Origin of the sequence: Micromonospora deserti (genome assembly GCF_003236335.1) — a bacterium.
GTDB classification, from domain to species: Bacteria; Actinomycetota; Actinomycetes; order Mycobacteriales; family Micromonosporaceae; genus Micromonospora; species Micromonospora deserti.
Genome location: NZ_POUB01000004.1, coordinates 1 through 57,671, shown reverse-complemented (window position 1 = coordinate 57,671; position 57,671 = coordinate 1). Strand labels below are relative to the sequence as shown.

The 57,671-nt window shown below is 69.8% G+C and carries 46 protein-coding genes and 9 pseudogenes (1 of these 55 running past the window's edge); 30 read left to right on the top strand and 25 right to left on the bottom strand.

Annotation, left to right across the window (positions count from 1 at the left end):
• Positions 1-344 carry the 3' portion of an ABC transporter ATP-binding protein gene (locus C1I99_RS01160; protein WP_111132274.1) on the top strand. Its footprint begins 1,441 nt before the window's first position, so the window shows 344 of its 1,785 coding nt (coding positions 1,442-1,785); its start codon lies off the left edge, out of view; its stop codon occupies positions 342-344.
• A gap of 1,219 nt (positions 345-1,563) precedes the next feature.
• Here the strand turns inward: C1I99_RS01160 and C1I99_RS01155 are convergent.
• Complete coding sequence (locus C1I99_RS01155; protein WP_267897455.1) at positions 1,564-2,658, bottom strand: LysR family transcriptional regulator; 1,095 nt, start codon at positions 2,656-2,658, stop codon at positions 1,564-1,566.
• Between C1I99_RS01155 and C1I99_RS01150 the strand changes: the two genes are divergently transcribed.
• From C1I99_RS01150 to C1I99_RS01140, 3 genes and pseudogenes are all read left to right on the top strand, one after another.
• Positions 2,579-3,952: an MFS transporter gene (locus C1I99_RS01150; RefSeq protein WP_111132272.1), complete on the top strand. Its 1,374-nt coding sequence runs from the start codon at positions 2,579-2,581 to the stop codon at positions 3,950-3,952. The two genes, C1I99_RS01155 and C1I99_RS01150, sit on opposite strands and share 80 nt — an antisense overlap.
• A gap of 104 nt (positions 3,953-4,056) precedes the next feature.
• Positions 4,057-5,541: pseudogene (istA, locus tag C1I99_RS01145) on the top strand (IS21 family transposase).
• Positions 5,542-5,757: 216 nt separating this feature from the next.
• Entirely contained in the window at positions 5,758-6,411 is a 654-nt protein-coding gene (locus C1I99_RS01140) for an ATP-binding protein (protein WP_325049184.1), read from the top strand.
• Between the two features lie 421 nt (positions 6,412-6,832).
• Here the strand turns inward: C1I99_RS01140 and C1I99_RS01135 are convergent.
• Positions 6,833-6,925, bottom strand: a pseudogene (locus C1I99_RS01135) (DUF1905 domain-containing protein); the annotation flags it as partial.
• 213 nt (positions 6,926-7,138) lie between these two features.
• Positions 7,139-7,348 carry a tyrosine-type recombinase/integrase gene (locus C1I99_RS34910; RefSeq protein WP_438941375.1) on the bottom strand — a complete coding sequence of 70 codons (210 nt, stop codon included), beginning with the start codon at positions 7,346-7,348 and terminating at the stop codon, positions 7,139-7,141.
• Positions 7,349-7,474: 126 nt separating this feature from the next.
• Here C1I99_RS34910 and C1I99_RS01125 point away from each other — a divergent pair, with 126 nt between their 5' ends.
• On the top strand, positions 7,475-7,672 hold the full coding sequence (locus tag C1I99_RS01125) for a hypothetical protein (protein WP_111132271.1): 198 nt from the start codon (positions 7,475-7,477) through the stop codon (positions 7,670-7,672).
• 85 nt (positions 7,673-7,757) lie between these two features.
• Here the strand turns inward: C1I99_RS01125 and C1I99_RS01120 are convergent.
• Positions 7,758-9,147: pseudogene (locus tag C1I99_RS01120) on the bottom strand (IS701 family transposase).
• 244 nt (positions 9,148-9,391) lie between these two features.
• On the opposite strand from C1I99_RS01120, the gene C1I99_RS01115 reads away from it, so the two are divergent.
• From C1I99_RS01115 to C1I99_RS01075, 8 genes and pseudogenes are all read left to right on the top strand, one after another.
• Positions 9,392-10,006: an IS701 family transposase gene (locus tag C1I99_RS01115; RefSeq protein ID WP_233512245.1), complete on the top strand. Its 615-nt coding sequence runs from the start codon at positions 9,392-9,394 to the stop codon at positions 10,004-10,006.
• 972 nt (positions 10,007-10,978) lie between these two features.
• Positions 10,979-11,683 carry a rhodanese-like domain-containing protein gene (locus C1I99_RS01110; protein WP_111132269.1) on the top strand — a complete coding sequence of 235 codons (705 nt, stop codon included), beginning with the start codon at positions 10,979-10,981 and terminating at the stop codon, positions 11,681-11,683.
• A 122-nt stretch (positions 11,684-11,805) separates the two neighbouring features.
• Positions 11,806-12,153, top strand: coding sequence for a four-helix bundle copper-binding protein (locus C1I99_RS01105; RefSeq protein ID WP_199561861.1), 348 nt, complete (start codon positions 11,806-11,808; stop codon positions 12,151-12,153).
• 111 nt (positions 12,154-12,264) lie between these two features.
• The gene (locus C1I99_RS34465; protein ID WP_267897454.1) at positions 12,265-12,399 is read left to right on the top strand and encodes a hypothetical protein; all 135 of its coding nucleotides are present in this window, start codon (positions 12,265-12,267) and stop codon (positions 12,397-12,399) included.
• Positions 12,400-12,505: 106 nt separating this feature from the next.
• Complete coding sequence (locus tag C1I99_RS01095; protein ID WP_111132268.1) at positions 12,506-12,787, top strand: AbrB/MazE/SpoVT family DNA-binding domain-containing protein; 282 nt, start codon at positions 12,506-12,508, stop codon at positions 12,785-12,787.
• A gap of 333 nt (positions 12,788-13,120) precedes the next feature.
• Positions 13,121-13,702, top strand: a complete 582-nt coding sequence (locus C1I99_RS33600) for a site-specific integrase (RefSeq protein WP_233512244.1) — start codon at positions 13,121-13,123, stop codon at positions 13,700-13,702.
• 392 nt (positions 13,703-14,094) lie between these two features.
• Positions 14,095-15,015: a phosphotransferase gene (locus C1I99_RS01080; protein ID WP_111132267.1), complete on the top strand. Its 921-nt coding sequence runs from the start codon at positions 14,095-14,097 to the stop codon at positions 15,013-15,015.
• Between the two features lie 38 nt (positions 15,016-15,053).
• Positions 15,054-16,488: pseudogene (locus C1I99_RS01075) on the top strand (IS1634 family transposase); the annotation flags it as partial.
• Positions 16,489-16,571: 83 nt separating this feature from the next.
• Here C1I99_RS01075 and C1I99_RS01070 read toward each other — a convergent pair.
• From C1I99_RS01070 to C1I99_RS01050, 5 genes are all read right to left on the bottom strand, one after another.
• Positions 16,572-16,829, bottom strand: a complete 258-nt coding sequence (locus tag C1I99_RS01070; RefSeq protein ID WP_233512254.1) for a winged helix-turn-helix domain-containing protein — start codon at positions 16,827-16,829, stop codon at positions 16,572-16,574.
• 53 nt (positions 16,830-16,882) lie between these two features.
• Complete coding sequence (locus tag C1I99_RS01065; protein ID WP_111132265.1) at positions 16,883-17,329, bottom strand: hypothetical protein; 447 nt, start codon at positions 17,327-17,329, stop codon at positions 16,883-16,885.
• Positions 17,330-17,743: 414 nt separating this feature from the next.
• Complete coding sequence (locus C1I99_RS01060; RefSeq protein ID WP_111132264.1) at positions 17,744-17,944, bottom strand: transposase; 201 nt, start codon at positions 17,942-17,944, stop codon at positions 17,744-17,746.
• Positions 17,941-18,531, bottom strand: coding sequence for a tyrosine-type recombinase/integrase (locus C1I99_RS01055; RefSeq protein WP_233512243.1), 591 nt, complete (start codon positions 18,529-18,531; stop codon positions 17,941-17,943). The genes C1I99_RS01060 and C1I99_RS01055 overlap by 4 nt, the downstream gene beginning before the upstream one ends.
• A gap of 123 nt (positions 18,532-18,654) precedes the next feature.
• Entirely contained in the window at positions 18,655-18,993 is a 339-nt protein-coding gene (locus C1I99_RS01050; protein ID WP_199561859.1) for an aminotransferase class III-fold pyridoxal phosphate-dependent enzyme, read from the bottom strand.
• Between the two features lie 307 nt (positions 18,994-19,300).
• Between C1I99_RS01050 and C1I99_RS01045 the strand changes: the two genes are divergently transcribed.
• A complete protein-coding gene (locus C1I99_RS01045; protein ID WP_199561858.1) occupies positions 19,301-20,785 on the top strand; it encodes a PucR family transcriptional regulator in 1,485 nt (494 codons plus the stop codon).
• A gap of 116 nt (positions 20,786-20,901) precedes the next feature.
• Here C1I99_RS01045 and C1I99_RS01040 read toward each other — a convergent pair whose 3' ends face one another.
• The 7 genes and pseudogenes from C1I99_RS01040 to C1I99_RS01015 form a co-directional block, all read right to left on the bottom strand.
• Entirely contained in the window at positions 20,902-22,653 is a 1,752-nt protein-coding gene (locus tag C1I99_RS01040) for an ABC transporter permease subunit (RefSeq protein WP_111132263.1), read from the bottom strand.
• Positions 22,654-22,659: 6 nt separating this feature from the next.
• Positions 22,660-24,177 (bottom strand): ABC transporter substrate-binding protein, encoded by a 1,518-nt coding sequence (locus tag C1I99_RS01035; RefSeq protein ID WP_111132262.1) that lies wholly within the window; start codon positions 24,175-24,177, stop codon positions 22,660-22,662.
• Positions 24,178-24,550: 373 nt separating this feature from the next.
• The gene (locus C1I99_RS01030) at positions 24,551-25,330 is read right to left on the bottom strand and encodes a response regulator transcription factor (protein ID WP_111132261.1); all 780 of its coding nucleotides are present in this window, start codon (positions 25,328-25,330) and stop codon (positions 24,551-24,553) included.
• Positions 25,330-26,574, bottom strand: a complete 1,245-nt coding sequence (locus C1I99_RS01025) for a sensor histidine kinase (protein WP_111132260.1) — start codon at positions 26,572-26,574, stop codon at positions 25,330-25,332. The genes C1I99_RS01030 and C1I99_RS01025 overlap by 1 nt, the downstream gene beginning before the upstream one ends.
• Positions 26,567-26,944 carry a multicopper oxidase domain-containing protein gene (locus tag C1I99_RS34905; protein WP_369122430.1) on the bottom strand — a complete coding sequence of 126 codons (378 nt, stop codon included), beginning with the start codon at positions 26,942-26,944 and terminating at the stop codon, positions 26,567-26,569. Before C1I99_RS34905 ends, C1I99_RS01025 begins: the two co-directional genes overlap by 8 nt.
• 620 nt (positions 26,945-27,564) lie before the next feature.
• Positions 27,565-28,029 (bottom strand): annotated as a pseudogene (locus C1I99_RS34900) (multicopper oxidase domain-containing protein); the annotation flags it as partial.
• Positions 28,030-28,099: 70 nt separating this feature from the next.
• Positions 28,100-28,333, bottom strand: coding sequence for a hypothetical protein (locus C1I99_RS01015; protein WP_146603857.1), 234 nt, complete (start codon positions 28,331-28,333; stop codon positions 28,100-28,102).
• A 500-nt stretch (positions 28,334-28,833) separates the two neighbouring features.
• On the opposite strand from C1I99_RS01015, the pseudogene C1I99_RS01010 reads away from it, so the two are divergent.
• The 5 genes and pseudogenes from C1I99_RS01010 to C1I99_RS00990 form a co-directional block, all read left to right on the top strand.
• Positions 28,834-29,467: pseudogene (locus C1I99_RS01010) on the top strand (helix-turn-helix domain-containing protein); the annotation flags it as partial.
• Positions 29,468-30,068: 601 nt separating this feature from the next.
• Entirely contained in the window at positions 30,069-32,225 is a 2,157-nt protein-coding gene (locus tag C1I99_RS01005) for a trypsin-like serine protease (RefSeq protein WP_233512242.1), read from the top strand.
• A 21-nt stretch (positions 32,226-32,246) separates the two neighbouring features.
• On the top strand, positions 32,247-32,771 hold the full coding sequence (locus tag C1I99_RS01000; protein WP_233512241.1) for a hypothetical protein: 525 nt from the start codon (positions 32,247-32,249) through the stop codon (positions 32,769-32,771).
• 56 nt (positions 32,772-32,827) lie between these two features.
• Complete coding sequence (locus C1I99_RS34460; protein ID WP_111132257.1) at positions 32,828-37,195, top strand: polymorphic toxin-type HINT domain-containing protein; 4,368 nt, start codon at positions 32,828-32,830, stop codon at positions 37,193-37,195.
• A 1-nt stretch (position 37,196) separates the two neighbouring features.
• Positions 37,197-37,556: a hypothetical protein gene (locus tag C1I99_RS00990; protein ID WP_111132256.1), complete on the top strand. Its 360-nt coding sequence runs from the start codon at positions 37,197-37,199 to the stop codon at positions 37,554-37,556.
• Here C1I99_RS00990 and C1I99_RS00985 read toward each other — a convergent pair.
• The 3 genes from C1I99_RS00985 to C1I99_RS00975 all read right to left on the bottom strand — a co-directional run bounded on the left by C1I99_RS00985 (position 37,527) and on the right by C1I99_RS00975 (position 41,960).
• Positions 37,527-40,676 (bottom strand): AfsR/SARP family transcriptional regulator, encoded by a 3,150-nt coding sequence (locus C1I99_RS00985; protein WP_199561856.1) that lies wholly within the window; start codon positions 40,674-40,676, stop codon positions 37,527-37,529. The genes C1I99_RS00990 and C1I99_RS00985 overlap by 30 nt on opposite strands.
• Before the next feature lie 315 nt (positions 40,677-40,991).
• On the bottom strand, positions 40,992-41,729 hold the full coding sequence (locus C1I99_RS00980) for an integrase (protein WP_146603856.1): 738 nt from the start codon (positions 41,727-41,729) through the stop codon (positions 40,992-40,994).
• A gap of 36 nt (positions 41,730-41,765) precedes the next feature.
• Positions 41,766-41,960, bottom strand: coding sequence for an IS110 family transposase (locus C1I99_RS00975; RefSeq protein WP_111132254.1), 195 nt, complete (start codon positions 41,958-41,960; stop codon positions 41,766-41,768).
• 492 nt (positions 41,961-42,452) lie between these two features.
• Between C1I99_RS00975 and C1I99_RS33575 the strand changes: the two are divergent.
• Positions 42,453-42,575 (top strand): annotated as a pseudogene (locus C1I99_RS33575) (PadR family transcriptional regulator); the annotation flags it as partial.
• Between the two features lie 50 nt (positions 42,576-42,625).
• Here C1I99_RS33575 and C1I99_RS00965 read toward each other — a convergent pair.
• A complete protein-coding gene (locus C1I99_RS00965; RefSeq protein ID WP_233512240.1) occupies positions 42,626-42,997 on the bottom strand; it encodes a class I SAM-dependent DNA methyltransferase in 372 nt (123 codons plus the stop codon).
• Between the two features lie 756 nt (positions 42,998-43,753).
• Here C1I99_RS00965 and C1I99_RS00960 point away from each other — a divergent pair.
• A complete protein-coding gene (locus C1I99_RS00960; RefSeq protein WP_111132253.1) occupies positions 43,754-44,314 on the top strand; it encodes a hypothetical protein in 561 nt (186 codons plus the stop codon).
• Between the two features lie 68 nt (positions 44,315-44,382).
• Positions 44,383-45,354 (top strand): GlxA family transcriptional regulator, encoded by a 972-nt coding sequence (locus C1I99_RS00955; RefSeq protein WP_233512239.1) that lies wholly within the window; start codon positions 44,383-44,385, stop codon positions 45,352-45,354.
• Positions 45,355-45,499: 145 nt separating this feature from the next.
• Here the strand turns inward: C1I99_RS00955 and C1I99_RS00950 are convergent, their stop codons facing one another.
• The 4 genes and pseudogenes from C1I99_RS00950 to C1I99_RS00935 all read right to left on the bottom strand — a co-directional run bounded on the left by C1I99_RS00950 (position 45,500) and on the right by C1I99_RS00935 (position 48,084).
• Positions 45,500-45,967, bottom strand: a complete 468-nt coding sequence (locus tag C1I99_RS00950) for a hypothetical protein (RefSeq protein WP_111132251.1) — start codon at positions 45,965-45,967, stop codon at positions 45,500-45,502.
• A 210-nt stretch (positions 45,968-46,177) separates the two neighbouring features.
• Positions 46,178-46,999 (bottom strand): SAM-dependent methyltransferase, encoded by an 822-nt coding sequence (locus C1I99_RS00945; RefSeq protein ID WP_111132296.1) that lies wholly within the window; start codon positions 46,997-46,999, stop codon positions 46,178-46,180.
• Between the two features lie 107 nt (positions 47,000-47,106).
• Positions 47,107-47,430 (bottom strand): annotated as a pseudogene (locus C1I99_RS00940) (transposase family protein); the annotation flags it as partial.
• Between the two features lie 6 nt (positions 47,431-47,436).
• Positions 47,437-48,084, bottom strand: coding sequence for a hypothetical protein (locus tag C1I99_RS00935; protein ID WP_111132250.1), 648 nt, complete (start codon positions 48,082-48,084; stop codon positions 47,437-47,439).
• 71 nt (positions 48,085-48,155) lie between these two features.
• Here C1I99_RS00935 and C1I99_RS00930 point away from each other — a divergent pair.
• Positions 48,156-48,284: pseudogene (locus C1I99_RS00930) on the top strand (response regulator transcription factor); the annotation flags it as partial.
• A gap of 40 nt (positions 48,285-48,324) precedes the next feature.
• Here C1I99_RS00930 and C1I99_RS00925 read toward each other — a convergent pair.
• Entirely contained in the window at positions 48,325-50,175 is a 1,851-nt protein-coding gene (locus C1I99_RS00925; protein ID WP_199561855.1) for a glycoside hydrolase family 35 protein, read from the bottom strand.
• Between the two features lie 91 nt (positions 50,176-50,266).
• Here C1I99_RS00925 and C1I99_RS00920 point away from each other — a divergent pair, with 91 nt between their 5' ends.
• The 7 genes from C1I99_RS00920 to C1I99_RS00890 all read left to right on the top strand — a co-directional run bounded on the left by C1I99_RS00920 (position 50,267) and on the right by C1I99_RS00890 (position 57,550).
• On the top strand, positions 50,267-51,289 hold the full coding sequence (locus tag C1I99_RS00920) for a LacI family DNA-binding transcriptional regulator (RefSeq protein WP_111132249.1): 1,023 nt from the start codon (positions 50,267-50,269) through the stop codon (positions 51,287-51,289).
• A gap of 206 nt (positions 51,290-51,495) precedes the next feature.
• Complete coding sequence (locus C1I99_RS00915; RefSeq protein WP_111132248.1) at positions 51,496-52,818, top strand: carbohydrate ABC transporter substrate-binding protein; 1,323 nt, start codon at positions 51,496-51,498, stop codon at positions 52,816-52,818.
• Between the two features lie 108 nt (positions 52,819-52,926).
• Complete coding sequence (locus tag C1I99_RS00910) at positions 52,927-53,910, top strand: carbohydrate ABC transporter permease (RefSeq protein WP_111132247.1); 984 nt, start codon at positions 52,927-52,929, stop codon at positions 53,908-53,910.
• Between the two features lie 11 nt (positions 53,911-53,921).
• On the top strand, positions 53,922-54,806 hold the full coding sequence (locus C1I99_RS00905) for a carbohydrate ABC transporter permease (protein ID WP_111132246.1): 885 nt from the start codon (positions 53,922-53,924) through the stop codon (positions 54,804-54,806).
• 28 nt (positions 54,807-54,834) lie between these two features.
• Complete coding sequence (locus tag C1I99_RS00900; RefSeq protein ID WP_111132245.1) at positions 54,835-55,014, top strand: DUF6903 family protein; 180 nt, start codon at positions 54,835-54,837, stop codon at positions 55,012-55,014.
• Complete coding sequence (locus C1I99_RS00895) at positions 55,011-56,492, top strand: alpha-L-fucosidase (protein WP_199561854.1); 1,482 nt, start codon at positions 55,011-55,013, stop codon at positions 56,490-56,492. Before C1I99_RS00900 ends, C1I99_RS00895 begins: the two co-directional genes overlap by 4 nt.
• Positions 56,489-57,550, top strand: coding sequence for a hypothetical protein (locus C1I99_RS00890; RefSeq protein ID WP_111132244.1), 1,062 nt, complete (start codon positions 56,489-56,491; stop codon positions 57,548-57,550). The genes C1I99_RS00895 and C1I99_RS00890 overlap by 4 nt, the downstream gene beginning before the upstream one ends.
• Positions 57,551-57,671: the final 121 nt, after the last annotated feature.

Below are 57,671 nucleotides of genomic sequence, written 5' to 3'. Positions count from 1 at the left end.
ACGGCCTTGACACGCAACTCGGCGACGGCGCCCGCGAACTCGCTGCCGCCGACGCCCAACAGCTCGCGCTGGCAAGGCTCGTGCTCGCCGACCCGCACACACTGATCCTCGATGAGGCGACCGCCGCGCTCGATCCGACAACCGCCCGGCGCACCGAGCGGGCGCTCGCCGCCGTCGTGACCGGCCGTACCGTCATCGCCATCGCGCACCGTCTCAACACCGCGCACGACGCCGATCGGGTGGCAGTACTCGAAGACGGCCGGATCACCGAACTCGGCAGCCACGACGACCTCGTTCGCGCCGATGGCGCCTACGCCGCCCTCTGGCACTCCTGGCACGGATGAACAAGCACTGATTGATGGCAGGCCGGGTTCCTTTTCCCATTCCTATCCGTCGCCTGACGCCAACCGACACGCCTCCGAAAAACCCGGGGAACATCAAGCTCCCCTGCTCTGCGTAGCGTGGAGCAGGCTCCCTCTCGGGCATAAGCAGCCCATACCACCTAGCGACCAAAGATCGCTAGAGCCCGTGTTGCGGCGGCAGTGGCGGTGAACGCCCAGGGGCGACAGTGCGCAGCGTTCTCTTGCTGAGCCGGGTATGCGGCGTGCCGCCGAGTCACCAAGGCGGGGCCACGAGGCGCGACACGCCGTCTCTGCTCCGCGTGGCGTGCCTGCTCCGGAACCGCATCATCCGCTACTTTGCCACTGGCAAAGAGCCATGAGCGGGTCGACTATGTTTGCCCGCCCTCGCCCTGGACCTGTCCACCCGAACGGTCATTCCGCGGGCAAACCTGCCGGTGTCGGTGTGCGGGCGCACGCACGAACCCATGCGGCTCGACGTACAAACCCGCACCAGGCCAGCCGGCCTCCGACGGTCAGTGCCGATGAGGCTGCGGGACCTGGTGGCGGGCCCGTTCGGGGCAATCTTGCGTGCCGGGCGTCCTGACTCCCGGCGAAGCGCTCGACATCCGCTGCTGAGAATTGCGAAGGCGTCCTCGGCCTACGCGGTCAGCCGATCGACGAGAAACGACGACGTGCCGGCGCTGGTGGCGAAAGCCAGCCAGGCCATCGGCGGGCACGTCAGTCAGGCTGCGGGCCGCAACTGTAGAAGGTTACGGCGGGTCCTCGGGCGGCTGCACCAGTTCACCCAGGACACCGCGGAGCTGCGGAACCGAGCCGGCGACGGGCACGGCATGAGGGTCTGGCGGGGGCAGGGCTGGTCATCGAGCGAGGACGACCACGATCGTGGCGAGGCATCCGATCAAACGCAACCGCGACGGCCGGACCGACCGAGGCGCTCGGAGATGACGGCCGAGAGTCGCAGCGATCAGGCCGGCTCATGCTGCGAGGTACTTTCGGCGGCCTTCTCCATCGATTGGCGGGGCCGACGGCCTGCAGCCAGGCTCCGGAGTCTCCCGCTGGTCATGCTCAAACTCGTACGCGCATTCACCGCACATGCCGTCGACGTCTGTTAGCGGACATGAAGATCGCCCCAGGGGCGGCCAGCAAGGCCCACACAATGGCGGACAGGGGTTCTCCCCGGTGGGTCGGCGAGGTCTGGTGTTCAGGGGCGGGCTGCGGCGTACAGGATGTCGCGCATGCCAGGCAACGACTCCTGGTCTTCTCGCCAGATCAGCCGCAGGCTGAGATCCGGGAGTGGGAGGTCGAGTTGGATCAGGGCGCCGGAGTGGAGGCTGTCGGCGACCGCGAACTGGGGTAGCAGCGTGATTCCGAGTCCGTGCTCGGCCCACGCGCGCATCACCGGGACGCCTCCGACTTTGATCCGTTTGGGACCGGAGCCGAGGATCTTGTCCCCGGCCATCCAGAACGAGCATTCCGGGACGTTGACCAGGAGCCGCTCGTGTTTGAGGTCATCGGGAGTCAGTGCGGTTCGGGCGGCGAGCGGGTGGGCAGGTGCGGATACCAGTGCGAGGGGGATCGGGTCGAGGTCAATGAAGGTGAGCGGTTCGGCGGGGGCGGGGAAGCCGAGTCCGCCGACGTTGTCGCCGGAGTCCAGCAGCAGGGCGGCTTCGAGTCGTCCCTCGATCACGTCGGTGAGGAGGCCGTCGCGGTTGCGTTCGGTGTGGATTTCGAGGTCGATGTCGGGCCGGCGTTCGGCGAATCGGGCGAACACCTGGGGCACGTAGGAGCCGGCGAGGGTTTCCAGCGCGCCGAGCCGGAGCAGTTGCCGTTCGCCTCTGACGTCGCGGGTGGCCTGCTTGGCCTGGTCGAGCAGGGACCGTGCCCATCCCTGCAGCCGTTGTCCGGCGGGGGTGAGCTCCATGCCCTTGGGGCCGCGCACGAACAGGGCCACGCCGAGTGCTTCCTCGAGGGTCCGGATTTGCTGGGAGACGGACGAGGGGGCGAGGTCGAGCGCGACGGCGGCATCGGTCACGGTTCGGTGGCGGACGACGGCCTCGAAGGTCCTGAGTTGGCGTAGCTCCACACGCGGAGAAACAGCCCGCAGCGTTCGGAAATTCCGAACGCGTCGTGCGGCTGCGGCGGTGGAGCTGTTGACCTGACGAAACGCACAGTGTTGGCGTCCTTCCCACTGTCGTCTTCGGGGAGCTGTCCCAGTTATGACCCTTTTGAGTTCATCTGCACCCGCAGGGGCGAATCTTCGATCGCCGCGGGGGCGTTCCAGCGCCCTGACGGGCATTTCGCTGGGCTACTTCATGGTGCTGCTGGATATGACGGTGCTGTCGGTAGCCGAGCCTGATCTGGCATCGTCTCTGCACACCTCGATGGCCGGGTTGCAGTGGGCGACCGCCGGCTACACCGTGGCGTTCGCCGCGCTGCTGCTGTCGGCGGGGGCGGCGGCGGACCGATTCGGTGCCGAGCGGCTCTTCCGGGCCGGGATCACGGTCTTCACGCTCGCATCCTTGCTCAGTGCGTTCGCCCCGGGGCTGTGGGCCCTGGTCCTCCTGCGTGCAATCTCGGGGGTCGCCGCGGCGGCGTGCGTGCCCGCCTCGATGGCGATGATCGCCCAGCTCTACCCAGAACCGGCGGCACGGGCGCGCGCGGTCTCGGCATGGGCCGCGATCAGCGGCGCGGCCGTTGCGGCCGGTCCGATCGCGGGCGGCGCCTTGGTCGGCGCGGCCGGATGGCGGTCTATTTTCCTGGTCAACGTGCCCATCGGCCTGGCGGTGCTGGCGCTGACGCTGGGCCGGGCGGTGGCCTGCCCGCGCAGTGACCGCCGGATCGACTGGCCCGCCCAGTTAGCAGCCGCCGCAGTGCTGGCCCTCTTCACGGACGCGCTGATCGCCGCCGGTTCGCAGGCATGGGCCCACGCCGCGTGGTCATCGGTGGGGTTCGGGGTGTCGGCGCTCGCGTTCTGCGGCCTGGAGCGCCACAGCCAGGCGCCGGTCCTGAACCGGGCTCTGCTGCGGTCAGGCCGGGTGCGGGCTGGTCTGCTGGCCGCTGCGGCGGTGAACTTCGCGTTGACTGGGGGGCTGTTCGTGCTGCCGCTGCTGTTGCAGCAGGAGCGGCACCTGGACCCGCTGCAGACCGGGCTGGCGTTCTTGCCGCTGACGGTTCCCTTCGCGGCCAATCCGCCGTTCACGGGCAAGATCGTGGCACGGGTGGGTCCTCGCCGTCCGATCCTGGCCGGTTTGGCTCTGCTGGCCGCTGGAGGTGCAGTGCTAGCAGGCGTGGTCTTCGCCGACGGCGGCTACATGTGGCTCGCGGTGGGCCTCTTGATGACCGGCTTCGGCGTCTCCTACGCCTTGCCGGCTCTGGTCGCGGCCCTTGTCGGCGTCGCCCCGGCGGGCACGGCCGGTGCGGTGGGCGGCCTGCTCAACGCCGTGCGCCAGGTCGGCGCCACCCTCGGCGTCGTCGTCATGGGTGCTGCCGTCGCCGCAGGCACTGGATGGGCCCTGCTGATGTCGGCCGCGGTCTCCGCCATCGCCTGGTTCGTGTTCGCTCTCGCGCGCCATGAGGAGATGGCCGGATGACACCGAACCGAGGCCAATGCGGCCATGCCGCGCTCAGCTGACTTGGGCACCCACCGGGCTGCTGCTGCGCGCGCGATACCGCGGGGCTGGATCAGCACCCGTCCGTGAAAACGAATCAGGAGATCATGGAGATCCTTGCCGCCTACGACCTGACCGGGAGCTACCGTCGGGCCGCCGAACTCGTGGGATGCGACCACCACACAGTCCAGCGTTACGTCCAGCTGCGCGAGAACGGGACCGCCGCTGTGGGGCGGCTGCCGCGGGCGAAGATGATCGACGCCTTGGAAGCCCAAGGTCGAGGAACTCGTCGAGCAGTCGCGCGGGCGGATCGGCGCGGACCAGGTCCACAAGAAGCTTGTCGCAATGGGCTTCCCCGGCACCGAACGCACTACCCGCCGCGCGGTGGCCGCCGCCAAGGAGTCCTGGCGATCCGGCCACCGCCGTGTCCACCGCCCCTGGGTCGCCGAGCCCGCGCTATGGGCGCAGTGGGACTGGGGCGAAGGTCCACGCCTCGCCGGTCGCCGCACGACACTGTGGTGCGCGTGGCTGGCTTGGTCCCGGTTTCGAGTCGTCATCCCGGTGCTGGACAAGACCATCCCGACAATCGCGGCCTGTCTGGACGCGACGTTCCGGGCCTTCGGCGGGGTGCCGACCTACTGCCTGACCGACAATGAAAAGACCGTGACCACCGCTCACATCGCCACACTCGCGGTCCGAAACCGCGACATCGTGTCCATCGCCTGCCACTACGGCACCACGGTCCGCACCTGCGTTCCGGCCGACCCGGCGTCCAAGGGCGGGTCAGAGAACACGGTGAAGATCGCCAAACGGGACCTCGTGCCCACCGAGGTCAACCTCCGTGCCTCCTACGGCTCGTTCGCCGAGATCGAGCAGGCATGCCGCGCGTTCATGGACGAGGTCAACGGCCGGGTCCACCGCGAGACCCGCAAACCTCCGGTCGAGCTGCTCGCCCAGGAGCGGTTCGGCTCCACCCGGTCCCCGAGCACCCCTTCACCGCGGCGTTCGGACAGACCCGGCAGGTCCACGAGAAGGACTCCACGATCCGCGTCGACCAGGTCCGTTACTCGGTCCCGCACCGCTTCGCCGGCCAGCAGGTGTTCGTTCGCTGGCACGGCGAAGAACTCGTCGTCACCGTCATCGAGGACGACATCCCTGCAGAGATCGCCCGCCACCCGCGCTCCACCCCGGGCAACCCGGTCATCATCGACGAGCACTACCCGCCCTCTGCCCGCGGCACCCGCACCGCGAGGCCGACCAACGCGGCCGAGGAGGAGTTCCTGGCGATCGGCCCGGGCGCCGCAGCCTGGCTGGAGGAGGCCGCGGCCCAAGGAGTACGCGGCATCGCCGCGAAGATGGCCGACGCTGTGGTCCTGGCCAAACTCCGGGGCGCCGACACCGTCGACAGGGCCCTTGGCACCGCAGCCGTCGCCAGTCGGTTCGCCGACGCCGACCTGCGCTCGATCCTGGACCACCAGGCCTTCCACACCGGACCCGCCGCCCCACCACGCGCAACCGAGAACCACAGCCTCCAACCCGGCACCGGCGCCTGGAACGGCTTTGGCCAGTAACCCGGCACCACGAACACACACTGAAGCACTACAGAAACGAGCAGACAGCATGACGGTCGAGATCTCCGCCCCACCCCGACTGAAGGCCCCCGCCTCCGCGACGGCCGCGCTCTCCGGGGTCGCCTTCGACGAAGCGATCGCGTTGACGAAGACCCTGAAGCTGCCCCACATCCGCCGGGCGATGGCCGAGGTCATCCCCACCGCGAAGGCCCAACGCTGGGATCCCGCCGAGGTTGTCCGTGTGCTGTTGGCCGAGGAAGCAGCCGGACGCGCCGCCTCCAACCTGCGCACCCGCAGGCAGCGGGCCGCTTTCCCCCCGGCAAGACCTTCCACATCTGGAACGAGCAGGCCTCCTCCATCCCCGTTCCCACCCAGAGCTCCCTGCGGACGCTGGAGTGGATCGGCCGCCGGGAGAATCTCTGCGTCTGCGGGCCGTCGGGCACAGGCAAGAGCCACTTCACTGAAGCCCTAGGCCAGGCAGCCATCGACGCCGGGATGACGGTCGCCTGGTTCACCATCGAAGACCTCGGCGGGCTAGTCCGCCGCCACCGCGTCGACGACTCGATCAGCAAGGCCTTCACCCGCATCACCCGCACCGACCTGGTCATCGTCGACGACATCGGCCTCCTTCCGGTCTCTCCGGACGCGGCAGAGGGCTTCTACCGCTTGGTGGACGCCGCCTACGAACGCCGCAGTTTGGCCGTCAGCTCGAATCTCCACCCTTCCGGATTCGACGAGATCATGCCGAAGACCCTCGCCACCGCCACCGTCGACCGACTCCTCCACCACGCCCACGTTGTCGTCACCACAGGCGACAGTCATCGGCTGTCAGAAGCCACCAACGGCAACGGCGTCGTCGCTCTTACCTGAGCCCTGCCCTCTCATGGACACCAAGAAGTCCCGGGGGAGTTTCAGTGTCCGCCAGTGTGTCATGTCTCCTGACCATGAGCGGGGAGATCATGCTGTCCGCTAACAACGTCATTGCCGAAGCCGTGCTCCATCCACGAGTGGCCGCACGCGGGACAATCCCTCAGCGCACGGAGTTTCCGAATCGTCTCAGCCCGTTGTCGCCAACGCTGCAACAGGTTCGCCACGCCTCGATGATGCCGCACAACCGCTTGCCGCTCGATGCGCAAAGGACTATCCGTCGGTGGTGCTCGGGTACGTCCGGTTCTGATGGGGCGGCGGCGCAGTAATGCGCCGTCGCTACCCGGCTTGGTCGGGCATCGGTCCGGTTGGCACACGCCCGACCAGGCCGCTGATCATGAGCTGACGCGGGCTCTCGCCGTTGTCACGCGTGGATGAGCTCGACGCTCACGGTCGCGATGTCACCCGCGTCGAGGGCTTCTGCCTTGCGGACGGCGCGCTTGATCGGCAAGACATAACAGCCACGCCCGAGTCACCTGCCGGCGGGCGCCGCCGGCGCGGCGACGGCCGCTGGCGGCGGCGTCGGTCGGGCGTGCCGCAGGCTCCGGGTGAGCAGCAGCGGTTGATTCGTGGTTGAGCCACAGGGTGATCACGGTGATGTCGATACCGCCGTGCAGGAGTGCCATCGCGGTGGAGTGGCGCAGGGTGTGCGGGGTGACCTTCTTGCCACTCAGCGACGGGCAGGCCGTGGCGCGTTCTGGGCGTGTCTGCCGACGAGGTGTTCGACAGCGTCTGCGCTGAGCGGGGTGCCACGGCGGGTCGGGAACAGCGGGTCGGATGGTTGCCCGCCGCATTCTTGTAGCCAGGTGCGCAGCGCCGTTGTAGCGGGCCGGTTCAGTGGAGTACAGCGGTCCTTGCGGCCCTTGCCGTGGCAGCGAATGTGTGCACCGGTCCCGAGGTGGGTCCTGGATCTTCAGACTGGCAAGTTCGGCGTTGCGCAATCCTGTGTGGACGGCGATGAGTAGCAGGGTGTGGTCGCGGCGACCGGTCCACGTGGTGGTATCGGGTGCGGCCGGACCTGGTCAACCGGAACTTTACCGCCGACGCCCAGAACCGGCTGTGGGTGGCCGACGCCACCCGGATCGTCACCGGGCAGGGTGTGCTGTGGCTGGCCGCGGTCCGCGACGCGTTCTCCAACCGGATCGTGGGCTGGAAGACCTCCGATCGGTGCAACACCGACCTCATCCTAGTAGTGCTTTGTTAGGTTGGGACGAGTTGGCGGCAGAGGGGGCAGAACCCGAGCCAGGTCGCGAGTAGGTACTGCAGTTGCCGCAGGACGGCGTACAGGCTCAGGTCTGCCCCGTTGCTTTTGGGCGTGTGAGCCGTAGTTGGGTGAGGAACAGTTGGGCGGCTGCGGCGAGGGTGACGTGGCGGTGCCAGCCGATCCAGGAGCGGCCTTCGAAGTGGTCGAGCCCAAGGGCGGTTTTGAGTTCGCGGTAGTCGTGCTCGACGCGCCAGCGGCTCTTGGCCAGGCGGACCAGTTCGGTCAGTGGTGTGTCGGCGGGCAGGTCGGACAGCCAGTAGTCGCTGGGCTCGTCCTGGCCGGGAGGCCACTGCACGAGCAGCCAGCATTCGGGCAGGACACCGTCGTCACCGCGGTGCGGTCCGCGTTGGATGGCCCGGCCGGCGGGACGCACCCGCAGCGCGAAGAAGTGCCCGGACAGCTGGCCGACAGGCCGGTCCGGGGCGCGCTCAGGTGCGGGTAGCCGGGCACGCCAGCGCACCAGGCGCGTCGCGTTCGGCGCCATGGGCGAGGGTCAGGTCCTTCAGGCTGCGAGCCGGGTCGGGGTACTTCGGTGTGGGGTACTTACCGACTCCGGCGTAGGGGACCTCGACGGGCTGGGCGTCGCCGGGTTGAGCGGTGGTGCTCGAGGTGGTCGCGACGATGTAGCTGATGCCGCGTTCGGTCAGGCCCTGACGGAACTCCGCGACCTGGCCGTAGCCGGCGTCGGCGGTCAGCAGCGGCGGGCGTAGCCCCCATGCGGCCAACTCGTCGAGCATTTCCAGGGCCATCAGCCACTTGGGTCGGTACCGCTCGGCGTCAGGGACCTTCGACGCCGTGCGTCGCCGGCGGATCTGGTCGATCTGCTCGGCAGGCGGCACCTGCACGCGCGGGTGTGGTTTCTTCGCCCCGGCCTGGTCGCGGGTGACCGGCTGCTGGCGCAGCCTGCGGGCGTGGGCGTTCGCAGGCTTGCCGTCCGGGCCGGGCACGCAGCTGTCGTCCCAGGACTCCGGCACGAACAGCCGCCAGTTCAGCACCGCCGAGGCGGCGTCGGTCGCCGCGTGGACACTGACGGCGATCTGGCAGTTGGCGACCTTGCCGAGCGTGCCGGAGTACTGCCGCGCCACACACGCAGAAGCCTTGCCGTCCTTGGGAAACCCGGTGTCATCCACCACCCACACCTGAGGCACCACCACGTCGATCGCGGCCGTCGCCAACCGTCGCCGCACACCGGCGACATCCCACGTGGACGAGGTCAGGAACTGCTGCAACTGCTGGTGATCGACCCCGAGCCGTTCGGCCATCGGCTGCATCGACTTGCGCCGGCCGTCCAGCATCAGCCCGCGCAGATACCGCAGACCAGTCGCGCGCTGATCCGACCGCCGCAACCCCGCGAACACCCCTGCCGCGAAGTCCTCCAACCGCGCCCGTACCCGAGCGAGTTCCCGCTCATCCACACACCGAACCCAAACACCAGCACGACGCTCCTACAAGCGACACGCCACAACGACCTAACAAAGCACTACTAGTACTCCAGCCGCACTTGCCTGATCTGAAGTTTCGGCAGCTCATCGGCGTGATCGACGTCCGGGTTGCACCGGCCACGCAGCTGCGGATGTCGATGCTATTCGACGGATGGGTTGCGTGGTCGCACTGTCTGTCTGTTGTGGCCAGCGCCGGGGCGGGCAAGCTGTCGCGCTTGTGTTGGTCGATGAGATTGTCGGGTGGCGGGCGGGTCTGGATGATCTACTGGCGCGGTTCGCGCACCGGTTCGGGCGTGCGGAACCGCGCCGGCAGGCGCTGAGCTATCTCGTCGGATTGTTGTCGCCGTTGGCGAGCAAGAACGGCTGGACCCTGGCCGAGGCGGCCGGTGACGCGACGCCGGACCGGATGCAGCGGCTGCTCAACCGGTCGGCGTGGGCGCCGGACGCTGTTCGTGACGACCTGTTCGCCTACGTGAGGGAGCACCTCGGCTACGACGACGGGGTGCTGATCGTCGACGAGACCGGCTTCCTGAAGAAGGGGATCAAGTCTGCCGGAGTGCAGCGTCAGTACTGCGGAACGGCCGGACGGACGGAGAATTGCCAGCTCGGGGTGTTCCTGGCCTATGCCAGCCCGCAAGGGCGCACCCCTGATCGACCGGGAGTTGCATCTGCCCCGCAGGTGGTGCGACGACCCCGCCCCCGCGAGGAGGCCGGCATCGCGGCGAGCGTCGGGTTCGCCACGAAGCCCGCGCTTGGCCTGCGGATGCTCGAACGCGCCATCACGGCGGGCCTGCCGGCGCGGTGGGTCACCGCGGACGAGGCATACGGGTAGGATTCTAAGTTCCGGGCCTGGCTCCAGCGGCGCAGGATGGGCTACGTCCTGGCCGTACCCCGCAACCAGCGGATCCCGACCGCGACAGGCAGCTCCCGACCGGTTTCGGCTGGTCGCTCAACTTCCCGCTCACCCCGCTCGTGATTGTGACCGAGGCGGCGATTGTCCTCGCGGCCTTCCTTACAGCAACAGCGCTGGCCCGCCGCTGGTCTGTGACGGCGAAAGGGTAGGCCAGCCGGCACAACGGTCATGGTCTGAGGGGATCCGTGCGCCGGGCCTCCATCAACGAATGGCTGTGGTCGACTTCGACACAGGCCCTAGACGCGGGTCTGGGCCTGCCACTGAGGAAGTAGGCGGCCCAGTCAGCGGGTGCGGCGACCACGGCGACGGCGGCCCAGCAGCCGGTTTGAAACCGCAGCGGCGGGCAGCCGACCCGTGCGGGCGTCAGTGCAGAAGATCACGGCACTGGACGAGGTCGGTCTGTGCTAATCCGCTGCGCCGGCGAGGTCGGGCCGGCGTGGTGCTGCCCGTGGGACTGGGCGGTCGTCATGCCGTGGGGCTCTCTGTGCAGAACTGGTCAGGCAGGAACGCGATGTCGGCCGCCCTGGCCGTCCACGCCACCCCGGGTCCCGACGATCACCGGTGCGCAGGCCGTGTGGATCATCGCCACCCCAGCTCAGGGGCGGGGGCGGAGCCGGCCGGTCGCGTGCGTCACCCGGCGGTTGGGCGGTCGTTGAGGCTAGTGGATCGAAGGCCAGCTCTCCAGGCCGGTCACGCACGCCGCGCCGCCCCGATCCGGAGGCGGGGGGTGATCACCCGCTGCGGCCGCCACGCCGGCGGTTCCGGGCGAGGCAGCTTGTCGTGCCGTGGCTCGTCATTGCACAGCTACCCGACCTGCGCCTGTCTCGGCCCATGCCGGCGGTTTCGGTGATCGGACGGGGGGAAATCGGGTAGACGTGACGGAGATAGAACATGGCCGATAGGATTGATCGGGACGGTGTTCAGCGGTTGGTCCGGCAGGAACATGCCCAGGTGGTGGAGGTGCTGCCGCGCCCGGAGTATGACTGGGCTCACCTGCCCGACGCGGTGAACCTGCCGTTGAAGCAGCTCAGCGCCGAGAGCGCGGCGGTGCTCGACCAGAGCCGTCCGGTCATCGTCTACTGCCACGACACGGAGTGCGACATGAGCCCTCGCGCGGCGGTGCGGCTACGCCGTCTCGGCTTCCCACGGGTGTACCACTACGTCGCTGGGAAGATGGACTGGCTGTCCTACGGGCTGCCGCACGAAGGCGAAGCGCTGATGGTCGGCGAGGTGATGTGGCGTGACGCGCCAACCTGCCGCTTGGACGAGCGACTCGCCGACATCCGCCGCAGGCTCGACGAACCGGACTCGTGCGTCGTCCTCGAGGACGGCGTCGTGCAGGGCGTGCTCCGCCACCAGGCGCTGCGGCATGCCCCGGACCAGGCCACCGCAGAGGAGGCGATGACCTTTGGCTCCACGACCGTCCGCCCGAGTGAGGAGGTCGAAGCGCTGACGGCACGCATGCGGCACCGTCACGTCGACACGATCCCGGTCACCAGCTCGGACGGTCGACTGCTCGGCGTTCTGGTACGCGACGAGGCCGAAACCGCGCTGACCAGGCACCGTCAGGCGAAGGCGGAACCGGTCAGGACGTAAACCGGTGCGACTGCTGCCAGGCGCCGCTGCGAGACGGGCCAGCTCGACTCGACGATGTTGATCACGTCTCCGCATGCCGGGCCCCGAAAGGGGTATATCGAGCCGACCGCCGGGAAGAGGGGATGATCTTCATGACTTCCACGTTGGCTCCGGAACAGACCCGGGAGTGTATCGACGCCTGCACCGAATGCGCGATCGCTTGCCACACCTGCGCCGACCACTGTACCCAGCAGGCTGACCCTCAGATGCTCGCCTGCATTCGACTGTGCCTGTCCTGCGCGGACGCCTGCATGGCCTGCCTGCCATCACTGGCCCGCGCCGCGAACTACCAGCAACTCTGCCAGGCCTGCGCGGATCTGTGTGACGCGTGCGCGACAGAATGCGAACGCTACGACGACGAGATCATGCGCCAGTGCGCCCAGGCGTGCCGCCGCGCTGCGCAGGCCTGCCGGCAGATGGCTGCCGCCTGACCCACCACCCGCCCCAACGTCGACCTTGCCGGCCCATGCTGAAGTCAGCGTCGGTAAGCGGAGCATGGGCCGTAATGGTCGACGCCGTGATGCGGCCCGGACCGTCTCCGCGTGGGGCGATGCGTTCAACACGACGCGTCGAGTCTGCTCATCCTCGACCTCACCGGCTCCGGACTCGGCGTCGCCGGCATGGTCGCCGCCGAGATCGCGCCGGTGCTGCTGCTCGCTCCTCCGGGGCGGCGATGAGGCGGCCTCCGCTACCGCTCCCGAGTCTTGCCGTCCCCCCAGCCGCCTAGCTGTCTACGGCCTGGTCACGCTGAACGCGCATGGTCAAATCGCTGATCGGGCGGCCATGAAGGTGCTTCAGTGGGTTCCCGGGCTGCGTTTGAGCATCCGGGAGCGCCGCGGGTTGATCGTGGTGTCGGCCGATCAACAGGGCGTCTTCAAGGTGGCAAAGGAAGGTCACGTCCGGCTGCCGGCGGTGGTTCGTCACTGGTGCGGCCTCGCCGCCGGCGATCGCGTGTTCATCGTGGCCGAACCAGCCAGCGGGCGTCTGGTGGTTTACCCGCCGGCAAAGCTCGACGAGATGATTGCGCAGGCCCACGAAGCTGTATTCGGGGGCGAGCATGAGTGATGCCGCAGCGAATAGTGCTGAGCTGGACGCGGCGCGGCTGCTTCTTGCTCGAATGGGAATCTCGCCTGCTGATCTCTTGGAGGCTGCCGTGGCTCGGCCTCCGTCGCCGACTTTCGCAGAGTACGTCCCTGTGGTGGCGGCTGCGGTCACGGCAGGTACGCGGCGTGCCTACGGCTCCTACTGGAAGCGTGTGGTGGAGCATTGGGGGCAGCGAAGGCTCGACGAGCCCACACCATCGGAGATCGAGCAGCTGGCGGAGTTCGTCAAGACGCACGTTGTGGCTCGGCGAATGCCCGTGGAGGCCGAAGCGCGGCGGAGCACCTTATTGCCGCCTTGCGTTGTCTCTACAAGAGAGCAGTCGCTGATGGGTTCATCGCCGCTTCGGACAACCCCGCATTGAAGGTGGCGAAGCCGCGACGTTTGCCAAGCACGCGCCGAGCGGTGGCGGACACGCGGCTGGCCGAGATCAACGAGGCCGCAGCCAGCACAGGCGACGATCCAGCGCTCGACACCTTGCTGTTGCGGCTGCACACCGAAACGGCGTGTCGGCGCGGTGGGGCGCTGGCGCTTCGTCCGGTCGATCTGGACCCGGACCAATGTCTGATCTTGCTTAGGGAGAAGGGGGACACGATGCGGTGGCAACCAGCTTCCCCGACGCTGATGCGCTATCTGCAGCGGCATGCTGAGGAGCGGGGTGCGACGGAGACGGGCCAGCTGCTGCGCTACCGGAGTGGGCAGCCCATTACGTACCGGCGTTACGACTATCTGTGGGTGCGGATCGGCGAGCACTTACCCTGGGCTTACGTGCAACAGATCAGCACACTGGTTGCGTCACACAACGTTGACATGGGTGGAACGGAACTTTGGTTATGCCATCGCACGGGCCTACGCCGGTCATTCGGAAGGTGGCGGTGATGCTGGCACTACGGCTACCTACGTGCGAGCGACGTTGCAGGAGATTGCCGCCGCTCTGTCGGCGCTTACCAATGAGCCGCACCCTCTGAGCTAGTTGTGTGGTAGGGCGTGGCCTTGCGGTGCTGGGTCCCACCACGGCCAAGGTCACCGCCTCATACCTCAACGAATTTGTCGGCACCGGCTCAACCTCTTCAGGCGGAGTCGACAGAACTTCGGGTTTACTGAAACTCATCGCTGGCGAGGGCCTAGCACGAGATCATGTGGAACCCGACTTGGCTCACCATTCTGGGTTCTGGGCCGGCTTGGGGTTGTGACCTGCATGTTTCCGGTTCGCGAAAGCAGGAACTGCGCACTAATCCAGGTCGTTCGGTGCCTATGGCACAGTCCTGAGTGTGCCGTTGGACGAGCTGCCGGACTGGTTGCCGGCTTGGTGTCTTGACCATCTGGGCGGCGAACCCGCCGGCGTGCTGTTCCAGTCGCAACAGGTCTCGATGGTGTTCGGTCTGCGGTTGGCCGGTGGCAGGGACGTCGTGGTCAAGGCGCGCGCCGACGACGGCCGGGCCGCGTCGTGTGTCGCGGCGCAGGCCCGGCTGGCCGAGCGCGGGTTTCCGTGTGCCCGGCCGCTCACGCCGGTGGTCGGTGTCGGTGCGCTGGCCGTGCATGCCGAGGAGTACCGGCCCGGCGGTGAGGTGTTGCGGGGGGACTCGCCGGACATAGCCTTGCGCTGCGCGGAGGTGTTCGCCCGGCTGATGGCCGAACTTGCCGGCGTGGCTGTCGCGCCGCCGCTGCCGAATCCGCCCTGGGTGCGTTGGGACCACACCGATTCTGGGGTGTGGCCGGCGATCGACTTTCTCGGCAGCCGGGACCAGAGTGTCGTGTCCGAGCAGATTGTCGAGACGGCTGAGCGGGCCCGGGGACGGCTGCTGGCCGCCGGCTTGCCGTGCGTGCTCGGGCACGCCGACTTCGAGGCGCAGAACCTGCGGTGGCAGGGTTGGCAGGTGTGGGCGGTGCACGACTGGGACAGCCTGGCGTGGCAGCCGGAGTCAGCGCTGGTGGGAGCGGCGAGCGGGTCGTTCGCCAGTGCCGGGCCGCCCACGCTGGCGCCGATCGAAAGCTCCGAGGCGTTCCTGGTGGCATATCAAGACATTCGAGGGCGCTTGTTCACGGCCGTGGAGCTGGAGATCGCATGGGCGGCCAGCTTGTGGATGGCTGCGTACAACGCCCGGGAGATGGCACTGCGCGGTGGCACGCTGGCGGGCGGCGATGCGCTGCGGGCGCAGGCAGCCGAACGCCTCCGCCGGGCTAATGCGTAACATCAGCACCAAATTCAGCGGGTTCTATCGTGTCGGTCGTGGCGTACGTGCGGACGGTGAGGACGGCGTCTGGGGCGCGGGCAGTGCAGATCGTGCATTCCCAGCGGCGGGGTTCGCGGGATATCGAGCACATCGGGTCTGCGCATACTGACGCGGACGTGGAGCTGCTCAAGGCGGTGGCGCGGCAGCGGCTGGCCGCGGGGCAGCAGGAGTTGGATCTGCGTCTGCCGGACAGTTCGGCCAACGGGGGCGACCCGTTGCCGATCACGTCTACACGTGCCGGGCATCTGCTGGACGCGTTGGGGCGCGGGTACGACGCCCTGGGGTTCGCTGCCGCTGCCGAGCGGGACGAGGTGTTCAAGGCGCTGGTGTTGGCCAGGATCATCGAACCGACCAGCAAGCTCGACTCGGTGCGGGTGCTGGACGAGGCCGGCGCGCGGGCGCCGTCGTACACGACGATCAAGCGGCGGCTGCGGGTGTATGCCACGGGAGGTAAGGCGTCCGACGTCGGCGGGAAGACCGAGGACGTGCCGGTCGAGGACGACGCTGAGCCGACGTTTGATCCGGACGGCGGTCCGTGGCGGGCGCGGCTGGCACGTGCCTGCGCCGCGCATGTGCGCCTCGGGCCGGCGACGTTGTTGCTCTACGACGACGCTGTACTTCGAGACCGACGAAGGTGACGGGTTCCGCGAGCCCGGCTTCAGTAAAGAGAGGCGGCTGGAACCGCAGATCGTCGTCGGGCTGCTCACCGATAGGGCGGGGTTCCCGCTGATGGTGCACGCGTTCGAGGGCAACCGTGCTCAGACCACCACGATGGTGCCGGTCCTGCGGGCCTTCCTGGACGCACACCACCTGTCCGACATCACGGTGGTGGCCGACGCCGGGATGGTGTCCGAGGCGAAGAAACGCGCGATCGAAGCCTCTGGGCTGTCGTTCATCCGCGGTGCCCGCGTCCCCGACGTGCCCTACGTCGTCAAGGTGTGGCGGGACACCCACCCCGACGCCGAGATCCCGGACGGGCACGTGTTCGTCCAGCCATGGCCGGCCGAACCCGGCGACAAGCGCCGTGACCACACGATCTTCTACCAGTATCGGGCTGACCGTGCCCGGCGCACGCTGCGCGGCATCGACCAGCAGATCGCCAAGGCCGAGAACGCTGTCGCGGGCAAGACGCCGGTCAAGCGTAACCGGTACGTGCGGCTGACCGGGGCGGTCAAGAGCGTGAACCGGACGTTGGAAGCCCGTAACCGTGCCCTGGCCGGGATCAAGGGCTACGTCACCAACCTGCCCAACCCCGAGCCCGAGCAGGTGATCGGCGCCTACAGTCGGCTGCTGCAGGTCGAAAAGTCCTTTCGAATGTCCAAAAGCGACCTTGCCGCCCGGCCCGTGTTCCACCACACCCGCGAGTCGATCGAGGCACACCTGACTATCGTGTTCGCCGCCCTGGCCATATCCCGCTGGATCGGTGGCCAGCAGGCAGGCCGCCAGTGCGGCTCCACCGATCGCCGCATAACCCGCCCGGGGCAGTCGGATCGCCACCATCGGGGCGTGGGCGGCTACGTAGCTGTGGACCTCGACAGTGCGCGGTCGACCAGTTGCCGCAGCGCCTCGACGTGGCCGTCGAAGGCCGTCCGGCCGCGCGGGGTCAGGGTGACGAGGGTACGGCGCCGGCGGCCGGCGCCTTCCTTGCGTACCTCGGCGTAGCCGGCCTCGACGAGCGTCGAGACCTGTTTGGAGAGTGCGGAGTCGGTGAGTTCGATACTTTCCCTGAGGAAGCTGAACTCGGCCCATTCGGTTGCCGCGAGCAGCGCCATCAGGCTCAGCCGGGTCGGCGGATGGATCAGCTCGTCGAAGCCGGCCGGAGTGGTCATGAGGTCGCCCGGCGCAGGATCATCCGGTACAGCGGTTCGCCGGCTGCGACGAGGGCGGCGAGCAGCATGCCGAGCACAGTGTTGTGTAGTGGGCTGTCGATCCGGTTGACCAGCCACATCCCGACGAAGGCGAGAACGCCGGCGGCGAGGGCGAAGCCGCCGAGAACGGCCCAGAACCGGCCGGTCAGCTGGGATCGGTGTAGGGCCGCCTTGCTCCGCTGACCGGCGCGGGTGAAGCAGATCAGGGCGGCGACCGCGGCGGCGCCGAAGAGGGACAACTGCAGGGCTGGTGGCACGGGAAGATCCAGCGCCGCGAAGCCAGCGATCATCGCGAGTTGCGTCCCCCAGCCGCGGTGCCGGCCGCGGGACGCGCCGTCGATGGCCTGGTTGCGGCGCTTGGTGACCTCCGCGAGGCGGGCCTGGGCGTCGTCGATGTGGCTCATTCTGATACCCCCGTAGTTTGACTTGCCTGGCAGGAAAGTAACAGTTCACTTTCCCATTAGGCAAGTCAAAGTCAGGTGCGCGAAGCGGGAGCTTCAGGGGCTCCCTACGTGGGGGCGGGGTGGTGAGGCTCAGACTTACCGCCCGTGCGGAGGTGACCACCGATCGTGTAGGCGTGCGCGTCCAGGATGGAAGCCCGTCGCGGCTCGGTGAGCAGGCCCGGGAAGTGCCGGCAACTCTCCCGTCCTCCTGTCGAGCTGCCTCGTTTGTGCGCCCATACCTGGATAGCGCTGGTGATCTGGGCACCAGAGTGGTTATGGACGAGGTTTAACCACGCTGACGCCCAGATCACCACCGGCTTCAGAGGTGGGCTGAGCGCGGGCCGGTCGGACTTAAGAGCCTGGTAAATAAGGGTTTCAGGTGTGTTGGTGGCGGGCGAGGCGGCGGGTCATGACGATGATCATGGCCCATTGGACCATCGCGGCGTGGTGTTCGGGTCGCCGTTCGTAGTCGCGGACAGTGCGGCGGCAGCGGTTGATCCAGGAGAACGTACGCTCCACGCACCACCTGCGGCCGGGCCTCGACGGCTGCGGCAGCAGCGTGAGGGTGGCGTTCACCGGTTCTCACCCCACACGGTGCGCAGCGCGGCGTCGAACGCCGGATCGTGCACATCCACGTGCGCGTAGATCTCGTCCACCACCGACGTGGATGCCCAGCCTCCGGCGTCGCGGGCAATGACTAGGTTCCCATCGGCCGCGTCGAGGACGGCGCTGGCGAAGGAATGGCGAAAGCAGTGCGGCTTGACCAGCCCCAGACCGGTTCGCCGCCCGGCCCGCGCCAGCATCCGCCGGGCCGCGACCGGCGCCCACGGCCGTCCCCGTCCCGAGCCGTAAAGCTGGACCAGCAACATCCCGTGCCCCGCGCCGCCGCGTGGGTACTCGCCGGTGATGTAGTCGAAATAGCTGTGCACCATGGCCGGGCTGACCCGCTTGATCAACCCACCCGTCACCGTGCCGGCCTCCACCCGCCACGGATGCTTCGTCTTCGCGTCCGCCCGGTTCGGATTGCCCGGCCGATGACATACGTGCACGTGCGGCGAGCGGCACTGCCCGCACGCTGCGTTCTCGCGAAGATGCAGGTCCACCAGGTGCAGCCCGCACAGCTCCCCGATCCGGAAGCCGCCATCGGCCAGCCAGGTCACCACCAGCCGATCCCGAGCCGTGCCCACCTCGGCCAGCAGCCGTTTCTCGCGGGCCCTCCGGGAGCATCTTCGGATGCCGGCGCTGCGAGCCGCGCGGCGCCAACGGGTTCGCCGGCATCGTGGTCTTCACGTGGGGCCAGGGCGCATCGCGGCCTCGACGGCCTCGCTGCCAGAGTTGGTGAAAAACAAGCTGTCCAGCCCTTCTGGCAGCACCTCGCCCAGCTTGGCGACGAGACGGCGCAGCGGCTGGTTCATGACCGTGGTGTACTGGCCGTGGATCAACGTGGCGACCTGCTCCTGGGCCGCCTGGACCACCCGCGGGTGGCAGTGCCCGGTGCTGGTGACGCCGATGCCGGCGGTGAAGTCGAGGTAGCGCCGGCCGTCCTCGCCGTAGAGGTACACGCCCTCCCCACGGGTCGCGACAACCGGAGTCGCCTGCCGCAGATGCGGCGACAGATTTGTCATACTCGTCTCCCAGCCCAGCGCGTACATCGGTCGTCCTGAGCGTCGCAAGGCGGGAACGCGCGGACAACGAGCAATCCGTCGCCCACAGCCGGCACCGACTGGACGTTTTGTCAGGCCGACATCCGGTCGCGACGGCGGCGTTGGGCTGCGGGGCGAGTCACACTCGCCCGCTGAGCTGGGGATCCGCTCTTGCGCACACGCCGCCCGCTTGATTGGGTTACTCACCGTGACATCAGCACCGAAGGCCGGCGGACCGCACGACGACGCTGCGGATCGGGGGCCGCTGCGCCCGCTCACCGTGGCCGACGTGCTTGAGTTGCCGGTCCTGGCCGCCGGCCAGCCGAAGGTCATCTGCGGCCTCGGGCAACTGTCACGTCTCGTCCGGTGGGTACACGTCACCGAACTCACCGACCCCGCTTCGTTCCTCAAAGGTGGAGAGCTCGTTCTCACCACCGGCATGCCGCTGCCCACCGAGCCGACTCTGATCCGCAAATACGTCGACGAGTTGGCCCAGGTCGGCGCTGCCGGGCTGGTGATCGAACTGGTCAGGCGGTATCGCACACCGCCCGACGAGCTCGTCCGCGCCTGCCGCGCCAACGATCTACCGCTGATCGTGTTGAGCAGGGACGTCAACTTCGTTGACGTAACCCAGACCGTCCACGCCCTGATCCTCGGCAGCCAGGTCGAAACGCTGCGCCGAGCCCAACAGGTCCATGAGGCGTTCACCGCCCTGACGCTGCGCGGAGCGCAGCCCGAGGAGCTGGTACGCGCGGCCGCCGAGATGAGCGGATACCCCGTGGTTCTGGAGAACCTGGTTCACCAGGCGATGTTGTCCGAGTCGACCGGCCGCGCGCCGACCGACGTGCTCGCCAGGTGGGAGCGGCGCTCCCGGGCCACGCCCTCGCCGCATCAGACGGACGTGTGCGGGCCGGAGTCGTGGCTGGTCACCCCGGTCGAGTACCAGGGTGAAGAATGGGGCCGTCTGGTGATGCTTCCCGACCCCACCACCTCGCCCGCCTTCGGTGCCGAGCACATCATGGTCCTCGAACGTGCCGCGATGGCGCTGACCATCGCCCGACTGATGCAGGGCCGCCCCTGGGAACGCGCCGCCCACCGTACGGCGCTGCTGGACCTGGTCGAGCAGCGCTACCGCTCGGCGAGCGAGGCCCGGGCCCGCATCGAGGCGCTGGGGGTGCCCACCGACGGGCACCGAATCATGATCGCATTGGTCACGCTCGCCGGAGGCGTCGATGACCAGGCCCAGCTCGAGGACGACCTGGCACGGCAATTACAGCAGGCCGGGGTACCCGCGCTTCTCGCTGCCGTATCCCCGACCCGCGTCGGGATGCTGCTCGCGCTCAAGCCCTCGCGCCCGTGGCGACCTGTGGTCGAACGGCTCGGCACGCACGTCCAAGGCTCGTATCCCACCGCCGTGGTGAGCGTCGGTTGCGAAATTTTCGACATCACGCACGCAGCGCGCTCCTTCCACCAGGCCGCCCGAGTGGCGCACGCGGCGGTTCCCGACGGTCGGCCCTTCTACGAGGACTCGGACATAGGTCTGCGCGAGTTGCTCTATGCGCTGCGCGACGACCTTCAAGTGCAGGACTACGTAGAGCGGCACATCGGCCGTCTCATCGAGCACGACAACCGGCACGGCAGCGATCTGCTAGCCACCCTGCACACCTACCTCGATGTGGCCGGCAACAAGACGCTCGCGGCACGCCGCCAGTCGATCTCCCGGCAAGCGCTCTACGAACGGCTACGGGACCATCGAACGCCTCCTCGAACGTGACCTGGAGAACGGTCGACAACGAACCCAACTGCACGTCGCCCTCACCGCCCTCGACGTATTCCGGTTGCCGCACTCGGCTGGCGGGCGCTGAGCCGGGCGCCGCAGCGACCGTGACCTCAGTCTCTGTTCCCCTCCGACGCCATAGCGGAAACGGCGAGAACGGAGAGCAGGACGAGCGCGCAGGCCGGGCCGAGCACGGTCCAGGGGGCCAGTTCCACGTACGGCTGGTTCTCCGACAGGAGGCGGCCCCACTCTGGAGTGGGTGGCTGCTCGCCCAGACCGAGGAAGCCGAGGGAGGCCAGCACGAGGACCGTGGTGGGCAAGCGCAGAAGGGCGTTGCGCCGTACGGCGGGCAGCACCGCAGGCAGCAGGTGGTGGCGCAGCAGGTGCATGCGGCCGGCGCCGAGCGAGATCGACGCGAGCACGTGACTGCTCGCCCGTTCCTGTTCGAACAGAGCCGCAGCCTGGGCGGCGTAGGGGGTCCAGCCGACCACGCACACTGCGCACGCGGCACCCCACACCGACGGACCGGTCACTGCGGTCGTCAGCAGTCCGGCCAGGACAGCCGGCAGCGTCGACATCACTTCTGTCATGCCCGCGCTCACCCGTCCCGCCATGCCGACCAGCAGCCCGGTGATGGTGTTGACCGCCGTCACCGCGAGGGCCACGCCCGCCGTGCGCAGCGCACCGTGACCCAGCCGAGCGAGCAGATCACGGCCGAGCGCGTCCGTGCCCAACGGGTGCACGGCTGAGGGGGGCAGCAGGCGGGCTGCCGTGTCTACGTGTAGGGGATCCCGCAGCAGCCCGGCTACAACGAGTATGAGCAGGGCGAGCAGACAGCATCCGGCGACCCAGCGTGTGGAGTGCCGGCGCGGGAGGGCCGGCGAGTGCAGGGCGGGCAGGGCGCCGTCGCGCAGGGCGGGGCCGAGAAGAGCGCGGCGCAGGGCCTGGATGAGCAGGCCCGCGGCGACGCCGAGCAGGACGAGGACCAGTGTCGCGGTCTGCAGCGGCGGGAGGTCCTGGGCAATGGCGGCATCCAGGGCGAGCCGGCCGAGCCCTGGAATGTTGAATATCTTCTCCACCGCGACTGCGCCGCCGACCAGGGCAACGACGGTCGGCAGGAGCTGTGGAAGCACCCCGGCCAGCGTGCGACGCAGCGCATGCCGGGCGATGTAGCCGGGCGAGAGCCCGCAGGCGTACCAGGTCCGCGCCCATGGCTCGTGGAGGGCGGCGGGCAGGGACTGGTCGAGCAGGCCGCCGATCATCGCCCCGGACGGCACGCCGAGGGCGAGTGCGGGCAGCACCATCGACCCTGGCCCCTCCCAGCCGCTGGACGGGAACCAGCCCAACCACACCCCACACACGGTGGCGAGCAGCGAGGCGAGCACGAACTTGGGCAGCGCGGCGAGGATGGCGACCCCGATGCCCGTCCGCTCCTGTCGTAGTCGCCGCCGGGATCCGAGGTACAGGGTGCGGGCGCTGACCAGCGCGGCCACCGCGATCGTGACCACGAGCGCGCCGAGCATCAGCGTGACGGAGACCGCGAAAGCGGTCGTCACCTGGGGCAGGACCGGTTCGCCCGAGACCCAGGAGGTGCCCGCGTCGCCGCGCGGAAGTCCACCGAGCCAGTGTGCGAGATGCCGGAACGGCCCCTCGTCCAAGCCCAGTTGCTCCCGTATGGCGGCCAACTGCGCAGGGGTGGGATCCTGGTCGGCGGAGCGGGCTCGCAGGACCGTCAGCGCGGGGTCGATCCCGGACAGCCAGGGCAGCAGGGCGACGGCCGCCAGCAGGGCGGCCCCGGCGACGACGCGGCCAACGCCCGCGCGCCACCGGGCCGGGCGGGCACCGGCCGACGTGGCACTGCTCATCCGTCGCTACTTCAACCGGGTGTCGAGGTCGATCAGAGAGCGCTCGCGGGGGTCGAGGACAACACCCTCGACATCGGTGCTGATGCCCTGCACGACTTTCTCGTGGATGAGCGGCACGACGGCATCGGTGCGCAGGATCTCCGCCTCGGCCCGCATGATCTTCTGCTGTCGCTGCGCGGTGTCGCCTTCTGCGGCCGCGGACGTGATGGCCTGGTCGACCGCGGAGTCCTGCAGGCCCGCTATGTTGTAGACGCCGTTGCTCGCAAAGTCGCTCGCGAGGTATGCGACCGCGTCGCCAGTGTCGAGGAGCGTCACCCGGGAGAAGACGAGCGCGTCGTACCTGCCCGCGAGGAGGTCGGCCTCCATCTGCGTGTACTCGCGTACGTCCTGCTGCACGGTGAACCCGGCCTTCTCCAGCTGCTGCTGCAGGACGGTCGCGGCCTCGGGAAGTTCCGTGCGGTTGGTGTAGGTGGCCAGGCGTACCGTCCTGCCGTTGGTCCTCGACTTGACCTGTGCGGTGGTCGCGGCCGTCGCGCGGCCGGTCACCGCGACACGCTTGTCGGCCGCCCAGGAGATGGCGGGTCCGAACAGGCCCTGTGCTGGGTCGGCGTATCCGCCGAAGACCGAGTCGACGAGAACCGAACCGTCCACGGCCTCGCGGGCAGCCGCGCGCAGCGACTCGTCGGCGAAGATGCCGCTGCGGGTGTTGAGGACCAGGCTGTCGGTCCGCACGGAGGGCACTTCGTGACGGGTGTCCTTGCCCAGCAGCTTCGCCTGGGCAGTGGGGATCCACTCGGCGATGTCGACCTCTCCGGCGCGCAGGGCGTTGGCGCGGGCCGCGCCGTCGGCGATCCACGTCACGTCGATGCCGGATGCCTTGGCCTTGCCGCCCCAGTAGTCGTCGAAGCGGTCCAGAGTCGCCGTGGTCTTCCCGGTGAGCTTGGTGATCTCGAAGGGGCCGGTTCCGGTGCCGACCGGGCTGACGGTGCCGTCCTTCGCGTACGCCTTCGTGGAAAGGATCCCCAGCGCGGGGCTGGCGAGTCGCAGCGGGAGCACCGGGTCGGCCGCCTTCGTGCTGATCGTGATGCTGTCGGTGTCCTCGGCCTTAGCCGTCAGTGTCACGTCGCTGAGGACGCGAGGCTTGATCTTGGCCGCATTGGCGTGGTCGAGCGCGTTGACGACGGACTCGGCGGTGACCTCAGTGCCGTCCTGGAACGTGGCCTTGCGCAGCTCGAAGACCCAGGTGGTGGCGTTTTTCTGGGTCCAGGACTTCGCCAGCGCCGGCGCGGCGGTTCCGTCCGCGTCCAGCGCCGTGAGCCCTTCGACCACGGAGAGCTTGCTCAGCACGGTGGCGTCATTACTGTACGGGGACAGGGCCTGCACCGGCGGCACCGCGAGGGCGACCCTCAGACGACCGGATGCCCCGGCTTTCGCATCGGTGCCCGAGCCGCCCGACGCGAAACAGCTGGCCAGCAACGGGGTGAGCGCAAGCGCCACGAAGAGGCCGCGGGAGGTGGTGCGCATGATGGGTCCTGTCGTTCGAAAGGCTGGGTCACGCCCCGGCTCACCGGATGCGGCGAGCGGGCCGCGTCAGCATATAAGGTAAGCCTAACCATCCTTCTGCAAGGTGGTTGAAATCCCAATCAGGCCCTCGACGCCTCCAGGTTCTACGCCCCCTACCAGCGCGGGGGCACCCTCCTCCTTGCGTCACTCCGCCGACGCCAGCAAACATGCCGGTGGCCGAAACTAGCGGCCGGTGTGCTGCACCGTCGCGCACCTCGATGGTTACGTGCTCTGCAGGGCATCCCGCTGCACCGGATCGGCCAGGTGCGGGAGGAGGTCAGAACTCCAGCTCAAGGCCATGGCACGGGTATTGGAATACTTCAGGCCATTCGTCCTACCGGATATGCAGCTCGCCGGCCTCGTACATCGCGATTACGATCTGCGCCCGTTCTCGGGCGCCGAGCTTGGCGAGGATCCGGCTCACGTGGTTCTTCACCGTCCAGATGCTGAGGAACAGCGAAACGCTGATCTCCTCGTTGGTCAACCCTCGGGCGACCAGCCGCGCGACCTCCCGCTCCCGCGGCGTCAGCGAGTCGAGCGCGGTGGACCGTATGGCGGGCGTGGCACTGGCGGGCGGCGTGGCACCGGCGGGCGGCGCGGCACCGGCGGGCGGCGCGGCACCGGCGGGCGGCGTGGAACCAGAGACGGGTGCGGCCGGATCGGCAGCCGGCGCGGAACCAGCGGCGGGTGGGGCGGCGAACCGTTCGATCACCCGGCGGGTCACCGCCGGGTCGAGCAGCGCCTGGCCCTCGGCGACCAGCCGGACCGCCCGGCGCAGCTCGTCCGGGGCGACATTCTTGGTGAGGAAGCCACTGGCCCCCTCGCGCAACGCACCGAAGACGTACTCGTCCAAGTCGAACGTGGTCAGCACGATGACCCGCGGCGTCGGGTCCGGCGAACCCGCCACGATCTGCCGGGTGGCCGCGATGCCGTCCCGGGCGGGCATCCGCACGTCCATGAGTACGACATCCGGCCGCAGCTCCGCTGCCATGCGCACCGCTGCGGCGCCGTCGGCCGCCTCGCCGACCACGACGATGTCGACGGTCCGCTCCAGCAGGGCCCGGATTCCGGAGCGCACGTCCGGCTGGTCGTCGGCGATCAGCACCCGGACCATCAGGTGTCCCTCACCGGCAGCCAGGCGTCCACCCGGAACCCGCCGCCGCCGTCCGGGCCGACCTCCAGCCGGCCACCCAGGCTGCGTACCCGTTCCCGCATCCCGGCGATCCCGTGCCCGCCCGGCGCCACCGGCCAGGCCTGGCCGGGCACCAGCGGCCCGGGCGCGTCCTGCCCGGAGGAGGCAGGGGAGCCGGACGCACCCCGGCGCGGCGATCCCGCCGATACCGAACGTCCCACGCCCTCGTTACCCGGATCGGCAAACCTGAGGTGCAGCGACCCGCCCTCCCGTCGCACGGTGAGCGCCGCCCGGGCGGCGCCAGCGTGCTTGAGCGTGTTGGTGAGCGCCTCCTGGGCGATCCGGTACGCGGCCTGGGCGACCGACGCCGGCACGTCCCGCACCCCGTCGAGGTCCACCCGCAGATCCAGTCCGGCCCGCTGCGCCACCTCCGGTAGCCGGCCCAGGTCGGCGAGCGTCGGCGCGGGCCGCAGCGGCGCCGGTGCCGCGTCGCGCAGCAGGCGTACCGTCCGGGAGGTCTCGCGGACGGCCTCGTCGTGCGCCGCCAGCGCGGCGGCGATCGCCGCCCGGCAGGCGTCCGGCTCCGCGTTAACGGTCTCCTCGGCGAGCCGCAACTGCAGGCCGATCACCACCAGGCTGTGCGCCGCCACGTCGTGCAGGTCAGCCGCCACGACCAGTCGCTGCTCGGCCAACCGCCACTCGGCCTCCTGGCGTGCCTCCTCGTCGGCCCGGGCCAGCCGCCGCCGCACCTCCTCGGCCCACCGGCGGTGCTGCCAGACGGCCTCCCCGACGGCCAGCGCCAGGCCGACCACCACGAGGCTCTGCGCCTCGCCGACCAGCACCCCGAGCGGCCACTCGTCCTCGACCAGGATCCGCCACCCGACGTTGCCCGCCAGCAACGCCACCGCCAGCAGCGCTGCGGGCCGCAGGTGGCCGCTGGCGGCCGCGCCGAGGAAGGGCAGCAGCAGCGGCCACGCCGTCCCGATCCCCGGGTAACCGACCAGGTGGTACGTGACGACCGCCGCCGTGGAGACCAGCAGCACGGCGAGCCGGTGCCGCCGGCGGGCGAACTGCAGGCCACCGAGGACGAACCCGAGGATCCAGCCGGCCGGGCTCACCGGTAGCGACGCCGGCTCCTCTGCGAGGGCGGTGACGGTCCACACCGACACGGCGACGACGGCCGCCAATGCGGCGTCCCGGCCGAGCCGGCGCACATGCTCAGTCATGATGATGGCCAATGTCTGCGGGGGCCGGCGGCGCGACCACCGCCGGGTCGGTGCCCGGCGTCACGAGGACGAACTGGCCCATCATGCCGGCGTCCTCGTGTGCCAGCAAATGGCAGTGGAACATGAACGGCCAGGTCGGCGACGGGTACGCTCCGAACTGGACGAGCAGCCGGACCTCGGCGCCCGGCGGGACGTAGACGGTGTCCTTGCGGCCCCGCCCCGCTGGCTCGGGCCGCCGACCGGCCACCTCCAGCACCTCGAACGCAGCGTTGTGGATGTGGAAGTTATGCGGCAGCCCGACGTCGTTCCGCAGCCGCCAGATCTCGGTGCTGCCGAGCGGCACCACGGCGTCGATCCGGGAGGCGTCCATGGCCTTCTCGTTGATGAGGAAGTCGCCGAGGCCGAAAACGCGCTCGGCCCGGCCGGCGGCCGGCTGCGGTAGTCGGGGCGACGCCGGCAGGGCCGCCGGCAGCGGCGGAGCCGGGCGCAGGTTCTGCGCGGCGCGCAGCTCCAGGATGTCGAACTCGTCGGCGCCGCCGGCCAGGCGGTCGACAGATTGGCGCCGAGCTCCGGCGGGCGGCTGCGCAGCCGTACCCGCTCGCCCGGACGCAGCTCCACCAGCAGCTCGGCCCGCTCCCCGGGGCTGAGCCGCAGGTGGTCGACCCGGACCGGCGCCGGCAACAGGCCGTTGTCGCCAGCCACCACGTGGAAGTCCCGGCCGCCGCCGAGAACCAGGTCGTAGATCCGGGCGTTGGAGGCGTTGAGCACCCGCAGCCGCACCCGCTCGGTACGCACGTCGAGCACCGGACCCCAGACCCCGTTGACCAGGATCTCCGAACCCAGCAGACCGGTGACCGCGAACCCGCCGAAGGCGATGTTGGCGTGGTCGAGTCGGCCCTCTGGGGTGAAGTCCTTGTCCTGCACGATCAGCGGGATGTCGTCCACCCCGTACTCGCTCGGCAGCAGGCCCTCGGCCGCGCCGTCGTCGACATACAGCAGACCGGCGACGCCGCGGTAGACGTGCTCCTTGGCACGCCCGTGCGGGTGGGGATGGAACCACAGCGTCGCGGCCGGCTGGTCCACCCGCCAGGCGGGCTGCCACACCGCGCCGGGCTGGATCATGCGGTGCGGGCCACCGTCGAACTCGGCCGGCAGTTCCATGCCGTGCCAGTGCAGCGTGGTCGCCTCCGGCAGTTCGTTACGCACCACCGGGGCGAGGGTGTCGCCCCGGGACACCCGTACCGTGGGCCCGAGATAGCTGCCGTTGACCCCCCAGGTATCCGCCCGCTTGCCCGGCAGCAACTCGGTCTGACCGGTCTGCAGCCGCAGGTCGACGCGGAGCCGTCCGTGCGCGTCGCGGACGCCGCGGGCCAGCGGCGGGATGGCCAGCGGCCGGTCGAACGACACCTGGCCGACGTTGCTGCGGTACGCAGTGCTCCAGACGTACCCGGCCATGCCGGCCGCAGGCAGCGCCACCACCGCCGGGTGGCCGCCCCGCGGAGCAAGGCCCGGCGGGAGATCCCCATTACCGACTGCCGCCCGTGCCTGGGCGCCGAGCCGGCCAGCCGGCGATCAGCAGGCCCACCGCGATGATCCAGATCGCCACCCAGGATTCCGGCGCGGGCACGATCCGCGGATCGCGCAGGATCACCCCGATCGGCACGAACAGCCCGCCGAACAGGGTGAAGACCCCGAGCAACGCGACGACCACGCCAGCCAGGCGGCGTAGCAGGACCCCTCGAGATCGAGTTTTGGTCATGCCGACGACGCTATGCCGGCACCTGGCCGCGCCACATCGCTCCACAGAGCCATTCCGGACCACACGCGAGGCCGGACAGTGGCGTAGCGCGACCGGGAGCGGGCTACCCTGGCGCGTGCGCGGTTATCCCGCTTATCGCGCGCCGCAGGGCTCCTGCCCCACCTACGCGCATCCACCCGAGATCGAATGTGGCTACGAGCCCGCATCGCCGCAGATCAGCGACGATCAACCGCAACACAAATTCGGACATTCACCGATGACTATCCGGTGGTGGGCCGGAGGCACCACCATGCGAACCAACTGGCGACCGTCGCCGGCGCGCCGTTGCCAACGCGGGGTACGGGATCACCCCCGCGTGCGCGGGGAGCAGCAGCTCTGGCTCTAGTGCTCTGACCAGAAACGTTCACCGGGTAGGTGACACGCCGGGTGGCGCTGGGACCTGGAGGTCAGGACTCACCCTCGACGGCGGTGATGTTGGCTGTCGAGAGTGGGTGGGCGGGTTGGCCGAGCCGGTACGGGCACGCTGGTTGACGCAGGACGAGGGCCGCAGCGTTCGGGTCCGCCGGGCGTTGATCATCATGGCGTCGGCGTCGGGTACGCCGGTGCCGGCGATCGCGCGTCTGGTCGCGGCGCACGAGGACACGGTGCGTGATGTGATCCACGCGTTCAACGAGATGGGTCTTCGCGCGCTGGACCCTCAGTGGGCGAGAGGCCGTCCCCGCCGGATCAGTGACGACGATGAGGCGTTCATCGTTGCGACGGCCACCACGCGGCCGGCCAAGCTCGGCCACCCGTTCACTCGCTGGAGCCTGCGCAAACTCGCCGACTACCTCGCTACTACCAACACGGAGCGGCGGGTGCTGGTGGGCCGGGAACGGCTGCGGCAGCTACTGCGTGACCGATCCGCACACGGCGGCCGGACGGCGCACCGATCTACGCATCCTGGACAACCTGTCGGCGAACAAGACCCCCGCCATCCGCTCCTGGGCCGCCCGGAACAAGGTCGAGTTGTGCCTCACCCCGACCAGCGCGTCGTGGGCCAACCCCATCGAGGCCCAGTTCGGGCCGCTGCGCACCTTCACGATGGCCGGTTCAAACCACCCGAACCACACCGCGCTGGCCCGCGAGCTGCAGACCCCTCGTGGGCGACCAACACCATCGGCAACGCCAGCGGAGCCGGTTTCGGCGTCATCGATGACCGGGACGGGCGCTACAACCACGGAACCTACGACGAGATTCTGCGATTCGAGCTGTGGACGCACGAGTACTTCGGCTGGGTCACCACCGCCGGCTGGTACACCGGTCCGGGCTACTGCACCGCCCAGATGCGCTCGGACGACCGGGGTGCGACCTGGTAGCGGCAGTATCCGGACCTGGGCGCGGGACAGCATTTCATCGGTGCGCGTACCAGTTACTTCGTCACCGCGTACCGGTGTTGACCGCAAGGGTCCCCGAACCCGCGCCGGCCTGACCCCACCCGCGTCGCCGGCGCGGTGACCTCCCCACCGAATTCGGCCCTGACCTGCACATTCAATCCGGGTGCAAGTGCGAGTCAAATGGCCTGCCTCAGGGTGGATGCCGGCCGCCGGACACACCTCGCTGTCTTCGGCCGATCGCATCCGTCAACGGGGGAGGGCGGCCTGCCCATGTATCACGCTCACCGGGGCGTTGCTGTTCGCTGGCCGGCAGGGATCGGCCAGCGAACCGGTATGTCCTCGATTGGATGGGAGTAGCCGTGCGTCGGTGGTTGTGGTTGGCCTTGCTCGGACTTCTCGGTGGTGCGGCGGCCGTCGTCGCAGGTCCGGCTCAGACGTCGGCGGACGGCATCGACCCGTTCGTGGCCAAGATCGAGGTGGGCACGCCCGGGGCGGGTGGCACCAGCTGCACCGGTTCCCTCGTGCACCGGCAGTGGCTGGTCACCGCCCGGACCTGCTTCGAGGCGGGAGGCCAGACCGTGACGCTGGGGCCACCGAAGCGGGCGACGATGGCCACCGTCGGCCGGGCGGACCTGAGCACCACGTCGGGTCACGTGGTGCCGGTCGTGCGGCTGGTCCCGCACCCGCAGCGTGATGTCGTCCTGGCCCGGCTCGCCACGCCGATCTCGGGTATCGCGCCGGTGCCGATCGGTTCGGCCGCCCCGAGCGTGGGCGAGCGGCTGCGACTGATCGGGTACGGCCGCACCCGCACCGAATGGGTGCCCAACCGGGCGCACACTGCCACCTTCGAGGTCACCTCCGTCGGCACCTCCACTATGGACATTACCGGTGTCACAGCGGACCAGGCCGGCCCCTGCAAGGGGGACGCTGGCGGCCCCGCGCTGCGTGACGGTGGCGGGGGGACCGAGCTGGTGGCGATCGGGCACTCCTCCTGGCAGGGCGGGTGCGTCGGGGAGACGGAGACGCGGCGGGGTGCGCTCGAGACCCGGGTGGACGACATCCGGGACTGGATCAGGCTCGCGACGACCGACGTGTCGGTGTTCGGCGTGCTGGCGGACGGCCGGCTGACGTACTCCGGCATCGACTCCGCGACGGGTGACCGGCTGGGGACGGTGACGTCGGCGGCGGCGCTGCCCTTCGCGGCTGGGTCGATGGCGACGTTGAACTTCAACACACTGCTGGTCGCCTCGACGACCGGAGTGCTGTACCGGGTGGACATCACCGCCACCAACCCTTTGCGCTTCGATCCGCCGGTGCAGATCGGCACGGGTTACACGCACAAGCTGCTGGCGTACGACGGGGACGGCTCGCTGTTCGGGATCGCGGCGGCCACGGGGGCGCTGCGCCGGTACACGGTGCCGAGCGCGAAGCCGTCCACCCTGATCAACAACACGTTGATCGGCGACCGGGGGTTCGGGACTCTGAAGACGCTGGCGACGGCGGGACCGGATCTGCTCCTGGCCACGACCAGCGCCGGGGTGTTGATCCAGTACCGGATCAGCGACAACACCTGGTCCCGGACGGACCTCGCGACGTCGGGCTGGGACTACGAGCACCTGCTGTCGCCGGGCGACGGTCTCTACTACGCGCGTGCCGCGCAGGGCGCCATGCTGCGGTTCCGTGACCAGAATCCGCTCAACGGCAGTGGCACGGACATCCAGTCGTTCCCGAGCGACCCGGTGGACACCAGTGGCTGGAATCAGACCCTGCTGTCGGCCGTGCCGCTGACGTCCTTCCCGGAGAGCCCGGTCGACGTGTCGATTTTCGGCATCCGATCCGACGGCCGGTTGACGTACTCGCAGATCGACTCCGCGACCGGTGACCGGCTGGGGACGGTGACGTCGGCAGCGGCGCTGCCCTTCGCGGCTGGGTCGATGGCGACGTTGAACTTCAACACACTGCTGGTCGCCTCGACGACCGGAGTGCTGTACCGGGTGGACATCACCGCCACCAACCCTTTGCGCTTCGATCCGCCGGTGCAGATCGGCACGGGTTACACGCACAAGCTGCTGGCGTACGACGGGGACGGCTCGCTGTTCGGGATCGCGGCGGCCACGGGGGCGCTGCGCCGGTACACGGTGCCGAGCGCGAAGCCGTCCACCCTGACCAACAACACATTGATCGGCGCCAGCGGGTTCGGGAGCCTGAGGACGCTGGCCGCGGCGGCGCCGGACCTGCTTCTGGCCACGACAAGCGCCGGCACGCTGATTCAGTACCGGATCACCGACACGTGGGCGCGGACCGACCTGGCTTCGTCGGGCTGGAATCACGCGCACCTGCTGTCGCCGGGCAACGGCCTGTACTACGCGCGTACCGCGCAGGGCGCCATGCTGCGGTTCCGTGACCAGAATCCGCTCAACGGCAGTGGCACGGACATCCAGTCGTTCCCGAACGATCCGGTGGACACCGGCGGCTGGGACCAGGCATTGCTGTCCGCCCAACCCTTTAGCGCCTGACGGATGGGGAGTCACATCGTGATGCGAACGCGACTGCTGGCGGCGGTGCTCGGCCTCGGTGCTGCCGGGCTGCTGGTCGGGGCGTCGGCACCGACCCGCGCCGTGGCCGACGACGCGCCTCCGTCCATCGTGGAGGATTTCAGCTACCCGGGTGCCGCGCAGATCCTGGCGCAGCAGAACGTCAAACTGATCTCCGGTGATGGGCACATCCTGCTGGCCGACTGCGCCACGCCGCCGGAGGGCGACATCGGGCTGCTGAAGGTCTGGACCACGGACGAGCAGATCGGGGCGGACGGCATCGGACGGGTCTGCTTCAAGGTGACGGCCCGGACCGGGCTGCTCAACCTGGAGGTCCCCGGTGTGTACGAGATCCGCGGCGACGGTCAGCGCACCGGCACCGGCCACGAGGTGACCGCGGAGCTGCGCAGCGACGAGGGCGAGGAGATCACGGTCGAGGTCGACCCGGACGGTAGCACCCAGGTCGGCCTTGGTGCGGATCCGGACGCCTCCCCGACCATGTTGCTGCGGCTGACCGTCGCGGGTTGACGTCAGTCGATTCATGTAGGCGGAGTTGACACGACTCCACGACGGGGGAGAGGGCCGTGAGTACACCGCTGGATGTCGCCGACAGTCTGCGTCGATCACCCATCGGGCGGAGCCGTCCGCTGATAGCCGCGCTGACGGTACTGGTACTGCTGGCGGGCCTGCTGCATGCCAGGCCGGCGCAGGCAGCGGCGGAAACCACCCCGGTGGACCGGTCGTTGGTGGTCTCGGCATGGCGGTGGGGTGGCACGCAGGTCCGGGCCGCCGCCGAGGCCGCGCTGGTGGGCTCCGACGCCCAGGTGCGGGAGTTCCTGGAAGCGGGGTGGCAGCAGGCGCAGCAGCTCGACGAGCGGGACGCGGTCGTCGCCGCAATCGCCGAAGGCGGGCCGGCGGTGCGGGCGGCGGCGCGGCAGGCCTTGGACGCCGCCGATGCCGGCGACGAGAGTGCCATCGACACGTTCCTGGCCGATGGCTGGCACGGGCCGTCGGACATCGATGCGCGGGTGTCGGTGAACCAGCTGATGGCTACCGGTGGGCCACAGGTCCGGGAGGCCGGTCAGCGGGCGTTGGACTCCGGGGATCCGGCGGTGTTGCGGGCGTTCCTCGACTCGGGCTGGCAGGTGCAGTGGCAGACCGACCAGCGGCTGCGGGTCAACCAGGCGATGGCCACCGGTGGGCCGCAGGTGCAGGCGGCTGGGCAGAAGGCGCTGGACGCGGGTACGCCGGAGGCGCTGGAGCAGTTCCTGGAGTACGGATGGGCCGTCGCGGCTGCTCAGGACGAGGAGACCGCGACGCTGACCGGCCTGCTGGCACAGGCGCAGGCCGCTGGTGAGGTGGCCGACGAGGAGACCCGCAACGCTACGCGGGAGGCGGATCGGGCGAAGGCGGCCTCGGACGCGGCGCGCCGGGCGGCCCAGGCGGCGGCACGGGCGACCGAGGCGGCACGGGACAACACCGCGCAGGCGGCGGCGCATGCCAAGCGGGCGGCTGCGGCGGCGCACAAGGCGGCGGAGGCGGCGAAGGTCGCGGTGCAGGCGGCAGCGGCGGCGAGCCGGGCCGCGCGAGCGGCGTCGACGGCGGCCGCGCGGGCGGCGTCGGCGGCGGCGCAGGCGGACCGGGCCGCGGCGCGGGCGTACCAGGCGGCGGCGCACGCCGCCACGGACGCGTCGAAGGCGTCGGCCGCGCGGCAGGCGGCCCAGGCGGCGAACGCCATCGCGCAGGAGGCGCGGAACTTCGCGGACAAGGCCGAGCAGGCCGGCCGGGCGATCCAGGCCGGCATGCAGGCGGTCGATGCGGCGAACTCGGCGGCCATGCACGCCCAGGCGGCGGCAGCGGCCAACGAGGAGGCGGTCCAGCACGCGAACAACGCGGGTGCGGACGCGGCGGCGGCCGTAGAGGCGGCGAAGCGGGCGCGGGCCAACGCCGAGCGGGCGGCGCGGGCGGCGCGGGCCGCCGAGAGGTACCTGCGGGTCGCCATCGACGCGGCGTTCGACGCGCGAGACGCGGCCCGGCGGGCGGCGGCGAACGCGGAGGCCGCGGCGCGGGCGGCGATCGATGCCGCCAACCATGCCGGGGAGGCCGCGGAGGCGGCGCGGCGGGCGACCGAGCATGCCAACGCGGCGACGGTCGCGGCCACGTCCGCGGTGGAGGCGGCGGTGGCTGCCGCCGCGGTGTTCGACGCGGCCCGCGAAGCCGATGTCGAGCGGCTGGCGGTGGCCAAGGACGAGCGGCTGGAGGTCGCCCGGGCGGCGAACGCGGAGTACGAGGCGCAGCGGCGCCGCGCCGACTGGGACACCGAGCAGGCCGCCCAGCGGGACGCGGAGACCAACCGGCTGCTCACCGTGGCCCAGGATCCGGCCACTCCGCTGACCGACGCGGTGGCAGCCGGCCGGCGGGTGGCGCTCACCCTGGCAGCCACGGCCCAGGGAGTGTGGACCCGGGAGGCGGCCCTCGCGGCCCTGTCCGGCACCGACGAGCAGGTGCTGGAGTACGCGCGCACCGGTGTGGCCAAGGCCGCCGCCCGGGACGACCGGCAAGCCGTCATGAACCTCGCCGTCGCCGACAACGCCGCACTCGCCGAGGCCGCGCAGACGGCGCTGGATGGTGACGACGCCGCGGTGCGGCAGTTCCTGCGCGTCCAGAACTACCCCGGCCGATACAGCCAAGACCGGCTCAAGGTCAACCAGATCCTCGCGGCCGCACGCGAGGCCGGTGACGTGGTACTGGCCCAGGCGGCACAGGAGGCGCTGGACGCCGAGACGCTGAAGGCGCTACGTGACTTCCTGGACATCGGCCGGTACACCGCCGCTGCCGTGGGTGAGCGGGTGCTGGTCAACCAGATCATGTCCGACCCGGACAGCGGCCCGGAGGTCAAGGCCGCCGCTCAGGTCGCCCTCGACGGGCCGCCGCCGGGCCTGCGCGAGTTCCTCACCACCGGCCGGTACACCGCGGCGGAGCGGGACCACAGCAGCGCGGTTCACCTCGCGGTGGTCGGCGGCCTGGTGGACAAGATCAACGAGGTCGCCGAGACCGCGGTGCGGAACGCGCTGGAGGCCCAGGAAGTGGCGGCGCGGGCGCGCGGCGACGCCGCCCAGGCCGCCTCCTACGCCAACCAGGCGGCCCAGTCCGCCCAGAAGGCGGCCGGCTATGCCGACAAGGCCCGGCAGCACGCGGTCAAGGCCGCGCAGTCGGTGGACAAGGCAGCGGCGGCGGTCAAAACCGCCAAGCAGGCCGCTACTCGTGCCAACGCCTCGGCCCGAAGCGCCCTCCGCTCTGCCACCTGGGCGATCTCGTCCTACGAGAACGCCGCGGCGGCCGCCTCCGCGGCACACGCCGCTGCCGAACGCGCCCGTAAGGCCGCGCTCAGCGCCGGCAAGAGCGCGGTGGTCGCGGCCGCGGCCGCGCAGCAGGCCTACGAGGAGTACACCTTCGCCCAGGGCGTCGAAATGCAGAAGTGCGTCGACAACTACACCTCCGTCGGCGTTCAGGATTGGGAACAACTCCTCGACCCCACCGACAGCGACTACGCGGAGAACTGCGTCCGCAACGTCATCGCCGACCCGGCCGAACTGGCCACACGCGCCTACATCAACGCCGGCTACTGCGAGGTGTTTCCGCAGGGCAGCCAGGACTACCAGAACTGCGTCCAGTCCACCCTGCACCCCGCCTTCACCGGCATCCAATCGCTGGTCGCCATCGGCCAGGCGATCAACGGCCTCACCGCCCTCCTGGCTCCGATCGGCGTCGCGGCAGGCGTCGCCTGCGTGGCCACCATCGTCTGCGGAGCGGCCCTCGGCACCATCCTCGGCCTCGGCGAGGTCGGTCTCAACCTCTACCGCCTCATCAACGGCGACCAGACCCTCGCCCAGACCCTTCTCAACCTCGGCCGGACCGCGCTGGAAACACTGCTCCTCGCGGGAATCGGCAAGGCGGTCTCCGCCGGCTTCCGCAGCATAAAGGCGCTGTACGTCGCTTCCCAGCACGCCAAGAAGCTCCAGACGGACCTACAGGTCGTCAACCTCGTCCGGTTGCGGCTGGCCGGTTGGACGACCTGCCTGCGGCACAGCTTCGACGCGCGGACGCCGGTCCTGCTGGCGGATGGCGGCCAACGCCGGATCAGTGACATCGAGGTCGGCGACAGGGTGCTCGCCACCGATCCCACCACCGGGCAGACCACCGCCGAGTCGGTCACCCGGCTCTGGCGCAACCGCGACACGACCCTGACCGACGTGACGGTGGTCGGGCCCGCGGGCGGGACGGGCACCGTCAGCACCACCGCCACGCACCCGTTCTGGGCGGAGTCGGCGCGGGAGTGGGTGACAGCCGCGGACCTGGGCGCCGGGGCGAAGCTGCGCACCCCGGTCGGCGACCTCGCCACGGTCGGCTCGGTCCGCACCTTCACCAGCGACCGGGTGATGTACGACCTCACGGTCGCGGGCACGCCCACCTACTACATCGTCGTGGGCGACACGCCGGTGCTCGTGCACAACAACAACACCGACTGTCCGTTGGTGCTCGGTATCGCGCGGCACGGCGAAGTCCTGAAGGAGCAGATCGGTGGCTATACGCTTAACAATCCGGAGTACGCTCGCGTCCTCGGGAACGTGAACGGCCTGCCATGGACAGTCTGGATGCACATGGTCAAGGATGCCCTGGGCAGTAACTCGAAGGTCGCTGTGGCGCTGGATGGCTTCGACGGAATGAACGTGGGCACGGTGGAGGAGGCGAAGCAGGCGTTTCTCGCGGCGTACCGGGCCGGTGCCACCGGGGATGGGGCTGCGACCCAATGGGAGATGTACCAGATCGGGCTCCAATGCCGACTTGAGAACTTCGATTGGGTGAACGTCACCTGGTACTATCGCGGGATAAAGATCGATTTGCCAGAGCCCATCTGGGACCTGGACCCCGCCAAGGTGAGGTTTCCCTGACGTGGACGGTGAATTCCGGTCGGAGCGATACTTCAAAGTCTGGGCGTACTCGGTCAGCAAGTGCCGGCTGCTCCTGCGGAGCACCAAGGACCCTGGCATCTCCACCCGGATCGACGTCTACTTCGGCGGCGTAGGTCGGATGTTGCTCAAGCCCTACTACGAGGGTCTACACGCGACCGAGGCGGATGCCGCAACCACGGCCGAGTACCGGGACAGGTATGGGGAGATCGGGACGGGATACACGCTGTTCACACTGGAGCCCGACCTGCGCAGCTTCGTCGTGGCCGGCGTGATGCAATGGCATGAGGACGACGGCGGGTTCGACGATCCATCATTCTTCGGCCACTTCAAAGGCGCGTAACCCGGTCGCTTCCTGCCTGCGGGACCCGGCGAGCGGGGCGAGATACACGCGGACGTCTTCGGCGTCCGGCATGCCGAGCTCGGCGTAGATGGCGTATGCCCGCTCGTAGTGTCTGCCGGCCTGGTCGGGGTCGCCGAGGGCCTTGTGGGCGTGACCGAGACCGGTGTGGGCGCGGGCCTGCTGATGTCGGGTGCTGGCACCGGTAGCGATGGCGAGCGCCTCGCTGTGGTGGGCCAACGCGGTGGTCGCGTCGCCGGCGAGTTGGGCCGCCTCCCCGAGGCCGTTGACCGACCAGGCCTGCCCGTTCCGTTCGCCGGCTTCCCTGAAGCGGGCGAGCGCCTGCCTGAAGTAGCCGGTGGCCTCCTCCGGTTCGCCCAGACGGAGGTGGAGCAGGCCGAGCGTGTCGAGGGCATGGGCTTCGGTGATGGGTCCGCCAAGAGGCTGGAGGATGGCCAGCGACTGCCGCAGGTTGGTCGCGGCCGGCGCGTAGTCGCCCTGCCGAAGTTCGACGTTGGCCACGTTCAACAGCGCGGTCGCCACGCAGTAGCGGGCACCGATTTCCCGGAAGATGGCCAAGGCCTGCCGGTAGTGGTCGCCCGCGTCGGCATAGCGGCCCACACGCTCCTCCGCCACGCCGAGGTTGTTCAGCGCGAACGCCTCGGCGAGCCGGTCGCCGGCCTGCCGGGACAGCTCGATGCTGCGCCGATTGTGGTCCATGGCGTCGTCATGGTTGCCCAGCCGGTAGCCGACCGTGCCGAGGCTGGTCAGGGTGAGCGCCTCGCCGACCAGATCGCCGGCCTCGCGAAACCGGGCGAGCGCCTGCTGGAGATGCTCGACTGCCGCCTGGTAGCGGCTCAACCGGTTGTAGGCCGTGCCGAGCTGGCGGAGCGCGTGTGCCGACCCGATGTGGTCTCCCGCCTGCTCGGCCGCATGGTAGGCGTGATCGTTGATGGCCACCATCTCGGTGAGGTGGGCGTCGCTGAGGTAGCGGTACAGGGCTCGCGCGAGCCCGGCGACGTAGCTGGACGCGCCGACGGCCCTGCCGTACGCCGCGACCGCCACCAGGCAGTACCGTTCGGCGTCCAGCCAGGCGCGCGCGGCCTTCGGGTCGCTCAGATCGGGGATCAGCGTGGCGGACGCGGTGGCCTCGGGACGATAGTGCGCCTCGCCCGGGTGCAGGGTGTCGGTGGCGGACACGGCGGTGGTCAGGTAGTAGTCGAGCAGCCGCTGCTGCGCGGCCTGGCGCAGCTGCTCGGTCTCGTCGTCGTTGGCCAGGTGGGCCGCGTACGCGCGCAGCAGGTCGTGCATCCCGTACCGGCCGCGACCGGTGCGGTGGACCAGGTTTGCCTGGGTCAGCAGCTCGAGGGTCCGGCGCGTCTGGTCGAGGCCGGTGCCGGTCAGCGCCGCGGCGGCGTACGGATCCAGGTCCGGGCCGGGATGGAGGCCGACAAGGCGGAATGTGCGTACGGCGTCGGGGGACAGGTGGTGGATGGACCAGGAGAACACCTCGCGCACGGCGGCGTACGGGTCGCCGGCGTCGAGCAGGTGCAGTCGGGTCTGCCGGTCGGCCAGCTCGGCCACCAGCTCGGCGAGCGTGCTGTCCGGCCGGGAGGCGGCCAGCTCGGCGGCGACGCGGAGCGCCAGCGGCAGCCGTGCGCACTGCTCGGCCAGCGTCGCGGCGGCCTCCGGTTCGGCCTCCACCCGGGAGCCGATCAACCGGCGCAGAAGGTCGACCGCCTCGGCGGCCGGGAGCAGGTCGAGGTCGAGCCGGTGGGCGCCGTGCAGGGCGACCAGCCCGGCAAGCCTGTCCCGGCTGGTCACCACCACCAGGGAGGAACTGCTTCCGGGCAGGAGCGGCCGCACCTGTGCCACGCTGGCGGCGTTGTCGAGCAGGATCAGCATCCGGTGGCCGGCGAGCTCGCTGCGATACTTGGCGGCCCGCTCATCCACGTCCAGCGGGATGTCCTGGCCGGCCACGCCCAGAGCGGTGAGAAACCGCGCAAGGGCATCCGCGGCCGGCATGGGCTGGTCCGGGTCGTAGCCGCGCAGGTTCACGTAAAGCTGGCCGTCCGGGAACCGATCGGTCATCCGATTGGCCCAATGCACGGCGAGCGCGGTCTTGCCGACCCCGGCGGCGCCAGCGATGGCGGTGATCACCACCGCCGGCGCCGTCCCGCTGTCGAGCCTCTCGTCCAGCAGCTTGTCGAGGCGCCGCAGGTCGGTGGCGCGGCCGGTGAAGTCCGGCACGTCAGCCGGAAGCTGCGCCGGCCGGCGGGGGAGGCCGGTGGCCGCCGGCGGCGACGTGGCCGCACGACCGCCGTTCAGGTGTCGCGGATCACCCGCGCCACGGTCCGGCGGCTCGGTGGGGACCCGCCGACCGCCCAGCCCGAGGGGCGCGGGCGCCAGCTCGGCGTCGTGCCGCAGTATCCGCCGGTGCAGCTCCCGCAGCCCCGGCCCCGGGTCGCTGCCCACCTCCTCGACCAACCGGTCGTGCAGCAGCCGGTAGTGCGCGAGCGCGTCGGCCTGCCGGCCGCAGTGGTACAGCGCGAGCATCAGCTGCCCGGCCAGCCGCTCGTCCAGCGGGTGAGCGGCCGCGGCCGCGGTCAGCTCGGGCACCAGCCGCCCGTGCTCGCCGCGGCGCAACAGCACATCGTGGCGATCCAGCGCGGCCGCCAACCGTTCCGCCTCCAGCTCCGCGCGGACCGCCCGCAGCCAGTCGCTGTCCAGACCGGCGAACGGTTCGCCCCGCCACAAACCGAGCGCGTCCCCCCACAGGGTCGCGGCGCGGCCGTCGTCTGCCCGCCTGGCCCCACTCGCCATTGCCCGGAACCGGTGCAGATCCACCGCCCCCGGATCGACCTCCAGCGCGTAGCTGCGCATCCGCCGCACCAGCGCCGGCCCGCCCGCGCCGCCCAACACCGTTCGCAGCCGCGACAGGTAGGTGTGCAGCGTCACCCGGGCACGCTGTGGCGGCCGTTCCCCCCACACCCGATCCACCAGCTGGTCAAAAGCGACCGCACCGCCCGGCTCGAGCAACAGCGCGGCGAGCAGCGTGCGCTGCCGGGCCGGACCCAGCCCGACCGGCCCGTCCGCCCCGTACGCCACCACCGGCCCCAGCACCTGGAAAGCATCGACGAACCCCCGCCGTGGTCGCCCACCAGCCCTCCCCAGAAGTGGCAACTCCCGTCGTCCTCCGCCACAGTACGGTGCCCGTGCGGGTCACGCGGGGGTCGCGACGAGATGGTCGCGGCGGCGTTTCGGAACCACCTCGACACATCGAACGGCATTGATGCCGTGCCGGCGTGTTGCGAGGTGACGCGCCCATCGTCGAGCGGAGCCTCCACCCGCCCTCGGCGTATGCGGGCTACTGGTGTGCGCCCGTGTCGTCCCACACCACCGCTTCTGGGTTGTCGAGCCAGAACCGGTGTGCACCGGTTACTTGGTGTCGCGGTCGCGGATCATGAACCGGAAGTCGCCGGTGCGTCCTTCGAGGTCCATGAGTAGGTTGCGGGCCTGTTGGGTTACCCATTCCTGAGTTGGGTGTTCGGTCACGCCGAGCAGGTGTATCCGGCGGGTGGCGATTTCCATGACGACCAGCACGTACAGCCGGCGCAGCCACACGGTATCGACGTGGAAGAAGTCGGCGGCCAGCAGGCCGGTGGCCTGGGTGCGCAGGAATGTCGGCCCAGGAGGTGTTGGTCTGGCGGGGTGCGGGGCCGAGGTGGCCACGGGCCAGGATTCGGCGGATGGTGCCGAGGCCGCGCGGTGGCCTAGTCCGAGCAGCTCGCCCTGGATTCTCTTGTGGCCCCAGCGGGGGGTGTCCCGGGCCATCCGGCGGATGAGCTCGCGGATCTCGTCGCTGACGGGTGGTCGGCCGCCGTGGTGGGGGTAGGTCCTGCGGCGTTGGATCAGCCGGCGGTGCCAGGCCAGCAGGGTCGCCGGGGTCACGATCCGGTGGGCGCGGACCGCGCGGGGCGGGCGCCGGGTCAGGGCGGACAGGATCGCCCGGTCCGGCCAGGACAGCCGTGGTCGGCCGTGGACCTGACGGCGTAGCACCGCGACCTCGTGACGCGGCGCCAGTAGCTCAGCGAGCACCGGGCTGTCATTTCGAGCCACGACGAACAGGGCGTCAAACACGCGGATCGCGACCAGATAGATCAGTTGGAACACCATGACCATCAAGGTGCGCCAGCCAGGCTGGGGACCAGCTCACGGCGTGTGCGACACGTACTGGCACCGTACAGCCATTTCGGCGACTGCGGCGAGCAGCTGGGTGAACCCCGCGCTGTCGTTACCGATACGCATCGTCGCGATCGGTGTTCCACGCGAGTCGGCGATCTCTACCTCATGATTGTCTCGATGAGTGTCGATCCCGATGACGGCGTCTACCACCTCTGCCAACATGGGGCTCGTGCTCCTTCCAGGGTTCGGGCCGAACGTCGGCACCGGCCTGGGTGGAGTCACCGAGCGGCACATCTGTGAGGGGTCACACCATCGGCGGACAGGCTTCTGATCAGGCCAACAAGGTGGGCCAGGCCGGTGTCGGCGACCAGGACAGGTCAGAAGAAGGGCACGCACACGCGGCCAGATCCGTAGCGAGTCGCCGGGTACGCCGGCACCGATCCTGGCGGCAGTCCACCCAGGACCACCGCAGTGACACTCACAGATCCGTAGGGCTGCTGCGACGTCCGCAACCAGGTGCTGCGACGTGATGGTCAGCTCGGCGAAGACCCGCCCGGAGCTTTCCGTAACAGCGGCGGCGACGAGTTGCTTAAGCTCAGTAAACGAGACGACCACGTAAGGAAATGGCATCCGGCAGGCGGTCGGGACCCTAGACTCGTCCGCCACATCGGCGGACAGGCCTCGCGATACCGTCTCAGCCGATGTATTGGGGGTGTGGAGACGCCACTACGCGAGCCGACGTTCCTGATCCTGACGGCGCTGGCCGGTAAACCGCTGCACGGCTACGGGCTCACTGCCGAAGTGGCCAGCCTGTCGCAGGGTCGGATCTCCCTAAGAGCCTGGTAAATAAGGGGTCCAGCCCACGACCGGGCTGCGGTGGAGATCGACTACGGCGACGGTGACGGCGTGGCGGCGTGACATGGGGAAGGGCCTCCGGTACGAGCAAAGGCGACTAAACCAGCACGACCGAAGGCCCAGCCCTGTCTGTATACCTTGTCGCCGGTGGCGTCCTCGCCCAGCCGCCGTTCGGCCAGCTCGACCATCGCCGGGCTGGAGTCGAAGCCGGTCACGATGGCCCCTCGCTCGCGAAGAGCCGCGGACAGGGGACCTGAACCGCAGCCGGCATCGAGGATTCGTCGACCGTTCACATCCCCGGCAAGTCCGATCATTGCGGGCCGCTCGTAGTAGCCGTTGATCAGGTTGGATTCGCTATCCGCGGAGTAGCGCTCGGCGAAACTGTCGTAATGGTCGGCCTTCACCAGGCTGTTTCCTAAGCATGTACTCCGAGGTCGAGAGCACGCTCCTGCCATGGAGGCGGAGACACCCCTACCCCTGCCGCGCGGCGGCGCAGTCGGACGCGCGCTCATGCCGCCGATAGCGCGCGGATGCTGGCGTGAGATTCGGTTGGCCGCGAGCTGCAGCCTCGCTGGCGATCCTGGGCGTGATGTTGCGAGGTCCTTCTCTGGATGGGCAGCTCGATGCGGCACGGCCAGCTTCCGCGGCCTTCCCTGCTCCGCGACTGGCTGCGTGCTTCCGTCACTCCGCTCGGTGTTCGGGCTGCTAACTAAGCGCGCATCCGACGTTGGGATCAAGCAGCTATTTCGCGGGCTCGCCCGCATTCCGGGGCGTCGGTGACCTGCGACGTGGTCACCGGTCGTCGCCGCTCGGTCCGCCTCGGGAGGCGGTGACCCGTTGCGTACGTACTCCTTGGCGGGCTTCTCGATCGCGGCGTCAACCTCAGGATGGGCGGCGTCGCGCTCGCCGGCCGGGCTCAATTCATGAGGGCGTGCCGAGGGCGGCTTCGTCGCCTCGTAGCAGGATGTCGGTGCCGTCGACGAGCAGCACCGGCGGGAGACGGCCAGGTGACGCGACAGCCCGTTCGTTGAGACTCCTGGGGCCCATCGGCGAGGACTGTCTGGCTTTGCACGGCATGAATGGACAGGTGCCCCTGAAAATCGGACCGCGGTCGGGGGGCGGGTCGACATCGCACCGCTCGGGCGAGCATCTTCACCGGCATGACGACTTCCGCCCGGGTCGATGCCCCTCGATGGCGTGCGGTCCTGCACCGGTGGCCGAGCGTCGTCGGGCTGGCCGCCGCGGTCCTGCAGCTGGCGACCGGTGCAGACCGTGAAGCAGTTGCCATCGTCTTGTGTGTGGCCACGCTCTGCTACCTCGGTGCCGCCGCGCTCGGGCGGCCCTGGGTGGCCTGGGCGGGCGTCGCCGCCGGCAGCCTGGTGGTCGTGGCCAGCGAGCTGATCGGCCTGGTGTGGTGGGCCGGCCTCGGCATCGTGGCGGTCGCACTGATCGCGGGCGGCCTGCTCGGCGGCGCGTCCCGGCCCGCGCTGACCGCGCAGACCGCCGCGTTGCTGGGGTTCGGCGGGCTCGCCGTGGCCGGGTTGTTCATCGCGCCCCGCGTCGGACTGGCGCTGGTCGGCGTCATGTTGGCCGCCCACGCCGCGTGGGACCTGGTTCACTATCGCCGCAACCAGGTGGTGCCCCGGTCGCTGGCCGAGTTCTGCATCTGGCTGGACGTGCCACTCGGCATCGGCGCTGTGGTCCTGGCGGTCATCGACTGACCCGAGCCGACTGCCGCCGGCCGTCCGGGATGCCGGGACGTCAATCGGCCGGGCATAGGATCGGGCCCGTGCGGGACCGGATCGTTGCGATCGTCGGGTACGACCGCGCCGAGCTACTCGACATCGCCTGCATTACCACGACCCTGGGCATGGCGAACCATATGGGCGCGCGTCGTCCGTACCGCGCGGTGGTCGCGACCCCGGGTGGCCGGCCGATCGAGTTGCACTCGGGGCTGACGCTAGGCGGACAGCAGTCGCTCGAACGCCTCAGCGGACCGCTCGACACGTTGATTGTCGCCGGTGGTCTAGGCCACGAGGACGCCGCGGCCGACCTGCGGCTCGTCGGCCACGTTCGCCGGCTGGCGGTGCTGACCCGGCGGGTCGCGTCCGTGTGTACCGGGGCAAACGTCCTGGCCGCCGCCGGGCTGCTGGACGGGCGGCGGGTGACGACCCATTGGGCGTTCGCCGACGGCATCGCCGCACGCTACCCGAAGGTCACAGTGGACCCGGAGCCGATCTACATCCGCGACGGGAACGTCGCGACATCCGGCGGGGTCACCAGCGCGCTGGACCTGGCGCTCGCGTTCGTGGAGGAAGACCACGGAGCGGACGTCGCCCGGCGCGTATCACGCCACCTCGTGACCTATCTACAGCGGCCCGGCAGCCAGGCGCAGATGAGCATATTCACCGCCGCGCCGCCGCCGGACAACGACATCGTCCGCCGCATGGTCGACTACGTGGCCAGCCACCTCGACGAAGACCTGTCCACCGCCTCGCTGGCGGCACACGCTGGCATCGGGCAGCGACACCTCAACCGACTGTTTACCCACCACACCGGACAGTCGGCCGGCCAGTACGTGCGTCGGGCCCGCGCGGAGGCCGCAGCAAACCTGCTCACCTCCACCTCGCTGCCAGTGGCCGGTGTCGCCCGCCGGTGCGGCTTCGGCTCGGCCGAAGCGCTACGCCTCGCGTTCGCCCAGCTGTACGGGACATCACCGTCGCAATACCGGACCACGCAGGGCCGCCGATCGGCACGATAACGGCGTACGGTCGGGCCATGATCGCCCGACGAAGAACGAACTCGGGCCATCGAGGGCAGCGGCGACCAAGCAAGTTCGGTTCCCCCTCCGGCCCATATCCCGGCTACGCCGCGTTCACGCATCCCCTTGGGGGCATCGCGCCGAGCTAGCTCCACGCGTGCAGCTCGCTCCAGAACGGCACACCGCCGATCGGGTAGTCGGTCAGCGGCAACTCGTCTTCGCTACGGCCGGTTGGCAGATCGGCGAGGCTCAGCGCCGGAACGTAGAGATCCGTCTGGTGGATGCTGAACACCGGGGAATCGTCCGTGGGACCGACGTATCGGTTGCCGAACAGGGGCGTCAGTCGTGGCACCTCGGCGAGCCGCTCCCGGGCGACCGAGAGCCGGCCCGCCGCGTCCGCGGGTGGCGTGCCCCAGGCCGGCCACCAGAAGTCGTTGCGCTCCACGTCGAAGAGGACCCCGTCTACCCGTTGGCAGACGAGCGCCGCCGTGCCGGCCTCGTCGCGCAGTCGCCAGTCGCCCTGTGCGGCGCGGTCGATCGCGTCGACGATCTCGTTTGATGTCGTCGGCCGCCCACCGGCGGAGCCACTGACGCGGTATTCAACGGCCGTCACGTTCCGGCAGGTCCGCCACGGCGACCCGGTTCGTTTCACCGTCAGATCGCGTTGATCGCCTGTCGGTGATCACACCACTGAACCTGGAACACGCTGTGTAGGCAGTAGCGCCGTCAGCACTGCCCATTGCTTCACGCTCAGATCACCTCGCGTCACACCGAGTTCGACGGTCGACGTTCATGTTCGCCACCCACGATCCATGAGGCAGGCCTAGGCCTTACGCGCGACCGCCCCGTACATGGCGATGTCCTTGTCCGCGATCCCTGGGGCCTCGGACCCGTCCGGGCGCCACTTGTGAACCTGGACCAGCCCCGGCTCGACCAACTCCAAGCCGTCGAAGAACTCCAGCGCCGTGGCACGGTCGCGGAAGATGAGGGTCTCACCGAGCCTGTTGTACTCCCGCTGGACCTCGGCCAGCGGGATCGGGTCGAATTCATCGGTCGCGATGGACATCGCCAGGTAGCTGCCCGTCGGCAGCACGTCCAAGACCTGCCGTACGACCCGCAGCGCTTCCGTGTCGTCCTCGATGAAGTGCACGATCGCGATCAGCAGTAACCCGACCGGCTGATTCAGGTCGAGGGTCTGCAGGAACTCCGGCGCGGAGATGATCGTCTGGGGGTCGCGCATGTCCGCCGCGATGTAGGCCGTACGTCCCTGTGCTGTCCCGACCATCAGAGCACGCGCGTGCGCGAGTACGAGCGGATCGTTGTCGGTGTAGACCACCCGTGCGGTCGAGTCAACCGACTGCACAATCTCATGGAGATTCGGTGATGTCGGCAGTCCGGTGCCGATGTCGAGGAACTGCCGGATTCCGCACTCGGTGGCCAGGAAACGCGCCACCCGGTGCATGAAGGACCGGTTGGCATGCATGTGAACCCTCAACGCAGGCCATATCCGCAACGAGTTTTCACCGGCCTCGCGGTCGGCGGCGAAGTTGTCCTTGCCGCCGAGGATGTAGTCGTAGATCCGTGCGCCGTGCGCCTGGTCAGTTCGCAGATCAACTCCGCGCGCAGCTTCGCTACGACGTTCCACCAAGGCCTCCGCCAAAACGATGTCGTCACCCGTGCAGGCGACCCTACACGGTCACGCACCGTGCTCCGCTCCTCTGTGGATCGGTCAGGCGACGGTCAACGCGGTGGACGGGGTGTGCGGCGTTGGTAACGCTCCAGAACTCCCATAACCTGTTCCCGGAACGTTCGACGACAGCCCTGGGTCGGGCACACCAGACGGCGCACGCGCACCCGGACCACCACCGGCCGGGCATCGACCGAAACGTCCGCGAGGGTCCGCTGGTGATACCCGTGCACCCGGCCCGTCACAACCGCACAGCCCGGACAGGCGACCATCCTTTGAGGCGTCCGAGCCCGCACCAGAATCCACTCGCCCTCGTCCGCGACGTCATCGATCACCAGCGGGGACAGCCCTGAGAAAGCTATCTTCGTAAGATCATCGATCTTGCACACATGATCTCAACAACATCGACCACCTTCGGTCACCACCGAATGTGAGACAGAGTCACTTCCGGCAGAAGGCCGGGGCAGTAGCACCATGGTCGCCACAATGATCAAGACGAGAAACCACATGAGAGCGATCTTGGCGCCGCCGCCCGGGTAACTGGTCAAGTTCCAGGTGAGGGCGGCGCCGCCAACAGTCAGCACACCGGCGATAAGGAAATGCGGCATCGGGCGGAAGCGTGCGTACCGCCCGGCCGTGTGGACCCGGCGGCCCGGAGAGGAGGGTACGCCGCGCACCGTCGCCTGGTGGCGTTCGAGCTGCTCGGCGAGGGCGTCGGACCGCATGTCGCCCCACTGCACCTGTCCGTCATCGGTGACGAGTACCACCGGCACCCAGGCCGACTGTGCGGTGGCCGCCCGAGGTGCCCAGCACAACCAAGCAGGTTTCCCACGCATGTCCTCGGCAACCATTACGGGATGCGTGCCGTGTCGGGTCGGCTCGAAGCCCACGTCCCGGTCACCGACGCGGACCACGAGCTCATGCCGGATCGACACTCGCATCTTGTCGGTGTCCTCCCAGTCGCGCGGTTCACGTTCGATCTTGCGGTCCTCCCTAACCCCAACGACCTGGGTCCGTACCCCGTGCGCCGCTGCGGCGGCCACTGCCCGCCGCAGCGCACGGAGCCGCTTGCCCCCGCTGTGGGATACCGCCTGCCTGGCGATTGCCCAGCCCCGCTGCCGAACTGTTCCTCAGCCCGGCCACCGCGCGCACCCACGTCAGCCGCGTCATGACCAAGCTCGCCGCGCGGGATCGCGCCCAGCTCGTCGTCATCGCCTACCAGACCGGTCTCGTCCAGCCCTGAACGGGGACACGTGGATCGAGCGGCCACCGTTAGCGGCGGGTTAGCCGAACTCCTCGACGTACTCCTCCGGCGGTCCGAGCTCGGGGCGGTCCCGCAGCTCCAGGATTCCGCCGAGCCGGTCCAGCTCCAGGACCGTCACGGTGTTCTCACCCACGCGCAGCAGCGGTGCCGGGCAGTACAGCGTGACCTGCGGCCCGATCTCCCAGTACCGGCCGAGCAGGAACCCGTTGACCCAGACGAGGCCACGGCTCGATCCCGGCAGCGCGAGGAAGGTGTCCGCGGGCGTGTCGACGTGCATCTTCGCGACGGCGAATCCGGCGTGCGTGGTCGCGGGGCCGGCGGCGACCGCGTGGGCCAACTCCGCGGCGGACCACTCCTGCAGCGCGATCGGCGTGCTGTCCCAGCCCTGCACGATGCGCCGGTCGACGAGGACAGGCCCGAGTAGGCCCTTGTGCCGGCCGATGCCCGGCCCGTAGTTCACCCGACCGAGATTCTCGACCAGGACCTCCAGGCGTACGACATTGCCGGCTCCGCGTACAGGGATTTCCGGGTCACCGGGGTCGGCGACGCCGAGGACGGTGCCGTCGCCGAAGACCAGGGCCCGGTCGCGTACGTCGGTGAGGATGAGCCGGTGCTCGCCCGCCGGGATGCGCGGGTGCGCGGTGTACAGGACCATTCCGGCGTCGAGCCCGAGCCGCTCGAACGAGGCCGGGCGCGGGCCGGTCGAGGTGGGCGCCGGGACGGCGCGGAGGCCGGCGAGCAGGTCGGCGCGGTGGACGAGCGGGACGCGCGCCGGCGGCAGTGTCGGCGGCCGCGCCGGCATCCGTACGAGTCCGCGCGCGCCGAGCGCCTCGCGCACGGCGAAGAACTTGGCGGTGAGCGTGCCGTCCTCGGCGACCGGCGCGTCCGAGTCGTAGCTGGTCACGGTCGGCTGCAACCGGCCCTCGTCCTCGTTGGCGCCCGCCCAGAGCCCGAAGTTGGTCCCACCGTGGGCCATGTAGATGCTCACGCTGCCGCCGTCGGCGATGATGCCGCCAAGGGTGCGCACGACGCTCTCCACCCCACGGACGTGGTGCCGCTCGCCCCAGTGGTCGAACCAGCCGTTCCAAAACTCGGCGACGACGAACGGTTCGTCCGGTCGCCGCGCCGCGAGGAGCTGCCGGGCGGCGTCGGGCTTGGCGCCCAGGGTGACGGCCGTCAACGTGCCGGGCAGGGTGCCGCCGTCCAGCATCAGCTCGGTGGGTCCGTCGGCGGTGAACAACAGCTCCCGAATGCCGCGTGTGGTCAGCGCCTCGCGATTCCAGCGCAGGTAGGCGTGGTCGTCGCCGAAGCTGCCGAACTCGTTCTCCACCTGCACCGCCACGACCGGTCCGCCCTCGGTGGCCTGCAGCGCGGCGATGCGCGGGACCAGCTCGTCGAACCAGCGGCCGACAGCGGAGGTGAATGCGGGGTCGGAGCTGCGGATGGCGACGTCGCGGCCGGTGAGCCAGCTCGGCAAGCCGCCGTTCGACCACTCCGCGCAGATGTACGGGCCGGGCCGGACGACGACGTCGAGGCCCTCCTCGCCCACCGTGCGGATGAACCGTTCGACGTCCCGCCAACCGTCGAAGCGTGGCGCCTCGTCCTCCCGGGGCTGATGGAAGTTCCAGGCGACGTAGGTGTCGACCGTGTTGAGCCCGAGGTCGGCGAGGCGGCGGATCCGGTCCCGCCAGAGATCGGGGTGGACGCGGAAGTAGTGCAGCCCCCCGGACAGGATGCGATGGGGGACGCCGTGCCGGTACAGGCGGCGCCCCCGCCAGGTGAGCGTGCTTGTGGCGACGCCGGCCGCCGCCGCATCCGTCGCGGTCGTCGTCGGGGCCGGAGAGATCCCCGGCGCGGGCAGCTCGATCACGGCGCGAGCCTATGTTACCGATGCCATGTGTAGCATAGCCGGTATGATCCGGCTCACCACGTCGCGGGCTGGCTCGGGGGAGAGGAGCGCCATGACCGAGGCCACCGCGCGGCCCACCAAGCAGCCGAGCATGGCGGACGTGGCCCGGACCGCCGGGGTGTCGGCGCAGACCGTCTCTCGCGCACTCCGCGACTCGCCCAACGTCAACCCGGAGACCAGGAAGCGCGTGCTCGCCGCCGTGGAACAGCTCGGCTACCGGTTCAACAACGCCGCCCGGGTGCTCTCCTCCGGGCGCAGCTACACCATCGGGCTGGTGCTGCTGCAGTCCGGCGGGTACTACTCGCGCTCGGCGGTGACCGCCGGCGTCGAGGCGGCCGCCGGCGAGGCCGGGTACGCGGTGAGCATCGCGACCATCGCCAGGCTCGACACCGGCCTGATGGAGCGATCGCTGTCCAAACTTGCGGACCAGGGCGTGGACGGCATCGTCATCGCCGTGCCGCTCATCTCCGTGACGCAGAAGCTGGAGGACATCACCCGGGACATCCCCACCGTCGCACTCGACGGCTCCCGCACCGCGAGCGCCCGCGTGCTCGGGATCGACCAGCAGGAGGCGGGTCGCATCGCCACGCAGCACCTGCTCGACCTCGGGCATCGCCAGGTCTGGCACGTCTCCGGCCCCGACGAGTGGATCGAGGCGCGCCAGCGGCGGCAGGGCTGGCAGGAGTGCCTGGCCGCGGCCGGGATCGAGGCGCCGCCCCCGCTGGAGGGGGACTGGTCGCCCGACTCGGGGTACCAGCAGGGGCAGATTCTCGCGATGATCCCGGACGTGACCGCTGTCTTCGCCGCCAGCGACGAGATGGCCTTTGGGGTGATCCGCGCCCTGCGCGAGCGTGGCCGATCGGTGCCCGACGATGTGTCCATCGTCAGCGTCGACGACATCGCCCTGGCGGCCTACTGCTCCCCGCCATTGACCACCGTGCGGCAGGACTTCTACCGCTCCGGCGCGGCGGCCGTCGCCGTGCTGCTGCGGGGCGCCGATGCCGGCGGGGGCGAATCCGTCGCTGCCGCGTCACTGTCGGTACGCGCCTCCACGGCGCCGCCCCGTTCCCGCTGAGCCACGGGTTGCCGTTGGCGCAAACTGCCTCTTGCGCCCTGATGTTATCGATGCCACTGTAACAAGGTCCAGGTCGGCCACGTGATCCAGACCCCGGCCCGGTGGCGCGGCGTCACGGCGGCCCGGCCGCCGATGCGGTCGGCCCCGGACTCGTTCCTCCGCTCGCACCCAGGTGGGCAGATGTCCACGGGAAGGACCCCAAGACCATGAGGAGATCACTCGTCCTGGCGGGCGCCGCGGTCACGGTGCTCGGACTGCTCGCCGGCTGCTCGGCCGGTGGAGACGGTTCGAACTCCGGCAAGACGACGCTGCGCGTCGCCGCCCTCGAAGGCGGCTACGGCCGCGACATGTACGCCCAGGTCATCCAGGCATACGAGGCCTCGCGCCCGGACGTCGACGTGCAGCTGCAGATCTCGAAGAGCATCGAGGACGAGATCACCCCGAACATGAAGGCGGGACGGTACCCGGACGTCGTGGTGCTCGGCCAGGGCCGCAAGGCCGCCCTCACCGAGACCCTCATCAAGGACAAGGCCCTCGAGGACCTCACGCCGGTGCTGAAGGCGAAGGTCCCCGGCGAGGACAAGACCGTGGGGGACAAGCTCATCGAGGGCATCGTCGGCAACCTCAACACCAACCCCTACCGTACGGACCAGACGTATCTGATGCCGATGTACTACGCGCCGACCGGGCTCTTCTACAACAAGGGCCTGTTCGCCCAGAAGGGCTGGCAGACCCCGACCACCTGGGACGAGATGTTCGCGCTCGGCGATACGGCCAAGGCGCAGGGGATCTCGCTGTTCACCTACCCGACCGCCGGGTACCTCGACTCGTTCTTCTTCGCGCTCCTCGCCGACGTCGGCGGGGAGCAGTTCTACACCGACGTCATGACGTACAAGCAGGGCGTCTGGCAGACACCGCAGGCCCGACAGGTGCTCGACATCACCACCCGGCTGCTGCGCTACGCCGCGCCGACCACGGTCGGGTACGCCAACGAACAGGACTTCACCAAGAACCAGCAGTCGATCCTCGACAACAAGGCGCTGTTCATGCCGAACGGAACCTGGATCGTCGGCGAGATGGCGAACGCCCCGCGCGCCAACGGCTTCCAGTGGGGTCTGACACCGCTGCCGGCGGTCACCGCGGGCGGCAAACGCTACATCACGACGTCGGTCGAGTCGGTCTGGATCCCCACTGCCGCCAAGCACAAGGACGCGGCGAAGGACTTCATCGCCTACCTGTACTCCGACGAGGCGGCGAAGATCTTCGCCAAGTCGAACGCGATCCAGCCGCTCAAGGGCATCGCGAGCGGCCTGTCCGGGGAGAACGCCGAGTTCTACAAGGTATACGAGGACCCGTCGGTCGCCGCGCTCGTCGGCGGGTTCGCAAGCACCGCGCCCGTCGAGGGCGTCGACATCAAGGCCACGCTCTTCGACACCGCCAACAGCATCATCAGCGGCGACAAGACCGAGGATCAGTGGCAGGCCGCGCTGAACGACGCCAGCGAGAAGCTGCGCCAGGCGGGCGACTGACGCGTTCGCGGCGGCCCGTTGCGTCCGGGCCGCCGCGGGCGCCGCTCCGACCCGGGAGACCCACTCCGTTCACCCGCAACTCTGTCGAGCGACTCAAGGACCGGCACGGTGACGACCATCTCCGCCCCACCCCCAGGCTCGACGGACCGCACATCCGAGCCGGCGCCGTCCGCCGGGCGTTCCCGGCGCGGCGCCCGGGTCCCGGCCCGTCGGCGCGGCGATGTCGGCTTCGTGCTCGCCTGCCTGCTGCCCGCGCTGGTGCTCTTCGCGGTATTCATGGTTGTCCCGACCGTGAACGTGTTCCGGATGTCCCTCTACACCTGGAGCGGGTTCTCCCCGGACCTGCGCTTCGTGGGGCTCGACAACTTCACCAGGCTTTTCGACGACGAGCAGTTCGTGCGCGCGTTCCAGAACACGGTCGCGCTCCTGGTCGTCGTGACCGTCGTGACGATGGGCATGGGTCTGTTCCTCGCCGCGATCATGACCCGGCAACGGCTGCGCGGGCGGAACCTCTACCGCTTCGTCCTCTACATTCCGAACGTGCTCTCGGTGGTCGTGATCGCGGCGATCTTCTCCGCCGTGTTCGACCAGGAGAACGGCCTACTCAACGGCGTGCTGCGGCTGCTGTCGCTCGACGGTCTGCAGCAGGTCTGGCTCGGTGACCAGAAGCTCGTGCTCTGGTCCGTCGCGATCGCGATGGTCTGGCAGTCACTCGGCTACTACATGGTCCTCTACATGTCCAGCATGGCGAGCATCCCGGAGGAGCTCTACGAGGCCTCCGCGCTCGACGGCGCATCCGCCGGCCGGCAGTTCTTCACCATCACGCTGCCGCTCATCTGGCAGAACCTCCGTACGACGCTGACGTTCTTCGTCATGAGCGCCGTCAACCTCAGCTTCGTCCTCGTCCGCGCGATGACCGGCGGCGGGCCCGACGGGTCCTCCGAGGTTCTGCTCAGCTACCTGTACAAGCAGGCGTACACGAACTCGTCGTACGGCTACGGCATGGCCATCGGCGTCGTCATCTTCGCGTTCTCGTTCCTCGTGTCGCTCCTGGTGAGCCGCGCGACCCGGCGCGAGCCCGTCCAGTTCTGAGGACAGCCACCATGACCACACTTCGTACCGTCGGCAACCGGTCGAGGACCGGCCGGGCCCTGACCTACGTCCTCGTCATCGCGATCGCACTCGCCATCGCGGTGCCGGTCGCCTGGGTGCTGCTCGCCTCGCTCAAACAGAAGAGCGAGTTCTACGGCAGCCCCTGGGTGCTGCCGAGGGGCCTGTACGTCCAGAACTACGTCGACGCGTTCGTCACCGCGCGCATGGGACAGTACTTCCTCACCTCGGTGCTCGTCACGGTGCTCGGGCTGGTGTTCGTCCTGGCGGTCTCCGTGCCGGCGGCCTACGTCATCGCCCGGTACGAGTTCCGCGGCCGCGGCCTCGTGGAGGTCGCGCTGCTGGCCGGGTTGTTCGTCAACGTCAACTACATCGTCGTGCCGATCTTCCTCATGCTCGTCGACTGGGACCGCTCGCTCGTCGACGTGCTCCCCGGCGGCTTCTTCATCGACAACCCCGGGGTCCTCGCGCTCGTCTACGCGGCCACGTCGATCCCGTTCACCATCTACCTGCTCACCGCGTTCTTCCGGTCGATACCGGCCGACTACGAGGAGGCCGCCGCCCTGGACGGGGCGTCCCGCTTGCGGATCATGACCAGCGTCATGCTGCCGATGGCGCGCCCGGCGGTCACCACCGTGGTCCTGTTCAACTTCCTGGCCTACTGGAACGACTTCATCATCGCGCTCACCCTGCTCCCCGGCGACGGCAAGACGCTGCAGGTCGGCCTGCTCAACCTGATGACCGCGCAGAAGGCGGCGGCCGACTACGGGCGTCTCTACGCCGGCATGGTGATCGTCATCGTCCCCGTCCTCATCGTCTACGCGCTCATCCAGCGCCGGCTCATCGAGGGCATGGCATCCGGCGGCGTGAAGGGCTGAAACGGCACTCCTGGAAGGGAAACCCGTCATGAAGGAATCGACGCGCAGCGTGCTGGTCGTCACCGCTCGGACGCTCGTCGCGGCCGGCTGCGTCGCGGTCGTCGTCACCGCGCGTACGACGGTCGGGTGGGGCCGCCTCGCGATCATGCTCGCCGCGCTGGCCGGGCTGCTGGCCGTACTCGCCTCGTACAACCGGCGGTTCCGGTGACCGCGGTCGCGCCGCCCGGGCGGGCGCTGGCCGCGGTCCGGCCGAGCGAGCGCCAGCTCGCGTGGCAGGCGATGGAGTTCTACGGGTTCATCCACTTCGGCATGAACACGATGACGGATCGGGAGTGGGGCGAGGGGCATGACGACCCGGCCGCCTTCGACCCGGCCGGGCTCGACGCCGACCAGTGGATCACGGCGCTCAAGAGCGCCGGGATGACCGGCGTGATCCTCACCTGCAAGCACCACGACGGCTTCTGCCTGTGGCCGAGCGACGTCACGACGTACACCGTCGCCTCGTCGCCCTGGCGCGGAGGCCGGGGCGACGTGGTCGCGGAGGTCGCCGACGCGGCCTGGCGGCACGGCCTGCGGTTCGGGATCTACCTGTCGCCCTGGGACCGCACCGAGGCGTCCTACGGCTCCGGGACCGCGTACGACGACTTCTACGTCGCCCAGCTCACCGAGCTGCTCACCCGGTACGGGCCGGTGTTCTCGGTGTGGCTGGACGGCGCGAACGGCGAGGGCCCGAACGGCAAGCGCCAAGTGTACGACTGGGAGCGGTACTACGCCGTGGTCCGCGAGCTGCAGCCGGACGCGGTCATCAGCGTGTGCGGCCCCGACGTCCGCTGGTGCGGCAACGAGGCCGGGGATACCCGACCCGACGAGTGGAGCGTGGTTCCGCGGGCGCTGCAGGACGCCGAGCGGATCGCGGACCGTTCGCAGCAGGCGGACGACGGGACCTTCGCCCGGCTCGTCCGCAGCGACGACCGCGACCTCGGCAGCCGCGCCGCCCTGGCGGGGCACGAGGACGACCTGGTTTGGTACCCGGCCGAGGTGAACACCTCGATCCGTCCCGGCTGGTTCCACCACCCGGCCGAGGACGCCGCGGTCCGCTCCGTGGACGAGCTGTTCACCATCTACCTGCGCGCCGTCGGCGGCAACTCCGGTTTCCTGCTCAACGTCCCGCCGGACCGGGACGGGCGGATGCCGGACACTGACGTGGCGGTGCTGGAGCGGCTCGGGCGGCGCATCGAGGACTTCTGGGCGCGGCGCATCGCGGCGACCGCGACGGTATCGTCCGGGACCCCGGGCGACGTCGCGACCGCGTGGCTCGGCGGTGCGGGCTTTGCCGGGGCTGCGGGGCTCGCACGCTCACTCCTCGCCCCCGGCGGTGGGCGCGAGCCGTGGCGGCCGGACGACGCGGACCCCCGGCCCGGCGTGACGCTCGCATTCGCCCGGCCCCGTTCGGTCGAGGCGGTCGTCGTGTGCGAGGACATCACGCAGGGGCAGCGCATCGAGCACGTCGTCGTCCGGGGCCGCCGGGCCGGCCGGTGGACGACGCTCGCCGCGGCGAACGCGGTCGGCTACCAGCGCATCCTGACGTTCCCACCGGCCGAGGTCGACGCCGTACTGGTCGAGGTGACGGAAACCCGGGACACACCCGTCGTCGCCCGGGTGGCCGCGATCGAGGCGGCCTCATGAAGGGCACCGCGAGTAGGCCGTCGCGCCGGGCCGTCGTCCTGTTCGCCAGCATGTGGGTCGCCCTCGCCGCGCTGGTGGTCACCGGCGTGGTGCTCACCCACCGCACCGACGAGGTCGCCGTGGTCGACGGGAACGCCGTGACCCGCGACGAGCTGCTCTTCCACATGCGGCGGCTCGCGCCGACAGTGCAGAACGAGCTGCGCAACGAGTACCACCTGCGGGGCAAGATCGACTGGACCGCGAAGGCCGGCGACAAGACCGCACTCCAGCGGCTCGCCACCCGTGCGCTCGACGAGATCCGGCGGGACAAGACCACGCTCGCCCTCGCGAAGGAGCAGGGGCTGATCGACTCCGTCGACCACGCGGACTTCCTCGCCGAACTGGCCGACGAGAACAAGCGGCGGGCTAAGGCCATCGCGAACGGCGAGACGGTCTACGGCGTCGCGGAGTTCTCGCCCGAGGAGTACTACTCGCACCGGATCACCGAACTCACGACGAGCCTGAAGAAGCGGCTCACCGCGGACGCCGACGACCCGCTCTGGGTCACCGATGCCGACGTCCGGCGGGCGTTCGATGTAGACCGGGACGCCTGGAGCGCCAACGCGACCACGTACAGGTACTCGAAGCTCGTCGTGCCGGTGCCCGACGGCGCTTCCGGGGACTACGCGGCCGGCCTCCAGCGGCGGGTGGCCGCCGCGGACCGGCTGGCGGAGGTCGCGGCCGGAGAGCCCGGCGCCCGGCTCACGACCGGGACCCACCACGGCAGCGGCCCGACCGGACGCAACGCCCACGACCAGGACCTGGTGGCGGTGCTCAGCAAGCTCGCACCGGGCCAGATCTCCGCCCCGGTCACCGGCACCAGCCAGATCACCTACTACGAGCTCGACGGCAAAACCGTCGACGAGGGCAAGGCGCTCGCCGACTACTCCCGGCGGATTCGCCAGTCGCTCATCGAGAAGAAGTTCGACCAGTTCATCCAGCACCGAATGGACGACAGCGACATCAAGGTCGATCCGGCGGCGGTAGCCGCCATCACCGCAAAGGATGTGCAGCAATGAAACTTGTCGGTACGGCACCACCCCCTGTCCCGCCGGTACGCCGGCAGCCCTTCCCGCGGGCGCTTCGCACGGGCCTCACCGCCCTGCTCGCCGCGCTCCTCGCGGGATCACTCCTACCCGC

Excerpts from the sequence above, each read along its gene's own strand:
- C1I99_RS01070 (WP_233512254.1), bottom strand. The coding sequence starts at position 16,829 with ATGGCGCTGCTCGCGGCAACCGAATGGGCCGAGTTCAGCTTCCTCAGG.
- C1I99_RS01110 (WP_111132269.1), top strand. The coding sequence starts at position 10,979 with ATGGCCGATAGGATTGATCGGGACGGTGTTCAGCGGTTGGTCCGGCAG.
- C1I99_RS01000 (WP_233512241.1), top strand. The coding sequence starts at position 32,247 with ATGCGAACGCGACTGCTGGCGGCGGTGCTCGGCCTCGGTGCTGCCGGG.
- C1I99_RS01035 (WP_111132262.1), bottom strand. The coding sequence starts at position 24,177 with ATGCGCACCACCTCCCGCGGCCTCTTCGTGGCGCTTGCGCTCACCCCG.
- C1I99_RS01155 (WP_267897455.1), bottom strand. The coding sequence starts at position 2,658 with ATGCCCGTCAGGGCGCTGGAACGCCCCCGCGGCGATCGAAGATTCGCC.
- C1I99_RS01150 (WP_111132272.1), top strand. The coding sequence starts at position 2,579 with ATGACCCTTTTGAGTTCATCTGCACCCGCAGGGGCGAATCTTCGATCG.
- C1I99_RS01030 (WP_111132261.1), bottom strand. The coding sequence starts at position 25,330 with ATGGTCCGGGTGCTGATCGCCGACGACCAGCCGGACGTGCGCTCCGGA.
- C1I99_RS00890 (WP_111132244.1), top strand. The coding sequence starts at position 56,489 with ATGAAGGGCACCGCGAGTAGGCCGTCGCGCCGGGCCGTCGTCCTGTTC.
- C1I99_RS01095 (WP_111132268.1), top strand. The coding sequence starts at position 12,506 with ATGAAGGTGCTTCAGTGGGTTCCCGGGCTGCGTTTGAGCATCCGGGAG.
- C1I99_RS01015 (WP_146603857.1), bottom strand. The coding sequence starts at position 28,333 with ATGACCAAAACTCGATCTCGAGGGGTCCTGCTACGCCGCCTGGCTGGC.
- C1I99_RS01105 (WP_199561861.1), top strand. The coding sequence starts at position 11,806 with ATGATCTTCATGACTTCCACGTTGGCTCCGGAACAGACCCGGGAGTGT.
- C1I99_RS00900 (WP_111132245.1), top strand. The coding sequence starts at position 54,835 with ATGAAGGAATCGACGCGCAGCGTGCTGGTCGTCACCGCTCGGACGCTC.
- C1I99_RS00975 (WP_111132254.1), bottom strand. The coding sequence starts at position 41,960 with ATGTTGGCAGAGGTGGTAGACGCCGTCATCGGGATCGACACTCATCGA.
- C1I99_RS00905 (WP_111132246.1), top strand. The coding sequence starts at position 53,922 with ATGACCACACTTCGTACCGTCGGCAACCGGTCGAGGACCGGCCGGGCC.
- C1I99_RS00920 (WP_111132249.1), top strand. The coding sequence starts at position 50,267 with ATGACCGAGGCCACCGCGCGGCCCACCAAGCAGCCGAGCATGGCGGAC.
- C1I99_RS00960 (WP_111132253.1), top strand. The coding sequence starts at position 43,754 with ATGACGACTTCCGCCCGGGTCGATGCCCCTCGATGGCGTGCGGTCCTG.
- C1I99_RS00915 (WP_111132248.1), top strand. The coding sequence starts at position 51,496 with ATGAGGAGATCACTCGTCCTGGCGGGCGCCGCGGTCACGGTGCTCGGA.
- C1I99_RS01025 (WP_111132260.1), bottom strand. The coding sequence starts at position 26,574 with ATGACTGAGCATGTGCGCCGGCTCGGCCGGGACGCCGCATTGGCGGCC.
- C1I99_RS01050 (WP_199561859.1), bottom strand. The coding sequence starts at position 18,993 with ATGACAAATCTGTCGCCGCATCTGCGGCAGGCGACTCCGGTTGTCGCG.
- C1I99_RS01040 (WP_111132263.1), bottom strand. The coding sequence starts at position 22,653 with ATGAGCAGTGCCACGTCGGCCGGTGCCCGCCCGGCCCGGTGGCGCGCG.
- C1I99_RS34905 (WP_369122430.1), bottom strand. The coding sequence starts at position 26,944 with ATGGACGCCTCCCGGATCGACGCCGTGGTGCCGCTCGGCAGCACCGAG.
- C1I99_RS00980 (WP_146603856.1), bottom strand. The coding sequence starts at position 41,729 with ATGGTGTTCCAACTGATCTATCTGGTCGCGATCCGCGTGTTTGACGCC.
- C1I99_RS01065 (WP_111132265.1), bottom strand. The coding sequence starts at position 17,329 with ATGAGCCACATCGACGACGCCCAGGCCCGCCTCGCGGAGGTCACCAAG.